The 57671-nt window shown below is 37.6% G+C and carries 60 protein-coding genes and 1 pseudogene (2 of these 61 running past the window's edge); 24 read left to right on the plus strand and 37 right to left on the minus strand.

The genetic code is table 11. The features are described 5' to 3' along the window. A protein-coding gene (locus HMPREF0013_RS07710; RefSeq protein WP_005802311.1) for an ABC transporter substrate-binding protein crosses the window boundary here: on the minus strand, nt 1-697 show its 5' end (the start). It extends 1094 nt beyond the left edge of the window; 697 of the gene's 1791 nt are visible here — the first part of the coding sequence; its start codon is at nt 695-697; its stop codon lies off the left edge, out of view. 131 nt (nt 698-828) lie between these two features. On the opposite strand from HMPREF0013_RS07710, the pseudogene HMPREF0013_RS24930 reads away from it, so the two are divergent. The 6 genes and pseudogenes from HMPREF0013_RS24930 (at nt 829) to HMPREF0013_RS07735 (ending at nt 6790) form a co-directional block, all read left to right on the plus strand. Further along, nucleotides 829-950, plus strand: a pseudogene (locus HMPREF0013_RS24930) (hypothetical protein). Nucleotides 951-1470: 520 nt separating this feature from the next. Continuing rightward, nucleotides 1471-4143 (plus strand): TonB-dependent receptor, encoded by a 2673-nt coding sequence (locus tag HMPREF0013_RS07715; RefSeq protein WP_002117976.1) that lies wholly within the window; start codon nt 1471-1473, stop codon nt 4141-4143. Between the two features lie 143 nt (nt 4144-4286). Beyond that, nucleotides 4287-4997, plus strand: coding sequence for an energy transducer TonB (locus HMPREF0013_RS07720; RefSeq protein ID WP_002117943.1), 711 nt, complete (start codon nt 4287-4289; stop codon nt 4995-4997). Nucleotides 4998-5040: 43 nt separating this feature from the next. Further along, the gene (locus HMPREF0013_RS07725; RefSeq protein ID WP_002117897.1) at nt 5041-5919 is read left to right on the plus strand and encodes a MotA/TolQ/ExbB proton channel family protein; all 879 of its coding nucleotides are present in this window, start codon (nt 5041-5043) and stop codon (nt 5917-5919) included. A gap of 15 nt (nt 5920-5934) precedes the next feature. Continuing rightward, nucleotides 5935-6357: an ExbD/TolR family protein gene (locus tag HMPREF0013_RS07730; protein WP_002118000.1), complete on the plus strand. Its 423-nt coding sequence runs from the start codon at nt 5935-5937 to the stop codon at nt 6355-6357. A 19-nt stretch (nt 6358-6376) separates the two neighbouring features. Then, nucleotides 6377-6790, plus strand: a complete 414-nt coding sequence (locus tag HMPREF0013_RS07735; protein ID WP_002117898.1) for an ExbD/TolR family protein — start codon at nt 6377-6379, stop codon at nt 6788-6790. A gap of 56 nt (nt 6791-6846) precedes the next feature. Here the strand turns inward: HMPREF0013_RS07735 and HMPREF0013_RS07740 are convergent, their stop codons facing one another. From HMPREF0013_RS07740 to HMPREF0013_RS07755, 4 genes are all read right to left on the minus strand, one after another. Beyond that, nucleotides 6847-7308, minus strand: a complete 462-nt coding sequence (locus HMPREF0013_RS07740; RefSeq protein ID WP_005802313.1) for a GNAT family N-acetyltransferase — start codon at nt 7306-7308, stop codon at nt 6847-6849. Nucleotides 7309-7407: 99 nt separating this feature from the next. Further along, nucleotides 7408-9573, minus strand: a complete 2166-nt coding sequence (locus HMPREF0013_RS07745) for a malate synthase G (RefSeq protein WP_002117981.1) — start codon at nt 9571-9573, stop codon at nt 7408-7410. 368 nt (nt 9574-9941) lie between these two features. Beyond that, the gene (gene zapE / locus HMPREF0013_RS07750; RefSeq protein ID WP_005802314.1) at nt 9942-11084 is read right to left on the minus strand and encodes a cell division protein ZapE; all 1143 of its coding nucleotides are present in this window, start codon (nt 11082-11084) and stop codon (nt 9942-9944) included. A 77-nt stretch (nt 11085-11161) separates the two neighbouring features. After that, complete coding sequence (locus tag HMPREF0013_RS07755; protein ID WP_002117929.1) at nt 11162-12184, minus strand: AraC family transcriptional regulator; 1023 nt, start codon at nt 12182-12184, stop codon at nt 11162-11164. Between the two features lie 121 nt (nt 12185-12305). On the opposite strand from HMPREF0013_RS07755, the gene HMPREF0013_RS07760 reads away from it, so the two are divergent. Next, on the plus strand, nt 12306-13853 hold the full coding sequence (locus HMPREF0013_RS07760; protein WP_078210396.1) for a flavin-containing monooxygenase: 1548 nt from the start codon (nt 12306-12308) through the stop codon (nt 13851-13853). A 46-nt stretch (nt 13854-13899) separates the two neighbouring features. Then, nucleotides 13900-14811, plus strand: coding sequence for a lysine exporter LysO family protein (locus HMPREF0013_RS07765; RefSeq protein ID WP_005802316.1), 912 nt, complete (start codon nt 13900-13902; stop codon nt 14809-14811). Here HMPREF0013_RS07765 and pyrF read toward each other — a convergent pair. The 28 genes from pyrF to HMPREF0013_RS07905 all read right to left on the minus strand — a co-directional run bounded on the left by pyrF (nt 14808) and on the right by HMPREF0013_RS07905 (nt 36981). Further along, complete coding sequence (gene pyrF, locus HMPREF0013_RS07770; RefSeq protein WP_023187898.1) at nt 14808-15506, minus strand: orotidine-5'-phosphate decarboxylase; 699 nt, start codon at nt 15504-15506, stop codon at nt 14808-14810. The genes HMPREF0013_RS07765 and pyrF overlap by 4 nt on opposite strands. Before the next feature lie 180 nt (nt 15507-15686). After that, nucleotides 15687-16052, minus strand: coding sequence for a lipopolysaccharide assembly protein LapA domain-containing protein (locus HMPREF0013_RS07775; protein WP_002121360.1), 366 nt, complete (start codon nt 16050-16052; stop codon nt 15687-15689). Between the two features lie 25 nt (nt 16053-16077). After that, a complete protein-coding gene (locus HMPREF0013_RS07780) occupies nt 16078-16380 on the minus strand; it encodes an integration host factor subunit beta (RefSeq protein WP_002121337.1) in 303 nt (100 codons plus the stop codon). A 156-nt stretch (nt 16381-16536) separates the two neighbouring features. Continuing rightward, the gene (gene rpsA / locus HMPREF0013_RS07785; protein WP_002121348.1) at nt 16537-18210 is read right to left on the minus strand and encodes a 30S ribosomal protein S1; all 1674 of its coding nucleotides are present in this window, start codon (nt 18208-18210) and stop codon (nt 16537-16539) included. A gap of 111 nt (nt 18211-18321) precedes the next feature. Next, nucleotides 18322-19002, minus strand: a complete 681-nt coding sequence (gene cmk / locus HMPREF0013_RS07790) for a (d)CMP kinase (protein WP_002121478.1) — start codon at nt 19000-19002, stop codon at nt 18322-18324. Between the two features lie 10 nt (nt 19003-19012). Next, nucleotides 19013-19453 (minus strand): SRPBCC family protein, encoded by a 441-nt coding sequence (locus HMPREF0013_RS07795; protein ID WP_002121449.1) that lies wholly within the window; start codon nt 19451-19453, stop codon nt 19013-19015. Nucleotides 19454-19523: 70 nt separating this feature from the next. Then, the gene (gene tadA / locus HMPREF0013_RS07800) at nt 19524-20027 is read right to left on the minus strand and encodes a tRNA adenosine(34) deaminase TadA (RefSeq protein ID WP_002121378.1); all 504 of its coding nucleotides are present in this window, start codon (nt 20025-20027) and stop codon (nt 19524-19526) included. A 5-nt stretch (nt 20028-20032) separates the two neighbouring features. After that, nucleotides 20033-21157: an enoyl-CoA hydratase/isomerase family protein gene (locus HMPREF0013_RS07805; protein ID WP_016803061.1), complete on the minus strand. Its 1125-nt coding sequence runs from the start codon at nt 21155-21157 to the stop codon at nt 20033-20035. Continuing rightward, the gene (ung, locus tag HMPREF0013_RS07810) at nt 21154-21867 is read right to left on the minus strand and encodes a uracil-DNA glycosylase (RefSeq protein WP_002121342.1); all 714 of its coding nucleotides are present in this window, start codon (nt 21865-21867) and stop codon (nt 21154-21156) included. Before ung ends, HMPREF0013_RS07805 begins: the two co-directional genes overlap by 4 nt. Nucleotides 21868-21920: 53 nt before the next feature. Next, nucleotides 21921-22517 carry a 6-pyruvoyl trahydropterin synthase family protein gene (locus HMPREF0013_RS07815; protein ID WP_002121363.1) on the minus strand — a complete coding sequence of 199 codons (597 nt, stop codon included), beginning with the start codon at nt 22515-22517 and terminating at the stop codon, nt 21921-21923. A gap of 227 nt (nt 22518-22744) precedes the next feature. Further along, nucleotides 22745-23704 (minus strand): type II secretion system minor pseudopilin GspK, encoded by a 960-nt coding sequence (gene gspK, locus HMPREF0013_RS07820; protein ID WP_002121457.1) that lies wholly within the window; start codon nt 23702-23704, stop codon nt 22745-22747. Continuing rightward, nucleotides 23705-24520 carry a type II secretion system minor pseudopilin GspJ gene (gspJ, locus tag HMPREF0013_RS07825; RefSeq protein ID WP_002121460.1) on the minus strand — a complete coding sequence of 272 codons (816 nt, stop codon included), beginning with the start codon at nt 24518-24520 and terminating at the stop codon, nt 23705-23707. Then, nucleotides 24520-24900 (minus strand): type II secretion system minor pseudopilin GspI, encoded by a 381-nt coding sequence (gspI, locus tag HMPREF0013_RS07830; protein WP_002121425.1) that lies wholly within the window; start codon nt 24898-24900, stop codon nt 24520-24522. Before gspI ends, gspJ begins: the two co-directional genes overlap by 1 nt. After that, the gene (locus tag HMPREF0013_RS07835; protein WP_002121405.1) at nt 24890-25444 is read right to left on the minus strand and encodes a type II secretion system protein; all 555 of its coding nucleotides are present in this window, start codon (nt 25442-25444) and stop codon (nt 24890-24892) included. The genes gspI and HMPREF0013_RS07835 overlap by 11 nt, the downstream gene beginning before the upstream one ends. A 6-nt stretch (nt 25445-25450) precedes the next feature. After that, nucleotides 25451-26059: a TetR/AcrR family transcriptional regulator gene (locus HMPREF0013_RS07840; protein ID WP_002121414.1), complete on the minus strand. Its 609-nt coding sequence runs from the start codon at nt 26057-26059 to the stop codon at nt 25451-25453. Between the two features lie 36 nt (nt 26060-26095). Then, complete coding sequence (locus tag HMPREF0013_RS07845; RefSeq protein WP_002121462.1) at nt 26096-26869, minus strand: TatD family hydrolase; 774 nt, start codon at nt 26867-26869, stop codon at nt 26096-26098. 17 nt (nt 26870-26886) lie between these two features. Then, complete coding sequence (locus tag HMPREF0013_RS07850; protein WP_002121335.1) at nt 26887-27228, minus strand: PilZ domain-containing protein; 342 nt, start codon at nt 27226-27228, stop codon at nt 26887-26889. A 10-nt stretch (nt 27229-27238) separates the two neighbouring features. Then, nucleotides 27239-28219 carry a DNA polymerase III subunit delta' gene (locus HMPREF0013_RS07855; protein WP_002121362.1) on the minus strand — a complete coding sequence of 327 codons (981 nt, stop codon included), beginning with the start codon at nt 28217-28219 and terminating at the stop codon, nt 27239-27241. A gap of 13 nt (nt 28220-28232) precedes the next feature. Beyond that, on the minus strand, nt 28233-28994 hold the full coding sequence (gene kdsB, locus HMPREF0013_RS07860) for a 3-deoxy-manno-octulosonate cytidylyltransferase (RefSeq protein ID WP_002121419.1): 762 nt from the start codon (nt 28992-28994) through the stop codon (nt 28233-28235). Nucleotides 28995-29003: 9 nt separating this feature from the next. Beyond that, nucleotides 29004-30014, minus strand: coding sequence for a tetraacyldisaccharide 4'-kinase (lpxK, locus tag HMPREF0013_RS07865; RefSeq protein WP_002121338.1), 1011 nt, complete (start codon nt 30012-30014; stop codon nt 29004-29006). A gap of 2 nt (nt 30015-30016) precedes the next feature. After that, nucleotides 30017-31744: a lipid A export permease/ATP-binding protein MsbA gene (gene msbA / locus HMPREF0013_RS07870; protein WP_002121388.1), complete on the minus strand. Its 1728-nt coding sequence runs from the start codon at nt 31742-31744 to the stop codon at nt 30017-30019. Continuing rightward, nucleotides 31741-32169 carry an ExbD/TolR family protein gene (locus HMPREF0013_RS07875; RefSeq protein WP_002121347.1) on the minus strand — a complete coding sequence of 143 codons (429 nt, stop codon included), beginning with the start codon at nt 32167-32169 and terminating at the stop codon, nt 31741-31743. The genes msbA and HMPREF0013_RS07875 overlap by 4 nt, the downstream gene beginning before the upstream one ends. A gap of 15 nt (nt 32170-32184) precedes the next feature. Next, a complete protein-coding gene (locus HMPREF0013_RS07880; protein WP_002121473.1) occupies nt 32185-32820 on the minus strand; it encodes a MotA/TolQ/ExbB proton channel family protein in 636 nt (211 codons plus the stop codon). Between the two features lie 50 nt (nt 32821-32870). After that, a complete protein-coding gene (locus HMPREF0013_RS07885; protein WP_002121476.1) occupies nt 32871-33758 on the minus strand; it encodes a ParB/RepB/Spo0J family partition protein in 888 nt (295 codons plus the stop codon). Beyond that, nucleotides 33755-34537 (minus strand): ParA family protein, encoded by a 783-nt coding sequence (locus HMPREF0013_RS07890; protein ID WP_002121458.1) that lies wholly within the window; start codon nt 34535-34537, stop codon nt 33755-33757. Before HMPREF0013_RS07890 ends, HMPREF0013_RS07885 begins: the two co-directional genes overlap by 4 nt. Nucleotides 34538-34558: 21 nt before the next feature. Continuing rightward, nucleotides 34559-35191, minus strand: coding sequence for a 16S rRNA (guanine(527)-N(7))-methyltransferase RsmG (gene rsmG / locus HMPREF0013_RS07895; protein WP_002121443.1), 633 nt, complete (start codon nt 35189-35191; stop codon nt 34559-34561). A gap of 87 nt (nt 35192-35278) precedes the next feature. Then, complete coding sequence (gene murU, locus HMPREF0013_RS07900) at nt 35279-35968, minus strand: N-acetylmuramate alpha-1-phosphate uridylyltransferase MurU (protein WP_002121402.1); 690 nt, start codon at nt 35966-35968, stop codon at nt 35279-35281. Next, complete coding sequence (locus tag HMPREF0013_RS07905; protein WP_002121407.1) at nt 35968-36981, minus strand: aminoglycoside phosphotransferase family protein; 1014 nt, start codon at nt 36979-36981, stop codon at nt 35968-35970. The genes murU and HMPREF0013_RS07905 overlap by 1 nt, the downstream gene beginning before the upstream one ends. Before the next feature lie 120 nt (nt 36982-37101). On the opposite strand from HMPREF0013_RS07905, the gene HMPREF0013_RS07910 reads away from it, so the two are divergent. Continuing rightward, nucleotides 37102-39543, plus strand: a complete 2442-nt coding sequence (locus HMPREF0013_RS07910; protein ID WP_002121446.1) for an LPS-assembly protein LptD — start codon at nt 37102-37104, stop codon at nt 39541-39543. Beyond that, nucleotides 39543-40853: a peptidylprolyl isomerase gene (locus tag HMPREF0013_RS07915; protein WP_002121454.1), complete on the plus strand. Its 1311-nt coding sequence runs from the start codon at nt 39543-39545 to the stop codon at nt 40851-40853. Before HMPREF0013_RS07910 ends, HMPREF0013_RS07915 begins: the two co-directional genes overlap by 1 nt. 119 nt (nt 40854-40972) lie before the next feature. Here HMPREF0013_RS07915 and fba read toward each other — a convergent pair whose 3' ends face one another. The 3 genes from fba to HMPREF0013_RS07930 form a co-directional block, all read right to left on the minus strand. Then, entirely contained in the window at nt 40973-42010 is a 1038-nt protein-coding gene (gene fba / locus HMPREF0013_RS07920) for a class II fructose-bisphosphate aldolase (RefSeq protein ID WP_002121428.1), read from the minus strand. 121 nt (nt 42011-42131) lie between these two features. Continuing rightward, nucleotides 42132-42377, minus strand: a complete 246-nt coding sequence (locus HMPREF0013_RS07925; protein ID WP_002121463.1) for a hypothetical protein — start codon at nt 42375-42377, stop codon at nt 42132-42134. Between the two features lie 123 nt (nt 42378-42500). Beyond that, nucleotides 42501-43688 (minus strand): phosphoglycerate kinase, encoded by a 1188-nt coding sequence (locus tag HMPREF0013_RS07930; RefSeq protein ID WP_005802335.1) that lies wholly within the window; start codon nt 43686-43688, stop codon nt 42501-42503. Nucleotides 43689-43826: 138 nt separating this feature from the next. Here HMPREF0013_RS07930 and HMPREF0013_RS07935 point away from each other — a divergent pair, with 138 nt between their 5' ends. The 14 genes from HMPREF0013_RS07935 to putP all read left to right on the plus strand — a co-directional run bounded on the left by HMPREF0013_RS07935 (nt 43827) and on the right by putP (nt 57435). Next, on the plus strand, nt 43827-44210 hold the full coding sequence (locus tag HMPREF0013_RS07935) for a DUF2237 family protein (RefSeq protein ID WP_002121396.1): 384 nt from the start codon (nt 43827-43829) through the stop codon (nt 44208-44210). Next, complete coding sequence (locus HMPREF0013_RS07940) at nt 44210-44803, plus strand: Maf family protein (protein ID WP_002121436.1); 594 nt, start codon at nt 44210-44212, stop codon at nt 44801-44803. Before HMPREF0013_RS07935 ends, HMPREF0013_RS07940 begins: the two co-directional genes overlap by 1 nt. 30 nt (nt 44804-44833) lie before the next feature. Beyond that, complete coding sequence (locus HMPREF0013_RS07945) at nt 44834-45997, plus strand: cupin domain-containing protein (RefSeq protein ID WP_002121480.1); 1164 nt, start codon at nt 44834-44836, stop codon at nt 45995-45997. Nucleotides 45998-46349: 352 nt separating this feature from the next. Beyond that, entirely contained in the window at nt 46350-46913 is a 564-nt protein-coding gene (locus HMPREF0013_RS07950) for a TetR/AcrR family transcriptional regulator (RefSeq protein ID WP_002121343.1), read from the plus strand. A gap of 468 nt (nt 46914-47381) precedes the next feature. Next, complete coding sequence (locus tag HMPREF0013_RS07955; RefSeq protein WP_002121379.1) at nt 47382-47693, plus strand: ArsR/SmtB family transcription factor; 312 nt, start codon at nt 47382-47384, stop codon at nt 47691-47693. 408 nt (nt 47694-48101) lie between these two features. Further along, a complete protein-coding gene (gene sstT / locus HMPREF0013_RS07960; RefSeq protein WP_002121409.1) occupies nt 48102-49304 on the plus strand; it encodes a serine/threonine transporter SstT in 1203 nt (400 codons plus the stop codon). 5 nt (nt 49305-49309) lie between these two features. Then, the gene (locus tag HMPREF0013_RS07965; RefSeq protein WP_002121399.1) at nt 49310-49990 is read left to right on the plus strand and encodes a YoaK family protein; all 681 of its coding nucleotides are present in this window, start codon (nt 49310-49312) and stop codon (nt 49988-49990) included. A 3-nt stretch (nt 49991-49993) separates the two neighbouring features. Continuing rightward, nucleotides 49994-50530: a DUF2058 domain-containing protein gene (locus HMPREF0013_RS07970; RefSeq protein WP_002121466.1), complete on the plus strand. Its 537-nt coding sequence runs from the start codon at nt 49994-49996 to the stop codon at nt 50528-50530. A gap of 361 nt (nt 50531-50891) precedes the next feature. Continuing rightward, on the plus strand, nt 50892-52739 hold the full coding sequence (locus HMPREF0013_RS07975) for an ABC transporter ATP-binding protein (protein ID WP_002121372.1): 1848 nt from the start codon (nt 50892-50894) through the stop codon (nt 52737-52739). Next, nucleotides 52739-53179, plus strand: coding sequence for a MaoC family dehydratase (locus tag HMPREF0013_RS07980; protein WP_002121358.1), 441 nt, complete (start codon nt 52739-52741; stop codon nt 53177-53179). The genes HMPREF0013_RS07975 and HMPREF0013_RS07980 overlap by 1 nt, the downstream gene beginning before the upstream one ends. A gap of 108 nt (nt 53180-53287) precedes the next feature. Then, nucleotides 53288-54313 (plus strand): AraC family transcriptional regulator, encoded by a 1026-nt coding sequence (locus tag HMPREF0013_RS07985; RefSeq protein ID WP_002121430.1) that lies wholly within the window; start codon nt 53288-53290, stop codon nt 54311-54313. Nucleotides 54314-54350: 37 nt separating this feature from the next. Further along, nucleotides 54351-54725, plus strand: a complete 375-nt coding sequence (gene gcvH, locus HMPREF0013_RS07990; RefSeq protein ID WP_002121417.1) for a glycine cleavage system protein GcvH — start codon at nt 54351-54353, stop codon at nt 54723-54725. Between the two features lie 99 nt (nt 54726-54824). After that, nucleotides 54825-55532: an SIR2 family NAD-dependent protein deacylase gene (locus HMPREF0013_RS07995; RefSeq protein WP_079377659.1), complete on the plus strand. Its 708-nt coding sequence runs from the start codon at nt 54825-54827 to the stop codon at nt 55530-55532. A 412-nt stretch (nt 55533-55944) separates the two neighbouring features. Continuing rightward, nucleotides 55945-57435 carry a sodium/proline symporter PutP gene (gene putP / locus HMPREF0013_RS08000; RefSeq protein WP_002121403.1) on the plus strand — a complete coding sequence of 497 codons (1491 nt, stop codon included), beginning with the start codon at nt 55945-55947 and terminating at the stop codon, nt 57433-57435. A 33-nt stretch (nt 57436-57468) separates the two neighbouring features. On the opposite strand, the gene HMPREF0013_RS08005 is transcribed toward putP, so the two are convergent. Continuing rightward, nucleotides 57469-57671: the 3' end of an Lrp/AsnC ligand binding domain-containing protein gene (locus HMPREF0013_RS08005; protein WP_002121376.1), read on the minus strand. 286 nt of this gene lie beyond the right edge of the window; 203 of the gene's 489 nt are visible here — the last part of the coding sequence; the start codon falls outside the window, past its right edge; its stop codon occupies nt 57469-57471.

Below are 57671 nucleotides of genomic sequence, written 5' to 3' on the forward strand. Positions count from 1 at the left end.
TACTTAACATGTAAGGGCCTGTACCTACGGGATGCATACCAATACGGTCACCGTAATAATCGACAACCTCTTTAGCAACTCCGCCAAATGCAATATAGGCAAGAATATAAGGGAAATTATAGTCTTGGCGAGTTAAGGTAAATTGTAAAGTATATCGATCAAGTGCTTTGACTCCTGCAATTGGAGCAGCATAATCAAATTTTCCAGTTTTCTTTGCTTGGGCTACAACCGCATCGGCACCTAGTAACTTACCATCAATGAATGAAACAGACGGTGCTCTATTTTTAGGATCTAGAATACGTTTAATTGTATAGACGTAGTCTTCGGCTACTAGCTCACGGCGTTTACCTTTAAAAGCGGGATCATTAGTAAAATAGATACCTGGCTTAATTTTAAAAGTATACACTTTACCGTCTTGTTCCACTTTGGGCAGGCTCTCTACTGTATAGGGAGCTAACTGTAATGGGCGTGCCAGATAGTCATATTTAAGTAAAGGCTCAAAAATTGCCTCAGCAATATTAGCACTATAGAAATTGGTAGTTTTAACCATATCGAAGCCATCATCCGGGGCTTCATAGGCAACATGCAAAATTTTGTTTGGTTGCGCTGGCGTAATTGCGTAAGCACAAGGAACAGATGTAATAGCCAGACTTAAAATGGCGAGCTTAAAAAATTTTAATTTCAAGTTCATACCCACGTAATTAGTTTTTTAAAAGATATTATCCTTTTGAGTAACATCTAAATCTGCATAAGAAAAGTTCTTTTTCAACAGATAAGCCTATTTAGGTTTAATTCTTTACTTTTCTATGAGCATTTTTATTTGAACAAATGGAAAAACAAAGTCAAAAACCCAATCTTTTGTAACTACTGAAAATAAAGCGAATTTCATGCCATTTATTAATATTCATCACAAAATAATTAATAATATTAGAAATTCATATTTTTATTAGGTACTTAAAATGGTTTGAACTATATAAATAAAAGTAACTTTTTGCCAAATATTATATTTGCATATGTTAATCATCTAATACCTTAAATGCACAAATAAAATACATTAAAAATTAATTATGTTCCACATTAGATCAAGCTCCCCCCACACATAACTACCATTCAATATATTGATTTATAATAAAAATACAACTCAAAGACATAGCAATAAATATTATAACATTACATATAAAAAGGTTCTAAAACGATACATTTTTATTTATTAAGCATGTGAAGAGTCCAGCAATGTATATTTTTTATACAAAAAAATTTGAAACTTTCGGCCAGCGATCAAAAATTTTCCAAACGGAAAAATTTTTTTTGTTTAATAACAGATGAATCTTCGTACTGAATCATAATAAAATCAATATATATCAATATTTTGCATAAACTAAAAAAAGAAAAATATATAGTTGGCACTTGCTTTGCTTAAAAACTTTCCAGCAATATCGCTAACGACAACAAAAAGGGATCAAATCCACGATGAAAAAAAAATACAATGTTCGATCTCAGGCAACCCCCAAGATCAGCAAAACAATTCTTAAATTAAGCACCCTTAGTTTAAGTATGATGTGTCTTACCCTGGCACAGGCAGCAGAAACTGAACAATCAAGTACTGATGAAAAACCAACAAAAGTCGTAAAAGTTGCCGTTACTGGTTCTTCAATCAAAGGGGTTGCAGCACAAAGTGCGTCGCCAATCACAGTGGTGAAAGTTGATGAAATGTTAAAACAAGGTGTAACAACAACAGAGGAAGCATTATCTAAAATAACCGCAAATCAAGCGGGATTTGTTACGGCACAAAATGTAGGAGCTAGCGGTACAGCTGGCTCAACAGCAAACCTACGTGGTATTGGCGCCAACAAAACCCTGATTTTACTCAATGGACGACGTCTAGCAGCCAATGCTTACGATAGCGGTGTGACTAACCTCAATATCATCCCACTTGCTATGTTAGAGCGCATTGAAGTCTTACGTGATGGAGCCTCTGCCATTTACGGGACAGATGCTATTGGTGGCGTTATTAATTTCATTACAAAAAAACAATTCACTGGTTTAAATATTAGTGCCGGGTTGACCCAACCAGAACAAACTGGTGGAGATACTCAAGATATTAGCGTTTTTGGCGGTTTTGGTGATATAGATGAAAATGGTTTCAACGTTTTTGGTGTTGTAGATTATCGTCATGGTAATGACATCATGGCCCAAGATCGTAAGGTTAGTAAGCGCGGTGGCTTACTTCCTGAACTAGGTGTTACAAGAGGTAGTAGCGGTGCATTTCCTGCAAATATTTCAAAAAACTTAGGGAATCCTTATGCCGCAACAGGTTGTGGAGATAATCCTCTTATTTACGTTGATGGAAATACCTGTCGCTTCAATAGCCAAGCTGTGATTGGAATTGTTCCAAAAACAGAAGACATCTCAGCAATGGGACGTGCAACCTTTAAACTCAATGATAATTTTAATGCTATAGCTGAATATGTATATGCACGTAATGAAATTACGACCTCTGTGGCTCCAGATGTATTCTTCGATTTACCACTTGAAGGAAATAGTAAATACTATCCAGGTAACGGCATTACCCCTGCATTAGCAGGTGTCAATGGACAAGACGTCACCCTATCTCTACGCTCTCAAGCTGGCAATCGTGTAAGTACGAGTGTCAATGAATCCCATCGTATCTTTGGCGGTATAGAAGGTGACGCTTATGGTTGGGACATCAACACAGGTATTACCTATGCAAAAAGTAAAGCCTCAGATGCATTAGACAGCGGCTACTTAAACTACGGCAAGACTTCTGAAGCACTACTTGCAGGAAAACTTAACCCTTTTGGTGCACAACAACCTGAAGATGCTGGTTTATGGGATACTTTAGGTGTAACTGGCAAATATATGGATGCTGATGTTGATTCAACCACAGTTGATTTCACAGCAAGCCGTCCAATTTTTACTTTACCAGCAGGCGATGTTGGTTTCGCAGTCGGGGCTAGTTACCGTCGAGATGACTGGACATCAAAAGTAAATTCAGAAATCGCAAGTCTCGCACCGAGTACTGGTGTAGATCCAGATGAACCTATTAACAAAGGTAAACGTGAAATCAAAGCAGCTTTTACCGAGCTGCACATTCCACTCCACAAAACATTAGAAGCTCAACTTGCTGCACGTTATGATGATTACAGCGACTTTGGTGATACTTTTAACCCTAAATTTGCACTCCGTTGGGAACCAATCAAACAATTGATGTTCCGTACCTCTTATAGTACAGGTTTCCGCGCCCCTACTCTTTGGGAAATGAATGCACCAAACTCGATAACTAATACATCTGCCAACTATGATGATCCAATTCTTTGCCCAGGTGGGAAAGTAAACGAAGCCGCTGGTGGTGATAAAAGCCGCGACTGTAATATGCAATTTGACCGTAAAAATGGTGGTAACAAAGACTTAGATGCAGAGGAATCAAAATCGTTTACAGCTGGTTTTGTGTTAGAACCAATCAAAAACCTAGTCTTAACATTAGACTATTACAATATCGAAGTTGAAAAACAAATTTCATCTCTTCCAGAAAGTGATATTTTTAATAATCCAACCAAATATGCAGATAAATTTGTACGTAATTCTGATGGTTCACTCGCATATATCATCACTACTCAACAAAATATGGGAGATTTAAAAACCTCCGGCATTGATGTGAGCTTAAACTATGCTACACCAATGACTGCAACAGGCCGTTATAGCTTTGGTATTGATGGTACTTATGTCATCAAATATGACTACCAAAATGAAAAAGATGGTGAATGGATTCACAATGTAGGCAGCTACGAAGGTACTGGTCCAATTATTCGATGGAAACATGTTGCCAACCTTAATTGGAATTACGAAGACTGGGCACTCAACTTCCAACAACAGTTCACTCGCGGTTATGACGATCAGAATGCATCAGACCAAAACCATAAAGTCAGCGACTACACACTCTACAACGTTTCAGGCACATACAAAGGCTTTAAGAACTTAGAGTTAACAGCCGGTATCAAGAATATCTTTGATGAAGAACCTGCTGCAACCAATGTTGAGGACAACTTCCAAATGGGTTATGACCCTCGTTACAGCGACCCTACAGGCCGTACGTACTTCCTACGTGGTACTTACAAGTTCTAAACGGGTGTTTTGCAAATATGGCTCCATAACATCAATGGACCATGTTTGCAAAATGAAATTCTCACTTAGCCAAACAAAAAATGCATAAGTCTTTATCCAAGCATTTCAATATAAATTGTTTGTCTACAGTTTCAGGAGTAACTATGGGCATGACTTTTACAGACATAGAAAATAAATCTGCCAAACGCCTAATTGGTATTGCTGCAGTCATTTTTCTGCATCTTCTTGTTGCCTATATTCTGATGTCAGGTTTAGCAAACAATATTCAAAAACCAGCAGAAAAACCTGTGGAATTACAAATTATTCAGGATATTAAGCCGCCTCCACCACCAAAGCCGGAAGAGCCGAAACCAAAGGAAAAACCACCTGAACCACCAAAAATGGTAGAAAAAGTTGCCAAGGTTCCTGAGCCAGTGAAACAGGTCGAAAAAGTTACACCTGTACAAAAAACGCCCCCGGTGGCTCAACCAACTAAAGTGGCTACCCCAGCTCCTGCTGCACCTAGTACCCCATCACCAAGCCCTGTTGCTGCACCTACCCCAGTGGCTGCTGCGCCGGCACCAAAACCAGCTGGTGTAAGTCGTGGTGTTTCAGAGGGTTCTGCTGGCTGTGAAAAACCAGAATATCCACGCGAAGCACTTATGAATGAAGAACAAGGGACAGTGCGAATACGTGTTTTGGTTGATACATCCGGCAAAGTTATTGATGCCAAAGTAAAAAAATCGAGTGGCAGCAAAATTTTAGATAAGGCGGCAACTAAAGCTTACAGCTTATGTACCTTTAAGCCAGCAATGAAAGATGGTGTACCTCAGCAAGATTGGTATGAAATTGAATATCCATTTGTAATTGAATAAACAATTGAATTAGCAAGAAATTAAAAAATATTGGAGATATACGATGAAAAAATCAACTCAACCGTTAGTTCGTTTCGCTTCTGCAAGTCTAATCGCAGCTTGCTCGTTACTTCCATTAAGCTCAGTTTTCGCAGAAGAAACAAGCAATACTCCTGTGACCACAGCAACTACTGAAACTACATCAAGTACAAATACTCCAACTCCACCACCGAAACCCGCAACGAGTGAAACTGTTAAAAACCCTTATGGCCTAGAAGCCCTTTGGCGCGAAGGTGATTTAGTTGCTAAGTCTACCTTATTTATATTAGTACTCATGTCGATTGGAACTTGGTACATCATCATCTCTAAACTATTGCAGCAAGGTAAAGTCAAACGCCAAGGCAAAGAAGCTGAAAAACATTTCTGGGAAGCGACTTCCCTTGATAATGCTGCAGAAGGTTTAGAACAAAGTAGCGCTTATCGCTTTATTGCAGAAAAAGGCATTAATTCAACTAAATCACATGGCGGTTCTTTACTTGAACGAATCGATTTTAATACATGGGTGAGCATTTCAATTCAACGCGCAATTGAGAAAATACAAAATCATTTAGGCGGTGGTTTAGCCTTTTTAGCAACAGTAGGTTCTACTGCACCATTTGTTGGTCTTTTTGGTACTGTATGGGGAATTTATCACGCATTAACAGCCATTGGTATCTCAGGTCAAGCATCTATCGATAAAGTTGCAGGCCCCGTTGGTGAAGCTCTGATTATGACAGCGATTGGTCTTGCAGTCGCAGTACCTGCTGTACTTGGTTATAACTGGCTTACACGCCGTAATAAAGCAGTTATGGAAAATGTCCGTTCATTTGGTTCAGATTTACACGCGGTTTTATTAAGTGGAGAAATTAATACCAATAATTCAGTTAATCGCAGTATTAAATAATCAGGAGCAAACATTATGGGTATGAGTGTTGGTTCTGAAGATGATGACGAAATGATTGGCACAATTAACACGACACCTCTGGTTGATGTCATGTTGGTTTTACTTATTATTTTTCTTATTACTATTCCGGTAGTCACACATACGGTTCCAGTGAAACTACCAGAAGAAAAAAATACTCCATATGCAACCACTCCTGAAAATATTCAACTCTCAGTAAATAAGAAAGGCGATATTTTCTGGAACGAAAGTTATGTGCCTAGTAAAGAAATATTGCTGGCAAAACTTCAAGCAGTTGCACAAAAACGACCTCAGCCAGAAGTTCATATCCGGGGTGATCAGCTTACCCATTTTGAAGCGATAGATCAGGTCATTAGTACGACCAAAGAAGCTGGTATTGGCAAAATTGCTTTTGTTACCACCCCTCCAGCCTCCCCGTAATTAACTTAAGGAGAATTTTATGGGTATGAATGTCGGTTCAAATAATGATGACGATGTGATGTTAGAAGTCAACATGACACCTCTTATTGATGTCATGTTGGTACTCATTATTATGTTTATTATTACCATACCTGCACCAAACAACGCGATTAATATTAATTTGCCAAATGGTACACCGCCACCAACAAATGAAAAGCCACCTGAAGTGATTGATGTAAGAATTGATGCGGTAGGTAAAGTATTTTGGAATAACCAAGAGGTTTCTGACCGAAAGGCGCTAGAGACTTTATTTCAAGGTGTTGTTGCTAAAAAAGATCAAGACCAGATCAAACTCAAACCAGACCAGATGGCTGAATATAAGAATGTAGCGATGGTCATGGCTACTGCACAACGTTTAGGTGTCACTAAAATTGGAATTGTGAGCAGTAACTAATATTGCTCTTCAATCTATTTAATTCTATTAACTCCTGCGCTAACTTGAATCTTCAGTTAGCGTTTTTTTTGAAGCGAAATATTCAACTCTAAAATAATATCTCCACACTCATCATATTCTCCAGTTTCTCGGAAACCCATTTTTTTATAAAGTTTTCCAGCCACATAGTTGGACGATTTATACATCGTTCTAATTCGTTTAGCTCCTTTTGCAGCCATTTCATCAATTGCTATTTGCAATGCCTTAGTACCATAACCTTTGGCTTGATGATCTTTGCCAATCATAAAACGAAACAACCAAAATAATGTCTCATCAGGTGGGTCAACTTCGACACAGTACATTAAGAATCCAATGACTCTATCATTTGAACAAATCACTCGTGGACAGTAATGTTCTTCCACTTTAGATTCAGCAATAGAATATACATTTGGTGCAACATAGTCCTTTTGAGATTCATCCAACGACAACTTTGCACATTGAATCCAATTCTCACGATTAAGATTTTTTAAGTTAATCAATCTCAAAACCTTTTAACTATAAGTCTGCATTTTATAATGCACAAAATATACCGAAAAATAAAAAGCCTCCGAAGAGGCTTTTTTTATAATAGGTTAAAATTAGTCACCTGTATAACCTTTTAACTTCAAACGAGCAGCATGAAGTAACGGCTCAGTGTAACCAGAAGGCTGTTCACAACCTTTGAAGATAAGATCAGAAGCTGCTTGGAAAGCAATATTTGTTTCAAAGTTAGCTGCCATTGGTTTATACAATGGGTCATTCGCGTTTTGCTCATCAACAATTTTTGCCATGCGTTTAAGCACTTCTTCAACTTGTTCACGAGTTACAATACCGTGACGTAACCAGTTCGCAACGTGTTGAGAAGAAATACGTAAGGTTGCACGGTCTTCCATTAAGCCCACATTGTTAATATCAGGAACTTTCGAACAACCTACACCTAAGTCAACCCAACGAACAACATAACCTAAGATACCTTGGCAGTTATTTTCAAGTTCATTGTTAATCTCTTCCGCTGACCAGTTTGTATCAGGTGCAAATGGAGGGGTTAACAAGTCATCTAATGACAACATTTCTTCAGCTTTTAACTGATCTTGACGTGCTTTTACATTTACTTGATGGTAATGCATTGCGTGAAGTACAGCACCAGTTGGAGATGGAACCCAAGCACAAGAAGCACCCGCATTTGGATGTGCAGCTTTAGTTGCTAACATATCTTTCATGCTATCTGGTTTTGGCCACATGCCTTTACCAATCTGTGCTTTACCTTGTAAACCACATTTCAAGCCAATCGCAACGTTACGGTTTTCGTAAGCAGCAATCCATTTTTGTGTTTTAACCGCTTCTTTACGAACAACAGGTGCAGCTTCCATAGAAGTATGGATTTCATCACCCGTACGGTCCATAAAGCCAGTATTAATAAAGATCGTACGGTCTTTAGCAGCAGCAATACAGTTTTTCAAGTTTACAGATGTACGGCGCTCTTCATCCATAATACCGATTTTTAACGATTTAGGAGGTAATCCAATCGCCTGTTCAGCACGTTCAAATAACTCTACAGCAAACGCAACTTCTTCAGGACCATGCATTTTTGGCTTAACAATATACATAGAACCTTTACGAGAGTTTTTATTTTCGTTTGTACTACGGATATCAGCAATTGATAACAATGGAGTTACCAATGCATCCATAATACCTTCGAAAATTTCTTCACCATCTACCAAAATAGCTGGGTTAGTCATTAAGTGACCTACGTTACGAAGTAACATAAGTGAACGACCATGAAGTTTTGTTGTACCACCAATTAAGTTTTTAATCTCGCGATCTTTATTTAGATCACGAACAATCGTTTTACCATTCTTTTCAATAGATTCTTGAAGTGTACCCTTCATTAAACCTAACCAATTACGGTAACCTTCAACTTTTTCTTCTGCATCGACAGCCGCAACCGAGTCTTCCAAATCTTGAATTGTGGTTACTGCCGCTTCAAATGTTAAATCTTTAACACCCGCTGGATCAGTTTGTCCAATTGGGCTATTTGCATCAATTTCGATAATGACATGAAGACCATTACTTAAAAGTACAACTTCTGAAGGATTTGCTTCTTCACCATTGAAACCAACAAACTGAGCTTCATGAGCTAAACCTGTTTTTGAACCATCTTTCAAAGTTACAACGAGTTTATTTTGCTCAATTGCATATTTTGTTGCATCTGCATGTGAACCTTGAGCAAGCGGGAAAACTTCATTTAAGAAATTCTTAGCGAACTCAATAACTTTTGCACCACGAACAGGATTATATCCTTTACCCTTTTCAGCTCCGCCTTCTTCAGAAATTACATCGAAGCCGTAAAGTGCATCATATAAAGAACCCCAACGGGCATTTGCTGCATTTAAGCAATAACGTGCATTACGTACAGGTACAACTAACTGTGGTCCTGCCAACAACGCAATTTCTTCATCTACATTTTCAGTAGTGATTTGAAAATCTTCAACTTCTGGTAATAAATAACCAATTTCAGTTAAGAACGCTTTATAAGCACCTAATTCAAATTTATTGTTACGGTGCCATTCATCAATTTTTGCTTGTAATTCATCACGCTTAGCCAATAATGCTTTATTTTTTGGGCTAAGATCGACAACAACTTGCTCAAAGTTCTTCCAGTAAGTTTCACTATCTAAACCAGAACCTGGTAAAGCTTCATTTTCGATAAAATCGTAAAGTTCTTTAGCAATCGCTAACTTGCCTTTTTGAATACGTGCAGTCATTGTCTTTCCTGAAGTTGCTACTTTTTATACCAAGAGAATCCTAGTATACCGATTTAAATTAAGCTGAATACTAATATCACATTCCTAAATAGTAAGCATTTTCCCTTGCAAAACTATTGACAAAGATAAATTTTTCTATATAGAAAATATTAAAATTCTAACTAGGATTCCCATCAATTTATTCAATATTTAAAGATACTGAAACTAGACTTTTTGTTAACAGACAAAAAGTTTCACTATCTTGTTTTTCTAAAGCGTATTTAGTTATATCAAACTTTGCTGCGTGAAAAAGCACTATTTAATTAAATTTATCTATTTTTTGTTATAAAAAAGCGCTCAATCTAGAGCGCTTTTCATATCTATTTTACTTAAGAGGTTTTTGTAGCATCAATATGTCGGTGTTCAGAATGTAAATATTCATCAGACTGCATTTCTAGCAAACGTGAACGCGTACGTTCAATCTCAAATGCTAACTTTTCACCTTGATAAATATCAATAATACTATCTTGAGACGTTAAAAGTAATTTCACACCTCGATCGTAAAACTCATCGACTAGATAAATAAAGCGACGAGTACCTTCAGATAAGAAATCTGTCAAATGAGGAACATTACTCACTAGAACCGTATTATAAATATTTGCAATTTCAATAAAATCTGCTGGGCTACGTGGTTTAAAGCAGAGTTCAGAAAACTCACACCACAACACATCTTCTGTATGTCCCAAAGTCTCGACAACACGATTATTAATCACAATCGGCTCTTGAGAATGAGCTTGTGTATGGGTTAAAGCACTAAAACGTTCAGCCATCCAGCTTTGCGCTTCATTCGTTAATGGCGATTTAAATAATTGAGCTTGTTTTAGTACACGCAAACGATAGTCCACACCTGCATCTACATTTAAAACAGCACAGTTCTTTTTAACCATTTCAATGGTTGGCAAGAAACGATCACGGTGAATACCGTTTTTATATAAGCCATCTGGTGCAATGTTTGATGTTGCGATTAATGTCACACCACGAACAAACAATTTTTGGAATAAATCACTCAAAATCATTGCATCTGTTACGTTTGATACAAAGAACTCATCAAAACAGATAACGACAGCATCTTTATAGATTTGGTCAGCTACGATTTCAAGTGGATTACGTTGGCCTGAAAGCTTATTTAGTTCTTTATGAACATGTTGCATGAAATGATGAAAATGCATACGCGTTTTACGGCGAAATGGCACAGATTCATAAAATTGATCCATCAGCCAAGTTTTTCCACGGCCTACTCCGCCCCACATATATACACCTTTAGGTGAAGTTTGGCGACGAAAACGACGGAAAGCTTTTTTTGAGGCTTTATAACGGTTTAAAAGTTCTTTCCATACGCGATCTAATTCTTGCACTGCCTGTGCTTGCGCTTCATCTGCCATAAATTGACCTGAAGCTAAAGCCTCAGCATAGCGTTCTGCTGGGGAAGAAGGTGTGAATGCAGTACTATAAGAAGATTTTAAATTTAACATATCGTTTTATTTCAATTTTAACTGATGAGAGTATAGCGAACATTTTGTTCAACCACATTAGCTTTTAGCATCAAGAGTTACGACGATGACTCTTTTGCATATTGCCGAGGACTCTGTCCAAACCATCGTTTAAATGCATGATTAAATGCCGCCGGTTCAGAATAGCCGAGTAATTCAGCAACAACTTCTATTGAGTATTCCCTATATTCCATAAGCTTCAATGCCTTATTCTTGATAATTTGTTCACGAATTTGCTTATAACTCGTATTTAGCTGTTGCAGTTGATGCCTTAATGTCCTTTCAGGCATTTTCAATGCAAAAGCTGTTTCCGCCATGCTCGGGATAATTCCTTGTTGCAGTTCAAGATAATCTTGCACACATTGTATGATATGTGGAGTTTGATGATCTTGTTGATTTAATCTTGTTATTTCTGCAATACATTTTGATTCATAAATACGATGTGTAATGATATCAGCAGAAGGAATCTTGATTTCAAGTACATCCTTACTTAGGCTAAATGCCGCATATTTACCATTAAAATGCACATCTTCGCCATAATATGCAAAATAACATGACAAAGTATCCATATCAGTAGGCTTTTCAAATGGAAGTTCTATACGCATCGTAGGCATTTGTAATCCCATCATCGTATAAATATCTTGAATAAACTTATAAGTTCCAGAGACTTCACATTGTGCCCGTAACTGACCAATTTCCGTTTTTAAATCAACCGGCAAATAATTTAAAATCGTCCGCTCATCAGTTTCGTATAAAGCTAAGCTACCAAATAAATGCGTAAGCTTTTGATATTTTATACCCTTATTTAAAGCAGTTTGAATATCATTACTTGTGACAAGTAGCATAAGCAATGGGCCGTAACCGGCTAAAGCATAATGCTGTCCAATAAATAAACCCTTTTCAGGCTCTACATTTTTACTAATTATTTGTTGAATGTCCCATTCAAGACGATCATGAATTGTGGAACTCGGGTCTAGAGCATCCACTTTAATACCTATATCGGCCAAACGTGAGTCGACATCAATGCCAGCATTGCGCATTCCTTGAATTAAATAGATTAAACCAAGTATCGACCGTTTCATTCTTCTATCAATTTCCCTAGACTGAAATGTTTTACTATAAAGAAGCAAGAAAATTAATTGCCGAATCTATCAATTTTCACGTCGATACAATCATGTTTAAACTGATTAAAAAACGTTAGTCTTGCGTGCAATCCTCTTTTCAGCTTATGCAGGGTTTCCAATGCTAAACGCAAAGCAAGATGCTATTCAAAAAACTAAAATCGCTATTATTGGTGCTGGCTTTGGTGGCCTAGCAATGGCAATCCGTTTACTACAAAATCAACAGCAAGACTTTGTTATTTTAGAAAAATCAAACGATGTCGGTGGAACTTGGCGAGAAAATCGTTATCCAGGTGCAGCATGTGATGTTCAATCTCATATGTATTCATTGTCTTTTGCACCCAAAACAGATTGGACCAAACGCTATGCTGAGGGACCAGAGATCTTTAATTATATTCAAGACATTACAGGGAAATATAAGATTAAAGATTACTGTAAGTTTAACCATGACGTAACTCATGTCCAATATGATGAAACACGTCATGTCTGGATTCTAGATTTTAAGAATCAACCTTCAATAGAAGCGCAATTTGTAGTTTTTGCATCTGGGCCCCTACACATCCCACAAATTCCTGCTATTAAGGGGATTGAAAAATTCAAAGGAAAAGTGTTTCATTCCTCAAAATGGGAACATGACTATGACTTAAACGCAAAGTCAGTTGCATCTATTGGTACAGGTGGTAGCGCAATTCAATATATTCCTGAAATAGCCAAAGATGTTAAACAGCTCTATGTATTTCAAAGAACAGCTGCATGGGTAATACCACGCGATGAGCGCAAATATTCAAGCTTAAGTAAAGCATTATTCAAATCTTCTAATATTTATCGCCAGATTCATCGTAGTCGTCTTTACTGGAGTAATGAATCTCGCGTTGTGCCCATTGTTCAACCTCAAATCATGAAGTATGGCCAAAAATTGGCAGAAGCATTCATCCGTTTTCAAGTTAAGGATAAAGAGTTAGCAAAAAAACTCACACCTGACTTCGTTATGGGATGTAAACGTATTCTTATCTCAAATAAATACTTTCCTACCTTTAACCGAAAAAATGTTGAGCTAGTAACTGATAGTATTCAAGAGATCAAAGAAAACAGTATTGTTACTAAAGATGGTCGAGAACGACCTATTGATTGTTTAATTTACGGTACAGGTTTTATTACTGACCCACGTATTTATTTAAAACATTTCACATGTATCGGACGTAATCAAATCGAGTTAAAACAAGCATGGAAAGATGGTGCTGAAAGCTATTACGGCATTATGACTAAAAACTTTCCCAACCTATTCCAACTGGTAGGCCCTAATACAGTTCTAGGTCATAATTCGATTATTTTTATGATTGAATCTCAAGTAAATTACATTTTACAGCTTATTCGGTTAGTAGAAGAGTCTGGTCAAAAAGCAATTGAGATCAAGCCTGAAATTCAAGACGCTTTTAACGAACGTGTTCAAAAGCAGCTGCAAGGAACCGTATGGCAAGCTGGCGGCTGTAGTAGTTGGTATCAATCTGCCGATGGTAGAAACTTTTCACTATGGCCAACTTACACATGGAAGTATTGGTTAGAAACACGTAAAGTTAAGCCCAAAGACTACTTACTTTTAAATAAAAGCTCACAAAGCTATGCAGCTTAAAATGTTCAAGACATAATAGGTAGGTTGATAACAATCTACCTATTATATGCAATCTCTTTATCTCATTATTCAAATTTTTTTAGCACTTGCTTTCGGTTATTTCCTAGCACCCAAACTATCTCTAAATATCCGACACTTTATATTTAAAATACTGCCCTATTTTTCTTATATTCTTTTAGCTAGTGTAGCTTTGGAATTAACCTTGGCACTTGATCAAATCGAGAATCCTTCTACCATACTTCCACCCGCTATTATAATTGCTCTTACCACGTCTTTTGGTTCGTTCTTTACGTGTTTATTTGCTTATACAATTTTTGATAAACAAAGTGTTAAAGGAAAAATTTCCCTACAACTTTTTGTAAATGCTTTAAAGAATATTGCGAAGGCTTTTCTTGCACTAGGTGTCGGTGTTTTATTCGGCGCTATCATTACTCAATTCACCTCTCATATCGCATTTAATAGCTGGTATTTGTTATTACTTTTTATTTTTTTAATTGGTATCGAACTTGCCTTCACCCACTTTAACCGCACATGGTTAAGCTGGAAAATTTTAATTGTGCCCTTAGCTGCTTTTATAGGGTCTTGTATAGCAGGCTTTTTGAATTACTATTTACTTCTCAAGCATTTTACACTTAATGAAACTTTAGCTTTAGCACAAGGCTATGGCTGGTATTCAATGTCAGGGATTTTATTTACGCAATTACATTCGGCAGAGTTGGGTGGAATCGCCTTATTAACCGACTTATTTAGAGAAATTGTTGCTATTTTTCTAATGTATACCATGGGTTGGCGTTTTCCACGCCCTGCTATCTCAAGTGCTGGAGCAACATCCATGGATGTTACCTTAGCAATGGTAAAACAATCATGTGGTACACATTATGTACCACATGCCATGATGAGCGGCTTATTACTAAGCCTACTTGCCCCGTTATTAATTAGCTTATTCCTAAATTTTTAGGTAATTGAAGCAAGAATAGACTTCAACATTTCTGTTGGCTTTTCTGCTTTAGTAATCGGGCGACCAATTACCAGATGCGTAGAGCCATCAAGCATAGCTTGCTTTGGAGTTACAATACGTTTTTGGTCGTCTGCATTAGAACCTTCTGGACGAATACCAGGTGTTACTAAAGAGAAGTCTTGCCCAATTAATTCACGAAGAATCTTAGCTTCTTGAGCTGAACAAACCACCCCATCCAAGCCACTTTCTTTCGTTAAATTAGCCAAGCGCTTTACATGCTCTACAGGTTCAACATCTAAACCAATATCTTTTAAATCTTCACGACCCATTGATGTGAGTACTGTCACAGCAATAAGTTGGGTTTGATAGTTACCCGCTTTTAAACGTTCCACACAAGTTTCCATCATTTTACGGCCACCTGAAGCGTGAACATTTACCATCCATACGCCTAAATCAGCCGCTGCACATACTGCTTGAGCGGTAGTATTTGGAATATCATGAAATTTAAGATCAAGAAAAACTTCAAAATTTTGTTCTTGCAGTTTTTTTACAACAGATGGGCCTTCATGAGTAAAAAGCTCTTTACCTACTTTTACGCGGCATAAAGCAGGATCAAGCTGTTCAACAATTTTTAAAGCGTCATATTGGCTTTTTGCATCTAACGCAACAATGATACTCAAGAGACTTTCTTCCATCATATAAAATCAGCGTTATTATAATAGACAACTCATGAAGGAATAAAGGAATGTAGAGAGCTGCTTTCCAAAATTAAAGCGATAAGATCAAAAGCGTTTATATTTAGAAGAATAAAAGAAGAGATAAAATTTAGAGACATACTACTCTTTACTCATTAATAAAGAGTAGTACGGGGGGGATTATAGCGGAGTAGAATTTTTATCTTGCGGATAAATATCTACAACGGTTTTTTCATGTCTTACATTTGCAGCTGCTTCAGCCGCTGCTAATTGAGCACTTTGGATTTGTTCTTTTCTTAAATGGTCAATATCTTTACGCAGGCGTTTAATTTCCCAACCTTTTTGGAATACTCTGAAAACCTGTACACCAAGTAAAAGACCGACCACTGTTCCTAGTACTAATGTGAGTAGCAATAATAAGCCTAAACGCATAGCTGGAACTTGGGTAAATAACAAATCAACAGAAAGTTCTGTTGGATTCTGCAAAACAAGTGCTAAAGAATAGCCAAATACAACAATAAGCAATGCAATTAAAATATAACGCATAGACACCCCGACTTATAAATTTTATTTATTTCCCAGATTCGTTTACTGCGTCACGAAGGGCTTTTCCGGGTTTAAAATGTGGAACAGCTTTAGCTGCAACTTCAACTGATTTTCCTGTTTTAGGATTGCGACCAACTCTTGGATCACGGTGGTGTAAAGCAAAGCTACCAAAACCACGGATTTCAATTCGATTATCAGTTGATAGTGCTTCTATCATTTGATCAATCATAATTTTAACCGCCTCTTCCACCAAAGGTTCAGCTAAGTGTGGGTTTTTTAGCGCAATGCGTTCAATCAAATCAGACTTATTAAGAGCTTCAGTAGTCATCTACGACCTCGTTATTTATTGCTACTCTATGTCGTTCGATAATAACCTGTTTAAATACAAAACGGTAGCGCAGTATGTTGAATACTAGGCTACCGTTTACAGTAATTTGTATAAAAAGTACAATTCCGTTACATGAAACTGTACTTTGTTAACTTATTACTTCATTTGTGCTTTGATCAAGTCACCAATAGTCTTAGGACCATTGTCTTGACTTGTAGTTGCTGTACGCAAGCTAGCAACTGCTTCTTTCTCTTCAGCTTCGTCTTTCGCTTTGATAGACAAGTTGATAGAGCGAGATTTACGATCAACGTTGATGATCTTCGCTTCAACTTCTTGACCAACTTCTAAGAATTTAGTCGCATCTTCTACGCGGTCACGGTTGATTTCAGAAGCTTTAAGAGTTGCTTCAACTTCGTCAGCTAACTTAACAGTTGCACCACGAGCATCAACTGCAGTTACAGTACCTTTAACTAAAGCACCACGTTCGTTAGCAGCTAAGAAGTCATTGAACGGATCGCTGTTCAATTGCTTGATACCAAGGCTGATACGGTTACCTTCAGCGTCTACAGACAAGATAACAGCTTCAACAGTGTCACCTTTCTTGTAACGACGAATAGCTTCTTCACCTTGCTCGTTCCAAGAAATATCAGACAAGTGTACTAAACCGTCGATACCGCCGTTCAAGCCAATGAAGATACCAAAGTCAGTGATAGACTTGATCGTACCAGATACTTTTTCGCCTTTCTCATGAGCTTTAGCAAACTCTTCCCATGGGTTAGCACGAGTTTGTTTGATACCAAGGCTAATACGACGACGTTCTTCATCAACTTCAAGAACCATAACATCAACTTCATCACCAATCTGAACAACTTTAGATGGGTGGATGTTTTTGTTAGTGTGGTCCATTTCAGAAACGTGAACTAAACCTTCAACGCCTTCAGCGATTTCAGCGAAACAACCGTAGTCAGTTAAGTTAGTTACGCGAGCTTTAACGATAGAACCTTTAGGGTAACGGCTCATGATCGCTAACCATGGATCTTCGCCTAATTGTTTAAGGCCTAAAGATACGCGGTTACGTTCACGGTCAAATTTAAGTACTTTAACAGTAACTTCTTGACCAACTTCAACAACTTCTGAAGGGTGCTTGATACGCTTCCAAGCCATATCTGTGATATGTAGAAGACCATCAATACCGCCAAGATCAACGAATGCACCGTAATCAGTAAGGTTTTTGATTGTACCTGTAACTGTTTGACCTTCTTCAAGTTGAGCAAGTAATGCTTCACGGTCAGCAGAAGATTCAGCTTCCATAACAGCACGACGAGATACAACAACGTTATTACGTTTAGCATCAAGTTTGATTACTTTAAACTCTAACTCTTTACCTTCAAGGTGAGTAGTGTCACGGATAGGACGAGTGTCAACTAATGAACCTGGTAAGAATGCACGAACAGGACCGATGTCAACAGTGAAACCGCCTTTAACTTTACCAGAGATAACACCAGTAACGATTTCGCCATCTTCAAAGATTTTTTCAAGTTTAGTCCAAGTTTCAGCACGCTTAGCTTTTTCACGTGATAAAACTGTTTGACCCATACCGTTGTCAAGAGCTTCAACAACTACGTCAACAGTATCACCAACCTGAACTTCAAGTTCACGTTGTTCATTTAAAAATTCAGCACGGTCAACAATGCCTTCAGACTTTAGGCCAGTGTCAACAGTTACCCAGTCGCTATCGATGTTTACAACAACACCTTGGATGACTGCACCCTTTTCAACGTTGAGGTTTAATTCACTTTCTTCAAAGAGGGCTGCAAAAGATTCGGTCATGATATACCTGATAAATTCAGCGGTCTTGGATCAGACAAGGCCGGTTTAGTTAAGTATCAACATAGTCTTTATAGACTGATCAAGCTATGCTTCAACTGATAATTCTATTTACTAAATAGTACGGCTATCGACATAATCAACCATTAACTTAAATACCTGATCGATCGTTAATTCCGAACTATCAATGATATAAGCATCTTTGGCTGGCTTGAGCGGAGCAACTTCTCGCTCCATATCTCTTTTGTCTCGTGCCTGTATATTAGCTAAAATGTCGTTTATTTTAGCATCTAGCCCCATACCCTGCAACTGTTTTACTCTTCGCTCAGCGCGTGACTCTGCCGAAGCTGTCAGATAAATTTTGGCATTGGCTTCTGGAAAGATAGATGTTGCCATATCACGACCATCTGCAACTAAACCAGGGCTTTGCGCAAAAGCTCTTTGTCTTTCAAATAGTGCCTGTCTAAGCTCTGGAACCACTGCAACTTTTGATGCGTACTCACCAACTCGTTCTGTACGAATTGTTTGAGATACATCTTCGCCATCCAAGAAGACCAAAATCCCTGAGGTAGACGTTTCAAATTTAATGTCCAGTTGACGTGCATATTGAATACATTCATCAAGCTGACTGTCTAATTTCTCTAATAACTCGTGTTTATGTAATGACAACCCTAATAAACGATATAAGGCACCCGAATCGAGTAAATGATATTGATAATGTGCTGCAAGTTTTGCGGCCAATGTTCCTTTACCCGAACCACTCGGACCATCAATAGTAATAATTTGAACTGTCATTGAACTCTCACTAAGAAGCAAATGCTTTAGCTAATCTCGAAAAGCCTAGTGTAATGGCTAGTTTTAACTGTGCAAGGATTAATTTACTGACCACTGGCGCTTTTGCCGTTAACTCGATGCGGTATGTAACTAAGGTAATGTATGGAGTAATCTCAGAAAACTCGATTCTACCTAAATGGTGTTTAATCAAAGGATTTTCTATTAATTTATACTCAATACTTTTATTTTCTTCCAACAATGTAATTTCTTCTTTAAGTGGCTTAATTGGACCAAATCCCATACGTCGAATTGAGCCTAAACCATCAGGTCTTTTAGAATCTGCGGAGTCTTTAACACGCACAACCTGTAAAGGTGCAAAAGCAGTATTGTAAGTTGAATGCTTAGAGAGCAAATTAAATACATCAGTAAGAGGAGCATTAAATTCTTTTTCTACGGTAATTACATTACGCATTGGATCGTCCTTATTAAATAGAATCATGACATTAAAACCGCGTTAGTTTGCCATAAGAGTATGTTAATTTTTAATCATTTAAGGACGTTTTTTGTTGTTTCTCTTGTTTCTTTTGCTCACGTCTTTGTTTAAAAAAATGGCTAAGCTGTTGTGCACATTTTTCTTGTAGACAACCATTCTGAAATGTAAACCTATGATTATAATAACCTTGCTGTAATAACTGACGCGCACTCACCAAAGAGCCTGCTTTAGGTTCTGGCGTACCAAAAACCACATGCTTAATTCTTGCATGTACGAGCGCACCTACACACATAGTACATGGCTCAAGAGTGACATATAAAGTCGTATCTTCAGGTAATCGATAATTTTCTAAAGAGGAACACGCTGCACGGATAGCTTGAATTTCTGCATGTGCAGTTGGATCTAATAAAGTAATTGGAGCATTATAACCAGATCCAATTACTCGATTTTGGCTCACCAGAACCGCTCCAACAGGTATCTCACCCTGCTGAGCGGCTAATTCAGCTTGCTCGTAAGCAAGCTGCATCCAGTATTCATCACTATATTCAGTCATTTACTTTAGTTGATCACACCGTGTTGTCTAAGTAAGGCATTCCAGCTATCAATTGAAGTTACTGGTGGACAATCAGCCAATATACCTCTCAAGCTTAGATCATCACATGGTTTCCATTCAGGTGATAAATCTTTATCAACTAAGCGTGCGCGAACACCTTCCACAAAGTCAGGATGACGTATTTTCCACTCAGAAATCTGAGCCTCTAGATCAAAGACCTCATCCCATGAGTGAATTTGTTTGCCCCATTGCCACAGTAACCAAGTAATTGCCGCGGTACTAGGAGATCCTTTTTGCAAATTCTCACTCGCTTGACGTAACCAATCACTGCTCGCATCACGCAAGCTAACAATAGCTTGGTAGTCTTGTTCAAAATTAAAACCACGGCAAACGCTATGAATTACATCAAGTGAGTTTTGCAATGGACCCGCCGCAACAGGACGGTGCAAACTATTTAAAGTATCATCAATTGCTCGGAAATCCCCTGCAGGATAATGAGCCCAATTAATATTTAAAACTTTTTGCAAAACATTATCACGCTGTGCTTCACAAATATGTGTTGCCCAACCGATGCTATATGCTCCAGCAGCAGTCATGATTGAACCGGTTAACCCCGTAAACAAACCTATTGGACCACGATCTGCCAAGAAACGGCTCGCACCAACATCAGGATATAAACCAATATTAATTTCAGGCATTGCTAAACGTGAATATGGCGTCACTAGACGGAATGGTGCAGCCATAAACAAGCCTAAACCACCGCCCATTACATAACCTTCTCCCCAAACCACAACCGGTTTAGCATAATTATGTAAAAGTAAATCTAAAGCATATTCCTGCTGGAAGAACTTATTTGCGGTATCGACTTCTTGATTTATAACAAGTTGGCGTAATTTTCTAACATCACCACCTGCACAAAAAGCTTTTGGTGTAGTTGAGTCTAACCAAATTGCTTTAACCTGTTCATTGTCACGGAAATCTTCAAATACACGCAATAATGCCGTTACGATTGATTCGTCTAAAGCATGTAACGATTTAGGACGATTCAAACGTACTATACGCCAGCCGTTTTTTGCTTCTTCAACCACCAAGTCCGGGTGATAGTTATTTACATTGGGAGAGTTCATCATGCGTCCAATTGCCAGTCTATGGGCTCAATGCCATGTTGTTTCAAATATTGATTTGTTTTTGAAAACACTTTGCATCCAAAAAATCCCCCTCTATTTGCAGCAAGAGGTGATGGATGTGCGGCTGTTAAAACCAAGTGTTTATCTCTATTTATACGTTGTCCTTTGCGCTGTGCATAAGCACCCCACAAAATAAATACTATATGTTGTCTCTGTTCATTCAGAACATCAATAACTTCATCAGTAAATGCTTCCCAACCTTGCTTTTGATGTGAGGTTGGCTGTCCAGCTTCAACAGTAAGCACGCTGTTCAGTAAAAGTACGCCTTGCGTAGCCCATTTTGTTAAGTCACCATGGCGAGGAGCTGGAATACCCAAATCTGTATGTAATTCATGAAAAATATTGCGCAAAGATGGTGGTAATGCAATACCTTTTTGAACAGAGAAACTTAATCCATTCGCTTGGTTTGGCCCGTGATATGGGTCTTGCCCTAAAATCACAACTTTCACATCAGCCAGTGGTGTGGTATTTAAAGCATTAAAGATCTGTTTACTAGGCGGATATATTATTTTCTGAGCTTGTTTCTGTTGAAATAAGAAATCGCGCAAACTATCCATCTGAGGACTTAATAGAAAAGGTGCTAAAGATCTTTTCCAACTTTCTTCTAATTGAACTTTACTGAGTTTATTTTGCTGTTGCTCAGTTAATTGCATTAATGTCATCCTAGATCAATTTTCAATTCTACAAATAAAATAAGTAATTCGATTTATACTTCGACTTGCAAATCAACTTGAGGATTATTAAATTTAATCCCTTTTTTCAAGTCTTCATACATTTGTGGATTTGCCCACTCTATCTGAATTTGTTCTGAAAAAACAATTCCATCAAGACTTAAAATACCCATTTGTTCGTTTTGAATATCTTCAATAAAACTCTGAGCATATCCAGTATCAGTCTCATGAACAATAACAGAATATACTTCAACATCACCTTCCCCATTTTGAGTGACTGTTGATTGTAAAACTTGCTGAGCTAGATAAAAGAAAATACGTGAAAACTGTTCAGCCGATGGTGAAACAGGTAAAGAAATCCAACGAGCACTAAAAGTCTGACATGCATCAATATATTGAGAATCATCTTTTTCCCAAAAACAAATTGCGTGATCAAAGCTATCGAATAAGTCTTTTATTACTCCTTTTAGGAGTCCAAAATCATAAACCATTTGCCCATGATCTAATTTCGAAGCTTTAAGCAATAACTCAACTTTATAGCTATGTCCATGAATTGATCGCTTACAACGATCCGATGTACAGTTACGTACAACATGTGCATTTTCAAACTTAAATAACTTACGAATTAACATGTGCCAAATCGATCATTCCTTCTAAGAACATTATTATAAAGCAAAAGACAAAAATTTCGCATCACTTTTCAATTAGAAACAATTAGCAAAAAGTATGATAAGACTGATGAAGAAATATCGAATATACACATATAGACAGTTTATATTTACTTTAACGTTTAACTTGGAAAAATTTATAATTACAAACTTCAAAAAACATCTAAAGTAAATAAATCATAACTTTTCAATTAGTTAAAAGGCACTATATTTCTAGAATATACATAAACTTGCTTATCACTGCGCATTAAGGCACTTGTAAACTGTCTTTTTCTATTATTCAACACAACCTCGATTTGTGCTTGAAAAAAGTTCGACTTCACATCTAAAAGGCTATTAACTTCAGTTTTCTTTTGCGCATCAACTGCTGAAAAAGCATTCAATTGCCATAATTCATCAATATTTTGAAAGAACTTTAAATTCTGTTGACGTAATTGAAGTTCTTTTTCTATAGTCCCTAAATCTAATTTTTGATCAATACTCGCTAATACTAATGGTGATGCGGTATTAACATTCACTTTTGTATTTTCAGGTAATGCAGAAATATATGGTGCAATTAAATCATATTTCTTGCCTTCAAAACCTCTTACCAATTTCAACTCTTCTATACGATGAAATTTAGCATTTGAAGCCAAATAACCAGGATCAAGGCCTTCATAATAATTACTTTCTGCCCCCATAGGTCCAGATGGTTCGTCATCTGGATCTTGCCAATCAATAACTGCTTGACTTAACTCTGCTGGCAATCCTACACGCACAAGCAATCGCTCAAACCAATTTTTAGCAGCTTCGTTTACCTTGCCTTCATTGGTCGTTAAATTGTTTAGATTAAATTTTCCTGACTCATCTAGTAAGCGCCCCGATACAACTCCATCTTCTATTGGAAAAGGTGGCATTGGCTGAGCCCAACTTTCCTTTAAATGATCGATACCACCAGCATTATTTGCATCTTGAATTAATAATTCAGAAAAAAAAGCTTCTGCACTTTTTGCATAGAGTAATGACTGATTTTGACGCATCAAATAACCCGTATTTTCCATCGTATTAGTTTGATGCTTTGCGATAGAGGCAGCTAAAATTGTAGCCAAAGCAACCATTATCAAAATTGTGAGTAACGCTACACCTTGCTGATTTTTTTTATAGAGTAACATTTATTGACCTCCCTGTTTGGAGAGCGATAAGTCACCTTGGTTTAAGCTATAAATCCACTCATAATTTACACCTGCAACCGTGAGTTGCATTTTTATTCCTTTTGGCAACTTCCTAAATTCATCAGGTTTTGTAGGGTCAATATTAACTTCAGGCCACTTTGTTACTTCTTGAGGTGTCAAAACCATAATTTGAAATTGTTCAACTTGGCTCAACAGCGTACTTGATAAGGGTTGCTCTCTATTTGAAGTATTTAAGTTACTATATTTAAGGCGATAAAGCTTTTTTTGATCAGGATCATATCGATATTCGATACGCTCAAAAGGTGATAATCCTTGCTTTAATGGATCAGTAACACCCGCCTTACTAAAGCGGAGAACTTGATTATCAATCTCTAAAGCTGGACGTAATTGCCCGCCTTGATTGGCTGATAAAGGTATAATTTGCAATGTATCACGCAAAACTTGTTGATAAGCATCTTGTAATTCAAATAGCTGCACTTCATGTTGAGTATTACGATCGCGAACTTTTAATAAATAGTCAAAAACCTTCCAACCCAACAAAGATAAAATAGCAAAAATTGCAATTGAAACTAAAAGCTCAACTAAAGTAAATCCTGAGGCACGAGTTAATCGAGCACTGCTCGATCGTGTCGCAAGATGAGAAACTATGTTTCGAGTGTGAGAGTCTTTAAAGCAATGCTTTGTCTGAGTGCAAGACGAAGAGCTTTGCTCGGAGTAACCCCTCATCATCTGCTCCGATCGTACCGCAAGACGTGAAGCTGAGCTTGGAGAGCGAAAACTTTTATTCTTTATCATTATTTTGCTTTCATTGGATAATTAAAAAATACCAAGTGAGTAATACCATTTTGAACTTTGCCCTTATCTGAATCATATAAGCTAATTTGTAAATCTACTTTCTGAACATTCGGGCTAATTGTAGATTGTGCAGATTTGTCAATCTGCCATGTTTCGCCTTGAGAAGTAACTTGCTTACTTTGAGTACCTTCAAGCCATTCCTGATTTATCTCCATTAAAGCAATTTCATTCATTGCTACAAACTGAGCTTTTGTTCTAAGAATTGCATTTGAGGTAGATTGAGTATATTGCATGGCTACTTTAGTTAACGCGACAGCCGCCACTGCAAAAATTGCTAAAGCAACCATTACTTCTAATAGAGTAAAGCCTTTAGATTTCATTTATTTTACCCAAATGATCAATTTGTATTTCTGAACCAATTGGTTTTTGTTCAAAGTAAAACTGTATTTTCACAGTTTTAGCTTCACCGTTACCGAACCAGATTAACTGGGGAGCCTGCCCTCCAATTAAATCGGTATTCGTAGCTTTTGAATAGTTTTGCTCATCTAAAGGTTGTATTGTAAACGATACATGTTTAGGCAACTGGCGTGTATTAAACTCAGAATATTTCTGCCAGCGATTTTTTAAATCTTGGACCTGTAATTTACTCTGGTCATGATACTCATACAATTCATAAGAAAATGGTGAAACATCTGTTTCACTGAGAGTAGATAAAGCTAAAACACGAGACTGATCAAGCGACTCTTTACCAATTTTATGCATATCAAGCAAAAATAACTCTCTTGCTTGCATCGCTTTCTTTTGGTCAACGCCACCTATGTTGAGTACAACTAGAGAAGTCATAATCGTCATAATAACAATCACCACCATCACTTCTATGAGAGTAAAACCTTTTTGGGATTTAAGTGGTGATTGAGATTTCATATCGACCTAAGCATATTGCTCAACAGCTTGTTTAGGTAAGGCTAAAGCCTGATCAATATAAGCCACTCTTAAAGTGTCTCTTGAACCTAAATATCGTTGATAAAAACTTGAATTGAGAATAGCTGCTGCACCATGAGTTAATGACCAAATAGAAGCAAGATAATCTCGTGTAGGCATATTGCTTTGAATAGATTCCAGGTAATGGTCTGTCATCCGAATGATAATTCGCAATCTCTGTTTACGCACTTGATAAAGTTCATGAAAAAGATGATGAATGCCTTGAGCAGTGATTGAGAGTTTTTCTTCAATTTGATGAAATAAAACTGTTCGTTCAGGATGATGTAAATGATGCAACATGAAAAAGGCCAAATGCTCTGGAAAGGCTTTTTCAGTATCTTGAACCATTTCAAGTAACATACGCTCATTACGAATAATCAACAGCATGTACAACTCATCTTTACTTTGAAAGTGTTTGTACAAAGTTCCTTTTGCTAGATCAAGCTCAGCAGCCAAGACATCAAGTGTCATTCCGGCTTCGCCATTTTCTAGCAATAATTGTTCCGCAACCTGAAATATTAATACTTCTCTTGCTCGGAACTGAGCCTGACGATCCATCTTCACGCAATTACTCTCTTATATAGTTTCTATAACCTAAATCGCTTTTAGCAAGTTCTCAAAATTTTGTGAGGTGATCATTGCAATTTCCTCAACCGATTTATCATATACATCACTGAGCGCTTTGGCTACATAAGGCACATATTTTGGTTCATTTGTTTTACCACGATATGGGACAGGTGCTAAATACGGGCTATCTGTTTCAATTAAAAGGCGATCTAGTGGGATCTGTTTAGCTACATCGCGCAAATCCTGTGCATTCTTAAATGACACAATACCGGAAAAAGAAATGTAATAACCACAATCAAGCACAGCTTTAGCAGTTTCCCAATCTTCAGTAAAACAATGCAGAATTCCATGTGTTGAGTGTTCAGCACGGATAATATCTACCGTATCATGCTTTGCTGATCGGGTATGAACGACAACTGGTTTTTTTACAATTTTTGAAGCTTGGATATGTCTTGCAAAACATGCTTTTTGCTCTTCAATAAAATCTGTACTGTGATAATAGTCCAGTCCAGTTTCACCTAAAGCCCATACTTTTTCTGATTGAGCCAATTCAACCAAATACTCAGTTGTTGCACGTGCCATTGTGTCCACATCCTCACAAGGGTGTACACCTACCGTATAACCAACATCTGCATGTTTATTTGCAATTTCAGCCAATGCAATATGGTCATCGAGATCAACGGAAATTGCCATAAACTTAGACACTCCTTCTGCTCGCGCCGCTGCAAGCGCAAGGTCCAGATCACCGTTATAAGGCGTTAAATCTAACATCGTTAAATGGCAATGCGTATCAACAAACACTTTTCTTTCCTATTTAATTACATCGTATAACTTGGACGGTCTAGAGACATACTACCAGCCAAAACTCGTTCTGCCTCAGTTTTATAGTAAATTCCCTTATCTCCGCTTAACTGAATAGCAAAACCTTGGGGTTTAAATCCACTTTGTTTATGGGAGATCCAGATTACTTTGCCTGTTAGAGGAATTTTTTGAGACTGCTCAGGCAAAGTCGCTAAAATGAAAATTTCTTGTCCCATCTTTACCTTTTGTTTTGATGGTACGAATAGGCCCCCACCTTGCACATATCCCATATAGCTTGCTTGCAAAGTAGCTTTATCAGGAATATTTACCTGAATAATTCCCCCCATTTGCGGCTGCATAGTTTTCCCCTTAAATATTCATTAACGTTATAAATAATTGATCAATAATAAGTTGGCTTTGTACATTTTGTTCAACAAGCTTTTTTGCTTGCTGTAATTCACTATAAATATTAAATAAGCTTTCTAAATCATAATATGGGCTTAACTGATCAAAATCTAAATCAGTATTTTTCTGTGGTTGGGTTAGCTTGACACAAATTAAATCACCCAATAAGTATTCAAAAAGCATTATAAAATCATTAAAATTTAATTCTTTTTGCCATTTGCCTGAGAAAAATAAAGGCATATTTTTTTGAGCAACAATTTTAAGCCAATCATTTAAGAAAACTTGCCTTTTCGCAAACCAGTCACTTTGAGCAATTTCTATTGCTTGTAAAGGCATATCATTAGATAAGCCAAGCAGTAAATCGGGCTGCACTTCCGCAAGTTCAGATAAATGCTCATTCAAATAAGAAGTAGCTTGCTCATATGAAATACGATCTAAAGCGAAATGTTGCAATCGGCTACGAATAGTGGCCGGTAGTTTAAGATAGTGATCAGCTAATAAAATTAAAACAACACGCTCGCCTGGTTCTTCTAAAGTCTTTAGCAAAGCATTTGAAGATGCCAAATTAAGTGCTTCTGCAGGCTCAATCACAATAACGCGCCAACCTTCTCCCGTTTGTTGTACGAAAGGTAGTAAGTCACGGATCTTTTCTATTTTAATTTTTGCATTCTGTTTTTTATTTTCTTCATCCGTTGTGATATGAACATAATTGGGATGAGTGTCTGATTTTAACCATTGGCAACTACTACATTCACCACAAGGGCCCTGCGGCTGCTTATTTAAACAAAGTACCCATGCCAAAAACTGCTTAGCAAAAGCATGTTTTCCACAACCTTGCTTGCCGTAAAATAAGAGACCATGTCCAATATTGGGAAATCTTGTTGTCAAGGTGTCCCATGTTGTTTGCTGCCAAGGATAAACCTTTGAAGTTACATTCGGATTCATTAAAAATTAACGCTTATTCAAAAGATTCAACAGGCATACTATTTAAGCGATCAAGATCAGCTTGAGTGTCCACACCTGGTGGTAAATTGGCTTCGGCTACAGCAATTGCAATTCGATGACCATTTTCCAAAACACGTAATTGTTCAAGGCTCTCCAACTTTTCAAGCTTCCCCATATCCCATGTTACGTATTCTTGTAATAAGTTCACTCGATAAGCATATAAACCTAAATGACGAAATGCTTGTGAATGTAAAGTCGGTTCATCATGCTTAGCCCCATCTCGATCATAAGGAATGGTAGCCCGGCTAAAATATAAAGCTTCATTTTGTTTAGACATGACTACTTTTACAATACTGTCACGCTGGAACTCATCTAAGGTATGAATCGGCTCACACAACGTAGACATTGAACAATTTGGTTTATCAACCAAAAGTTCTGCAACTTGCCGAACAAGTTGAGCTGGCAATAAAGGTTCATCACCTTGAACATTTACAATAATATCGTCTGCATCCCAACCCTTAATGCGAGCCACCTCACTTAAACGGTCTGTACCCGAAGGATGATCTGCACTGGTAAGAACTACATCAATTCCATCTGCACGGCAGATCTCAGCAATACGTTCGTCATCTGTTGCCACGCACAAATCATCAAAACCTTCGACTTTTTTTGCCTGATCCACTACACGTAAAATCATAGGACGGTTATGAATAAGCAACAATGGTTTACCTGGCAAACGCGAACTTGAGAAGCGTGCTGGAATGACGATGTGTTTCATTTTTTCTTCCTAAGATAATTGAATATCAAGTTCTTGCAATTGCATTTTTAAAACCTGATAACACTGTGTAGACAGCACAGCTGTAACAGGAACTACCCAAATAGATTGTTTAAATTCAGGATGTTTTTCAAGTAACGGTAATAGTTTAACTGCATCTTTTTCAGTTGTAATAAGTGGCAGCTCATCATTAAAAATTAAATCATTGATTGTGTAATCATGATGATCTTGAAAGGCATGCTCTTCGAATTGCTTCAACCCTAGATCTTTAAGGGTTTGATAAAACCGTTGAGGAAAGCCAATACCCACTACAGCATGATAATTATTCTCAAGATTAAAGCTTGGTTTAGAATTAGATAAAGGGTTAAGTAAATATGGCTGTCCTGTCTCGAGATACATGTTTAATTCTGTAGCAGGTTTATGAGTATGCTCAATCACTGTTCCAGTTTCTAAACGTTCAACAGGCTCTCGCAGATAACCTTCAGGTAATAGTTTTTTATTCCCTAAACCACGATTTTGATCCAGTACAATCCACTCGATCTGTCGATCTAATGCCCAATGCTGCAACCCATCATCACTAATAATCAAATCTATTTCTGATGACTCAAGCAATAACTCTATTGCGGCCTGCCTATTAGGACCTACTGCCATTGGTACACTTGTAGCCTGAACAATTAATGCTGGCTCATCCCCAGCTTGAGCTACTTGGCCGCCCGAGGTAACCAGCAGTGGAAAAGGACCATTACCCCCATATCCCCGACTAATTACCCCTACTTTTACATTATGCTGCTGTAGATAATTCACCAGTTGTATTAGCAAGGGAGTTTTTCCGCTTCCACCTACTGTGATATTACCTATAACCATCACAGGTACGGGCGCTTTATAAATTTGCTTAAAACCTGAATTATAAAGATTACGATTTAGTAAAAACCCAGCCCGATACAAGCAAGACAATGGACGTAAAGCAATCAACCAACTCGATTGTTTATTCCATGCATTCTGGATCAGCTGGACTAATGACATGCTTAGTTATCCTCGAAATTACGCTGATGTAATTGATAATAAGCACCATGTTTTGCGAGGAGTTCTTGATGAGTACCTTGTTCAACAATTTGTCCTTGATCCATCACTACAATACGGTCAGCATTTTCAATTGTTGATAAACGGTGAGCAATGACAATCGTAGTGCGGTCTTGCATCGCTTCATCAAATGCTTGCTGAATAAAATGTTCAGATTCATTATCAAGAGCACTTGTAGCTTCATCTAAAATTAATATTGGAGCATTCTTTAAAATTGCTCGAGCAATAGCAATTCGCTGACGCTGACCACCAGATAAGTTTAGGCCCTGTGCCCCTAAAACAGTATCATAACCATTTGGTAAATTCATAATGAAGTCATGTGCATATGCAGCTTTTGCAGCGGCATGAATTTCCTCATCTGACGCACCTTGCAACTGACCATACGCAATGTTTTCACGAACAGTACGATTAAATAATACAACTTGCTGATTTACCATTGCGATTTGGGTACGCAAACAAGAAAGATCAATATCATTAATTGGCAAACCATCTAAATAAATTTGCCCACTTGATACCTCTTGGAAACGTACCAACATATTAACTAATGAGCTTTTACCAGCACCTGAACGTCCAACTAATGCTACAGTTTGCCCAGGAAGAATATCTAAAGAGAAATCTTTAATAGCCTGTACGCCATCAGCATAATTTAATGCCACATGATCAAAACGAATTGCACCATTTAGTTTAGGTTTCAACTGACCGTTATTTTGCTCTTCAGGCAAATCTAATAGTTCAAAAACAGAATGAGCTGCTGCTAAACCGCGTTGTAACTTTTCATTAACATCAGTCAAGTTTTTAACTGGTTTTGCTAATAGACCAGCAGCTGTAAGGTAAGCCACGAACTCACCAGCACTAGTATTACCTAAAATCTGTGGTCGTAAAGCTAACCATACAATAAGGGCCATCGCACAAGCCATTACTACCTGAACCACAGGGCTATTCAGGTTTTGTACAATTACCATTTTTAAACCACGTTTTAAGTTTTCTTCTGATGACTTATAGAACCGTTCTTGTTCAGACTCTTCACCAGCAAAAGTTTTTACTACAGCATTACCATTGATACTCTCTTGAACAACGTGGTTCACATCACCCATTGTATCTTGAACCTGTAATGAGAGTTTTCGCATACGTTTTGAAGCTTTACGTACCAATACACCAATTACAGGTAAAAATACAAAAACACATAAAGTAAGACGCCAATTGGTATAAAACAGATAGCCTAATAATCCCAGTGTAATCATCCCATCCCTAACGATGACTCTTAATGACTCCGAAGAAGCTGCTGTTAGCTGCTCAACGTTATACATAATCTTGGCAGTAATATGGCCAGATGAATTATCTAGGTAATATTGTGCCGGTAGTCTTAAAAGTTTGGCATAAACTTCTTGGCGAATACTAAAAACCAAACTACGTGAAATCACCGCAGTATAGTAACCTCCCATAAAAAGGCCTAAACCACGGAAAAAAACCAATAAAATGATTAATAATGGGAACCAATCCAAATCACTTCTACTGCCACTTTGGATTGCATCAATAATAAATTTAATCAATTTAGCAACGGAGACTTCTGTTGCTGAGTTAATACCGAACCCGATAAGAACTAATAAGGCCACGCCCCAATAAGGTTTTAAATAGGCTATGAGACGCAAATAAACCTTAAAATCTTGATTCACTCAGAAAAACCTCTAGAAGGAACTTTGGTACTAATATTGATGTTAACAAAACCGAGTTGTCCTGCTACATCCATAACGCGAATTACATCCTGATGAGACGCTTTGGCATCCGCAGCAATGATGAACATAAAATCACGGCGCTCTTGAGCAACTTGCTTAATCGCAGTACTCAGATCAGCAACCTCTTTAGACGAAAGTGCCTGACCATTTACAGCATAATGACCAGAAGAGTCTACCACGACTTCAATTTTGTGATCGTACTGTTTTGGTGGAACACCTTGTGCATCTGGTAAAGTTAAATTGAGGCGACTTGGCTGATTAAAAGTAGTCGATAGTAATAAAAAAACTAAAATGAACAACAAACAGTCAATCATAGGCGTTAAATTGATATGAATGTCTTCAACCTTAGAACGTTTAAATTTCATCTGGCTATTCACCCATCACCCAACACGACGATGTTCTGCTATAGACGAGGAACGTTTATAGAACAATGAGGCATGAAATAAAGTCGATTGCTGTTCTAGGTCAGTAATATAATCTTGTACTAATCTTTGAAAATAGCGATAAGCAACTAAAGCAGGAATCGCAATTAACATTCCCACAGCTGTAGTAATAAGCGCTTTAGAAATACCCGGAATCATTAAACTTGGACTACCAGCCGATCCAAAATCAATCACAAGAAATGATTCAATAATTCCCACCACAGTGCCAAGCAATCCCAGTAACGGCGCTACAGCACTTAAAGTGCCCAAAAAATTAATATTTTTTTCTAAATAAGAAATTTCTTGAGAAGCTGCAACTTCCATCTGCGCACGTGCAAATTGCTCACCATGCTCACGATGATCAAAACCTGCTTTTAAAATGTGAGCCAATGCACTGTTTTGCACTTCTACATTTTGTTCCAAATTTTCCACAATATCTTCAGTTCTTAACGAACTATCATCAATTAATGCTTTGGGTAGAACTTGTGAACGTCTTAACCGAACAAAACGTTCAATGCTGATCGCAACAGTTAAAATTGAGCACAGAATTAAAGGCAGCATCAACCAGCCACCCGCTCTCACAAGTTCCCACATATCTTCTTCCCCAAGAATATAAAATTAGAAATATATGACCCAAATACAAATTAATTAGGCAAACAAATATTTAAAATGCCATCTAACTCATCTAAAGTATGGTAATGAATAACAAGCTTACCCTTACCTTTTTGATTATGATCAATTTTCACATTAGCGCCAAAACGCTCTGATAATTTTTGTGTCAATTGTTCAATATCAGGTGCTACAGGTGCTTTTTCCTTCTCCTGCTTAGGCTCACTTCTATCACGCACCAATTGCTCTGTTTGACGAACAGATAGTCCTTTTTCAATTACGATTTTAGCAACGTCTAATTGATCTTTACCCTTTAACGTCAAGATAGCTCGAGCATGCCCCATATCAAGCTGGCCTTGCTGCATGAAATCTTTAATTTCATCCGCCAAACTCAACAAACGAAGTAAATTACTTACGGTAGTACGTGCTTTCCCTACTGTGTCAGCAATTTCTTGATGGCTCAAACCGAATTCATCATGAAAACGCTGCAAGGCTATAGCCTGATCAATCGGATTTAAATCTTGACGCTGAATATTCTCAATAAGTGCTAATGCAATGGCAACCTGATCATTTAAATCACGAACAATTGCAGGAATTTCAGTTAAACCCGCAAGTTGCGCTGCACGCCAGCGTCGTTCACCAGCAATGATTTCGTATGGATGTGATTCATCATCAACTGGACGAATTACAATAGGTTGCATCACTCCATGTTTTTCAATAGAAGATGCTAACTCTTGCAAATCATGCTCATGAATAAAGCGACGTGGTTGATATTCACCACGTTTCAATAAATTTACATCAATTTGTTTCAACTGTCCGTGGTCAAGTGCCTGTGCTTCCAGCTGTAATTTTTCTTTTTGAATTGAACCAAGTAATGCATCTAAACCACGTCCTTTAGCCAATCCGCGTTTTTTGATGCTCATACTTTACTTCCTTTCTTTACTTTACTTTTCTTCAACATCTCAGCTGCAAGATTTAAGTATGCAACTGCACCTTTAGAACTTTTCTCAAAATATATAACAGGCAAACCATGCGCCGGCGCTTCTGCTAAGCGAACATTACGCGGAACGACAGTATCATAAAGTTTTTTTCCGAAATACTGTTCTAACTCAGCAGATACATCACGTGTTAAAGCATTTCGTGCATCGTACATTGTACGTAATACACCAATAATCTCTAAATCAGGATTTAATGCCTTTTGAATACGATCTATAGTCTGGGTTAAATCAGCTAAACCTTCTAGCGCATAATATTCGCATTGCATTGGAATGATTACACTATCTACAGCTGCCAAAGCATTGACAGTAATCAAACTCAAGCTTGGCGCACAATCCACAATGATAAAATCAAATGAGTTTCGGATTTCATTCAAAGCATTTTTTAGAATGAATTCACGGCCCTCTTGTTCTGCAATAGCAAGCTCAACACCGGAAAGTTCACGATTAGACCCTAAAACTTTATATCCAACTTCTGCTTTTTGAATGGCCGTTTCAATTGGTACTTCACCAAGTAGAACATCCGTAATGGAATACAAAAGATCGTTCTTTTGAATACCAGACCCCATCGTAGCATTACCTTGTGAATCCATATCTACAAGTAATACACGTTTCTTTAATACAGCTAGAGACGCTGCAAGATTTACTGCAGTCGTTGTTTTACCAACACCACCCTTTTGGTTTGCAATCGCAATAATTTGAGCCATGGTAACCCTAATACTTTTTATTTAAATACGTTGAAGTAAAAGTAAATGACGTTGTTCATCAAGTCTTGGTACGCGCAGCTCAATCACTTTACATGAAAAGTCCTGCTTAAGTTGCTCAATTTCCTCAACTGGCACAACTCCTTTCATTGCTGCAATTATACTGCTTTGATGCAAGTATGGCTGAGCTGCATCCACAAAATCCGTTAAAGAAGCAAAAGCGCGACTTGTAATCACATCAAACTGACCAAGCTCATCAATTGTATCTTGATTTTCAACACGTGTTTGCACGGCTACTACGTTTTTTAACTTAAGGTCAGCAATAAACTGTTTCAAAAAACGAATTTTCTTACCATTTGAATCAAGTAATACACATGAGCGTTCCGGCTGACATAAAGCAATGATCATGCCCGGCATACCACCACCTGTACCTACATCAAGCAAACGGCCTGTTGGCAAATCTTTCAAAATACTTAGGCTATCTAACAAATGCTTCACTAACATTTCTTTCGGATCACGAATCGCTGTTAGATTATAAGCTTTGTTCCAAAGTACCAAAGCATCTTGATACTTCAACAATAATGTCAAAGCTTCATCGCTAAGCGATAAACCTAATTTTTGACTACCCTGTTGTAACTCTTGAAAAAACGGATGCATAAACAGATAACATCTAAGTAAAATTTAAAACAAAGTATACCCATTTATGCATCGTGGAACACTAGTTAACGATTAGGGATTACACACTTAATCGTAGAAGCCTTCACGAATTTGCAAATCTAGCTCCATTAAACGCTCAGGCGTTCCCACATCTACCCATGCACCTTTAAGCTTTTCACCAGATATTTTCTGATTATGCATCGCTTGCTTCAATAGTGGAGCTAAAGGACGCTTACCCGCTTCCAATCCGTCAAAAAGTTTAGGATGAATAACAGATAGACCACTAAAAGTGAGGTTTTCGCCCGTCACATCTTGATCAAATGTAAAAGCGCGCCCATCCAATAATGTAAAGTCGCCTTCAGGATGCTGTTTAGGATTATCAACCAACACAAGATGTGCCAAATCATCATTTAGCTTAATATGGCGCAGACCTTCAAAATCCATTGTGGTCCATACATCCCCATTCACCAGAATAAAAGGATCTGTTCCAAGCAGTGGCAAAGCATTAATAATTCCACCAGCTGTTTCTAGCCCTTCATCCTCTCGTGTCCAACGGATATCCACACCAAATTGAGAGCCATCACCTAAACTACTGATGAGCTTGTCGGCCAACCATGCAGAATTGATGACTATTTCAGTCACACCAATTTTCTTAAGTTTTTCAATATGCCACACAATCAGGGGCTTACCGCCCACCTCGAGCAAAGGCTTTGGTGTATATAGCGTAAGTGGACGCATACGATTGCCCAAGCCAGCAGCAAGAATCATTGCTTTCATTATGCTGCTACCTCATAGCTACCATATTTCTCGATAAATTTAGGCATCACGATATTATTTATAAATGCCATAAACTCTTCAAGTTCAGCGTAACCACGACTTTCTTCGAGCAAATACCACATGACACGTGGTAAATCCTTCAAATAACTCGACTTCCCATCACGTTCAAACAAGCGAACAAAAATACCTAGAATTTTAATATGGCGTTGAATCGCCATTAAATCTGCATCACGTTTAAATTGATCAAAGCTACGGTTCCGTTTAGTCGACGCTGGCAACAGGTCATAAAACACTTTAAACCATTGATAAACACGATCAGCGTTCCATTGAACATATGCATCACGAGTAATCGAAATTAGATCATATGTATCAGCGCCAATAACAGCATCTTGGAAGTCGATTACCCCTAATTCTTGCTCATCGGTAATTTTCATCAAATTTCGACTATGAAAATCTCGATGTACAATAACTTGCGGTTGGGCTAATGCAGCGTGAGCCAAGAAGTCAAATGCATTATCAATCGTTTTTTTCTGTTCAGCAGTCGGCTGAATAGAAAGCGACGGCAACATCCAGTCTGTGAGTAGCTGCATTTCCGACATTAATTTTTCGTAAGAATAAGCTGGGAACTGATTAGTCCCGTCAATAGATTGCAATTGAATAAGTTGTTTAAAACTTTGTTCGTAGTATTTATCAACAGTTTCATTAGTTAATAATGTCGACAAAAGCACATCACCAAAGTCTTCTAACAATAGAAAACCTTGAGCCAGATCTTTCGCGACGATCTGAGGCACACGTACGCCATGGCTCGCAAAAAACTCGTCAATGGTCACAAACGGAACACAGTCTTCTTTTTCTGGAGGGGCATCCATGAGCATATACGTTTTATTTTGTAACTCGATACGCGCATAACGGCGGAAGCTTGCATCACCTGCTAAAAAAGCGATCTTAAATTGATCATTTTCAAGAACAGATGTAAGCCATGTATATATCAATTGTTCACGTTGTGTATTCATTTGCAATAAAATCTAAAACAAGCTGAGATTTTTGAAGGGTTAAGTGTAGCCACTTATAAACTTTTTCTCTATGATGCGACAATAATTAATTGTGAATTAGCATACTTGGTTAATGAGACAATGAAGCATCAGTTTAAATTTAATCCTTTAGCGACAGCTATTTTTACGCTCTTATGTGGCTCCATACAATCAAGTTATGCTGAGTCAACTGATGTTGTCTCCAATATAGACAATAATCAACTTAAAGCGAGCATCAAGGAAGCTTACCCAGGTCAAGAATTCTTTCAGCAATATTATGTTGATAAATCTGCACCTGAAGCACAGCTTCGTGACAATAAATATTTAAGCTCGGCATTTTGCCAAGGCACATGGGTTACACCGATTAACCCTGAGACCAAAGCTTTAGACGCCGACAAAGCGACTTCTGTCGTTACGGCTAACTACGGACATTACAATCCAGCGGGTGATTCTGTTTTAGAAGGTGATGTCGTTATTGATCAGGAAGGACGTACAGTTCGTGCTGACAAAGTAACGATTGATAAGACCCAAACCTTTGCGCATGCACAAGGTCGAGTACAGTTAGCTCAAGGCGGGTTACTTTCACAGAGTGATGAAATTAATTATAACCTAAAAACCCAAACCGGGAATTTAGACAATAGTTTTTATATTTCTGAACAGCAACATGCCCATGGTCATGCAGGAAAAATCGAAAGAACCTCACCAAACGTTATGGTTCTTAATGATGCAACCTATACGACTTGCCCACCAGGCCAAAAACCCGGTTGGAAAATTCAAGCCAATAAAATTGAGTTAAATCAGGAAACTGGACGCGGCGTAACTCGTGGAACAAAATTATATGTTAAGGACGTTCCTGTTCTAGCTGTTCCCTATTTTAACTTCCCGATTGATGACCGCCGTACTACAGGTATCCTCAACCCACAATTTGGTTTCTCAAATGATGGTGGTGTTGAGCTTTCTGTTCCGGTTTATTTAAACCTTGCACCTAACTATGATTTGACACTTACTCCGCGATATTTAGCAGACCGCGGTGCAATGCTAAAAGGTGAATTTAGATATTTAACTGATGGCTTTGGTGCTGGTGAAATGTGGGGTGGCATCTTGCCATCTGACAAAAGTTATGATGACAAAGATCGTAAAGATTTCCATTTTTTACATAATTGGGATATCAACGACCAGTGGTCTACTAACCTCGAATATAACTATGCATCAGATAAAGATTATTTCTCTGACTTAGATAGCAGTCCTAACTCTAAAACAGATCTTAACTTACGTAGAGCTTGGGAACTTAATTATCAACATGGTATTCCGGGTTTAAAAGCACAGCTTAAGGTCGAAGATTTCCAGACACTTGATCCTGAAGTTGCAGATGCAGATAAACCATACGCGCGTTTGCCACAATTCTTATTAAATTACGTCACTGGTAATCCACTAGGACTACAATACGAATTTAATAACGACACTGCTTACTTTAAGAAATCAATTAATGATGATTCTGCTCAAGAAAGTAGTGGTACACGTATTTATAACCAGTTCGCAACGCGTTATAACTACCGTACACCGGCAGCTTTTGTGATTCCTGAAGTCTCTGTACGTTCTATTCAAACGTTTTATGATAAGGACAGTATCGCATCTCAAAATCTAGATGGTGGTTCCGAAAACAAATCAGTCGTTGTACCTCAATTCACGTTAGACACTGGACTGAACTTTGAACGTGATGGTAAGTACTTACAAACACTTACACCACGTGCTTTCTATGCATATGCGCCATACAAAAATCAAGATGGTTACCCTAACTTTGACTCAACTACTGCGTCAGTAAGTTATGATCAATTATTTAACCCTTACCGTTTTTATGGTCATGACCGCCTAGAAGACAATAACTTTTTATCCTTGGGTGTAAGTTATAGCCTCTTTGACACAGTAGGTTTAGAACGTTTACGGGCAAGTGTAGGTCAAAGTTACTATTTCGAAGACCGTCGTGTCACCTTACAACGACAACAAGATGAAATTGATACTGAACGCAACACAGGTCCTGTGGTGAGTCTATCAAGCCAGCTTAACCAAAACTTTACCATTGCTGCTAACTCAGCTTGGATGTCGAATGGTGACAATGCTCAACGTGACTTCCAACTTTACTATACTGGTGATAAAGGAAATCTATATAACCTAGGCTATTTCTATCGTAAAGATATTCCTGGTCGTCAAGATACTTATGACCAAGTTGTTGCATCGTTTATACAACCAATTAAAGACAATTGGCGTATTATGGGCCACGTACAATATGACATGGACAATGATGTTGCCCGCGAACTCTTACTAGGAGTTAACTATGAGTCATGTTGCTGGGGTATTTCTGTCTACGGCCGCTCGTATTATAACGATCTAGATGATCCAAAATCTCCAGATGTTAGTGAAAAGCGCGCGATCATGGCCGAAATTACACTAAAAGGTTTAGGTGGTTTAAACAATAAACTCGCGTCTTTACTTGAAAATCGCGTTTTAGGTTTTAACAAAATTAATCAATCTTGGACACAACGTTAATGAAGACAAAGCATCTTAAACAGTTTTTTAAAGCAACTACACTTGCTGCCCTAATCTCTTCATCAATGCATAGTTTTGCCCAACCCGCTGATGAAGTTGTGGCAATTGTGGACAATAGCGTAATTTTAAAAAGCGATCTTCAACAAGGTATGGCTGAAGCAGCACATGAACTGCAAGCTCAAAAGAAAGAAGTGCCACCTCAGCAATACTTACAGTTTCAAGTATTAGATCAACTCATCTTGCGTGAGGCACAACTTGAACAAGTTAAAAAATATGGCATCAAACCTGATGAAAAGAGCTTAAATGAAGCAGTCTTAAAAGTAGCAAGTCAATCTGGAAGTAAAAGTTTAGAAGCTTTCCAGCAAAAGTTGGATGCTATGGCACCAGGAACTTATGAAAGTTTACGCAATCGAATCGCTGAAGATTTAGCGATTAGCCGTTTGCGCCAACAACAAGTGATGTCTCGTATTAAAATTAGTGATCAAGATGTAGAAAACTTCTTAAAATCACCTCAGGGACAAGCTGCGTTAGGTAATCAAGCACATGTAATTCATATGCGCATTTCTGGTGACAATGCACAAGAAGTTCAATCTGTAGCTCAAGAAGTGCGTTCAAAGCTTGCGCAAAGTAATGATATAAATGCTTTGAAAAAACTTTCAACTGCAAATGTAAAAGTTGAAGGTGCTGATATGGGTTTCCGCCCACTGTCTGATATTCCTGCTGAACTTGCGGCTCGTATTACACCATTACAAGATGGTCAAACGACTGACTTAGTTTCAGTACGTGATGGTGTACATGTTTTAAAGCTTCTTGAACGTAAACAAAATGAGCAAAAAGCTTTAGTACCTCAATTTCAAACCCGCCACATTCTCATTCAGCCGTCTGAAGTAGTGACTCTTGAGAATGCTAAGCAAATTATTGATAACATCTATAAACGCTTAAAAGCTGGTCAAGATTTTGCAACACTTGCAGCAACCTATTCAAATGACACAGGTTCAGCACGTGATGGGGGAAGTTTGGGTTGGGTAACGCCTGGAATGATGGTTCCTGAATTTGATAAACAAATGCAGGAAATTCCTGTAGGTGAAATTAGCGAACCTTTCCAAACTCAGTTCGGCTGGCATATCTTACAAGTAACGGATAAACGTGAAAAAGATATGACGCATGAATATCAAGAGCGCATGGCACGTCAAATTTTAGGTGAACGCCAATTTAACACTGAGATTGATAGCTGGTTACGTGAAGTACGTGCAAACGCATATGTAGAAATCAAAGATCCAAGTCTAGATAAAAAGAACTTACAAAAGTAAGTCTTTTTATCTTCATCAAAACCTGTGACAAACACAGGTTTTTTTATGCATGAAATTTTCCTAATAAAAAAACCGGTTATATAAATAACCGGTTTCTATAAATTAAACCCTAACGGGAATTATTTATAACGATCAACCATTTTCTCTAGAGAAATCGGGCGAATCTTGTCAGCATTTCCAGCTGTACCAAACGCTTCATAACGATCAATACAAATTTGCTTCATTGAATCTACAGTTTTAGCAAAGTATTTACGTGGATCGAATTCAGCTGGGTTTTCAGCCATAAACTGACGAATTGCACCAGTAGATGCTAAACGTAAGTCTGTATCGATATTGATCTTACGCACACCATGTTTAATTGCTTCTACAAGCTGCTCAACAGGTACACCATAAGTCTCTTTAATATCACCGCCAAACTCATTGATTACTTTCAACCACTCTTGCGGCACAGAACTTGAACCATGCATAACAAGATGAGTATTTGGTAATGCCGCATGAATTTCTTTAATGCGGTCAATTGCCAAGATATCACCTGTAGGTGGACGAGTGAACTTGTAAGCACCATGTGAAGTACCTACAGCAATCGCCAATGCATCTACATTAGTATCGGCAACAAACTGAGTTGCTTCTTCAACAGAAGTAAGAAGTTGTGAGTGATCAAGTACACCTTCTGCACCAACACCGTCTTCTTCGCCAGCCATACCAGTTTCAAGGCTACCTAAACAGCCAATCTCACCTTCGACAGAAACACCACATGCATGTGCTAAAGCAACAACATTACGAGTTACATCAACGTTGTATTCGTAAGAAGTAGGTGTTTTACCATCTGTACCTAATGAACCGTCCATCATCACTGAGCTAAAGCCAAGCTGAATTGAACGCTGACAGATATCAGGGCTTGTTCCATGGTCTTGATGCATTACCACTGGAATATGTGGCCATTCTTCAATTGCAGCCAAAATAAGATGGCGTAAGAATGGAGCGCCTGCATATTTGCGAGCTCCAGCTGATGCTTGAACAATTACAGGTGAATTGGTTGCATCCGCGGCAAGCATAATTGCACGCATTTGTTCTAAGTTATTTACGTTAAATGCTGGTACGCCGTAGTTATGTTCAGCAGCGTGATCCAAGAGCTGGCGCATTGAAATGAGTGCCATAATATCCTCCCAGGTAGTGCGGCTTATTCTACCCTGTCATTTATTTCAATTCAGCAACAAATCACAGTATTTCAAAAAAAATCCCTGCATTTGCAGGGATTTTTTAACAAAAAACAACAAATTAATGTGTTTCTGAAGCAGCAGCCTCACTTGGCGCACTACCTTCAACCACATCTGTATTCTTTTCATCTAGAACTGGCTTATCAATCGCATCAATTGCTGCTTGTTGCTCAGGCGTTACTTTTTCAGAAACAGCAGTAGATGCAGCTGATTCTTGCCCCGCTTGAGATGCTTCATCTTTCTTAGCACAAGCAGTCAACATCATCGGTACAATTAACATAGCAGCAAATGTAAGCTTTAAATTCATCACTATTTTCCACAGTTGGTGATTTAATACTCGACATTTTATTGCAAATATATGACAGTTTAATGACTTATCAATGAAAAAGGGATTAGTTACCCAATCCCTTCTTATTTCTATATAACAGTATTAAGCACGTTCAAGCAAAACAGCAACTGCTGGCAATGTTTTTCCTTCAACAAACTCAAGGAATGCACCACCACCTGTAGAAATATAACCAATTTGGTCAGCTACGTTATATTTATCAATCGCAGCTAATGTATCTCCACCACCAGCGATCGAGAATCCTTCAGATTGAGCAACCGCAAGAGAAAGTGCTTTGGTACCTTCACCAAATTGATCTACTTCAAATACGCCTACTGGACCATTCCAAAGGATCGTTTTTGATATTGTTAAAATATCAGCGAATGCTTTAGCAGTTTCTGGACCAACGTCTAAAATCATATCATTTGCAGTCACATCTTCTACTTTCTTCACAACAGCTTGAGCTGCTCCTAAAGAACCTAAGAAATCTTCAAAATTAATTTGCGATGCATCAGCAACTACAACATCTGTAGGAAGTGGAACACTTACTTTAGCAGCAATTTGTTTAGCAGTTTCAACCAAGTCAGCTTCATATAATGATTTACCAACGTTAAAGCCAGCAGCTGCTAAGAATGTATTTGCAATACCGCCACCAACGATCAGTTGATCACAGATACTAGAAAGTGAGTTTAAAACATCGAGTTTAGTTGAAACTTTAGAACCAGCAACAATTGCAACCATTGGTTTTTCAGGAGTTTGCATTGCACGGCCTAATGCATCTAACTCAGCAGCCAATAAAGGACCAGCAGCAGCAACTGGAGCAAAACGAGCTACACCTTCAGTAGATGCTTCTGCACGATGAGCAGTACCAAATGCATCCATAACAAATACATCACATAATGCAGCATATTTTTGAGCGAGCTCTGGATTATTTTTCTTTTCGCCATGGTTAAAGCGTACATTTTCAAGCAATACAACTTGACCAGCTTCAACTTCAACGCCTTCTAGATAATCTGTTAATAATTTAACTTCTTGGCCCAATACTTCTGTTAAATAAGCAGCTACTGGTGCAAGTGATTGTTCTGGCTTTGGTTCACCTTCAACAGGACGACCTAGATGTGAACATACCATCACTGCTGCGCCTTTATCTAAAGCAGCTTTAATAGTTGGTAATGCTGCACGTAAGCGAGCATCGCTAGTAATCACACCATTTTTGACAGGAACGTTTAAATCTTCACGAATAAGGACACGTTTGCCTGTTAAGTTAAGGTCAGTCATACGCTGAAAATTCATGTAAAGCTCTCTTTATGATTTTAAAAACGCGCCAATTTTAAATGATTACATCAAAAAAGGTTAGTTTTTTTGCATAAAAGCTGTAGAAAGCCCCAGTTTTGATTATGATAGAGGTAGTTATTTGATATTTCACCCATTATGTCTATTCATCCAGATCCACAAATCAATCGCTTAAATGTTTTAGGGGAGCCTTTAGCAAGTTGTTGCTTTGACCCTATTACAGGCTATTTTAGAAATGGTTTCTGCCACACAGCAGTAACAGACCTTGGTCAGCACACCGTATGTGCACAAATGACCTCTGATTTCTTAAATTTCTCTCAGAAAATTGGTAATGATCTTATTACTCCTTTGCCAGAAGTAGGTTTCCCTGGTCTGAAACCGGGTGATTTCTGGTGTATCTGCGTAACTCGCTGGGTAGAGGCTTATCAAGCTGGTGAAGCCCCTCCTATTAAAATACATGCATGTCATCAAGCTGTATTAAGCTATGTACCTTTAGATGTATTAATGGAATTTGCAGTGTAATGGTTCAGCCACAAATTATTTTGGCATCGAGTAGTCAAACTCGCAAAGACTTAATGGACCGTCTTGGAATTAATTATATTTGTATTAGTCCCGATATTGATGAAAGTCCTCGCGATGAAACCCATGCCGATGAACTTGCAAAAAGACTCGCTTTCACAAAAGCTCAGGTAATTGCTGAACAGAACCCATCAGCCATCGTTATTGGTTCAGATCAAGTTGCTTGGCGAGAACATGCCCCGCATGACTTTATTGGCAAACCGATGACTAGTGAAAATGCTAAAGCACAACTAGTAGATAATTCTGGTCGAACTGTTTTTTTTAGTACAGCACTTAGCGTGCAATGGCTCGATAGAAACTTTGAACAAACGCTCGTTGAACATTATCAAGTTAAATTTCGAAACCTGAATCAAGCTGAAATTGAACGATACGTTTTATTGGATCAGCCACTACATTGCGCAGGCAGCTTTAAGTGCGAAAGTTTAGGAATTAGCTTGTTTGAAAAAATGATAGGCCAAGACCAGACCACACTTATGGGTCTTCCTATGATTCAACTTTGCCATATTTTAAGGCAACTTGATCTACAAATTCCTTAATTCTTGATATTTTATAAATAGGTTATTTCCATGACAGAACCTTTAACAGTTTTAGGCGGTATTACTGCCGAGCAATTTTTAGCAGAGTATTGGCAGAAAAAACCTTTACTGGTGCGTAACGGATTACCAGAAATTATAGGTCTTTTACAACCTCAGGATGTGCAAGAACTTGCCTTGGAAGAACATGCAAGTGCCAGACTGATTCGCCAAAAAGATAAAAATCCAAATGAATGGCACGTAAAGTCTTCACCTTTAACCAAAGGTGATTTTCAAAAGCTACCAAAATTATGGTCAATTTTAGTACAGGCAGTAGATCACTACTCTTTTGATCTTTCTGAACTTTGGAAAAAATTTCCTTTTATTCCTCAATGGCGCCGCGACGATATTATGGTGTCTTATGCACCTAAGGGTGGTTCAGTTGGGAAACATTTCGATTTCTATGATGTGTTTTTAGTTCAGGGTCATGGTCATCGTCGCTGGCAGCTAGGTCAAATGTGCGATGTAAATACTGCATTTGTACCCAATCAACCATTAAAACTCTTGCCAGAAATAGATGTGCAATTTGATGAGGTTTTAGCACCAGGCGATTTACTCTATGTTCCTCCTGGAATGGCACATTATGGGGTAGCTGAAGATGACTGCTTAACTTTCTCATTTGGCTTTCGCATGCCAAACGTTGCAGGAATGATGGAACGTATTAGCGATCAATTTTCAGCTAATACTTTACTTCAAAATCCTGTTGTAGATATCGCACGCAAACAAATGAGCCAAATTGGCGAAATTAACTCAACTGAACTAAGCTATCTAAAAGACTTAGTTTTAGCTCAGTTGCAAGACTCTGCAGCACTTGATGCAGCAATCATGTCATACATGAGTGAACCGAAATATCCAGATAATATTCCAGAACCTGATGAGATCGAAGCCGATGATCTTCAAGAGATCTTACATGAAGGTTATGAAGTTCTATTAGAACCTGCCTCTCGCCTACTTTATACAGAAAATAACGGAATTCTAAACTTCTGGGGAAATGGCGAAGCGCTATGTATAGCTGAAACTTTCGCACCAAAATTAAAAGCTATTGCTGATGGAGAAAGCTTAGCTTTCGATAGCGAATTTAATGAGCTTGAAATCCTTGAGAATGTTGCTTACTTACTCAATGAATCTATTTTGATGCTTTTACCTCCTTCAGAGTAAGAAACTTTAATAAAAATGGACTTTTCAAAGCAACGGAAAGTCCACTTTTAAATTGGCCGACAAACTCAAAAATAGATTTGTTTTTTGTTTATTAATTTTCCTTTTTAAATTTTAAAGCGACTTATCGCAAAAATATTGAAGTTAAAAGATTTTGAAAAGGAAGTATAATTATTTAAATATATAGCCTAGAACCCTTTACCTTTCCCTTAAAAGTAAAACTTCAGCGTTTAAAAAAATAATATCTTTTTTCTATCAATAACAAACAATACCTTGTAAAATTAAATTATCTAGATTCTCATTGATAAAGATCACCGTTCAAGCTAATAGCAATTCATTTGTGAGAGGCTAAAATATGTCGAAAAAAGATGACATTATTAACACCGCATTAAGACTTTTTAACTCGTATAGCTATAATTCTATAGGTGTAGATCGCATCATTAATGAATCTGGCGTTGCAAAAATGACTTTCTATAAGCATTTTCCATCAAAAGAAAAATTAATTGAAGAGTGTCTACTTCTTCGAAATACGCTTCTACAAAACTCTCTTACTTCTGCCTTATCAAAACATGATGAGTTAGACCCTCTTGCCAGAATTAAAGCAGTATTTTTATGGTATTCCGACTGGTTTAATAGCGAAGATTTTAATGGCTGTATGTTTCAAAAAGCCTTGGAAGAGGTTTTAAAACAATATCCTTCAACACATCAACCTGCCACTTTGTATAAAGCTTGGTTGACTCAACTTATGCAAAATCTTCTTAACCAGTATGATGTAAAAGAGCCAGTTCCCCTATCTTTACTACTCGTTAATATTTTGGAAGGTATGACCATACAGGCTCAAGTCGAACATGGTTCAATAAAAATTAATGATTACTGGACTCGAGTAGAAAAATTAATCGATTTCGAAAGAGCAGCATAAAAATAAAGCGTGATATTCTTCTTCTTATATTTAATGATTCTTCTTATGTATCACGCTGCGTCTGAAAGTCATTTTGGTTCACAATTAGACGTTTTTTTCGACCTTACTGAACCAAAATATACAGACCTGTCTGTACAAAACAGATTATATATTTAAAAAATAAAAACTCAATCCTTTTTTATGATTTGTCTCAAGATAAATTAGATTTAACTATTTATCGAAAGCAAATTGAAATTGTTTTAGGTTGACTTCGTTTCACTTATACTTAACAATTACACTTATAACACAAAGCAACATTTTAGACACAAAAGAAATACAAATAGTTGTTTTTAATTAGAAAGACTACTTATTTATCAATTCCTCTTATATTGCTTTTCAACAAAAACAATTGGATTGATTAGTTTTGCTACATTCATTTTCATAAGATCAATCTATACTATGCCCGCTATATTGATATAGGTATAAAGTATGAAAGATGGACTCCAAATCGAAGAAATGAAAAATGCGGCTGATTCAGTCGTTGGAATTCTTAAATCTTTGGCTAATACAGATCGTTTATTAATTTTATGTCACTTAGCTTATGAGGAGTTAAATGTTTCTCAAATTGAAGAGAAGACCCAAATTACCCAGCCCACTCTTTCACAACAACTTATGATGCTACGCAAAAGTGATGTTGTATCAACCCGTCGTGATGGCAAGCAAATTTTTTATTCAATTAAGGATGACAATATGCATTCAATTTTAAATACGCTTCATCAGCTGTACTGTGCAAGTAAATAATATTTTTTAAATTATAAATTTATAATAATAGTAGTAACTTCCTGAAATATGCGATTTTTCAGCTTGAAAGCTTAGAGCCCAATCCAAGCACAAAGTTTTGAAAATTCGCGTAGCTTTTCTAAAAAGCTCAACCATATTTAACTTTTTGCCACCCTATTTTCTTTAGCCTATTCCATGCTTTCACAGCTTTTTGATATACCTCGTTTTTTAATGAGCAATTAACAAGCAAAATCACCAACTACAAAATTAAAAATATTAAATTAAGACCAATAAAAACAAATATTTAATATTACCACTAAGTATAAATACTTATAGGTGCTATAAAAAAGCTTAAGATTCACATCACTTAAGTATAAAATACTCCGCTTGTTCAACCTTTAGCCATGATTAGGTTAATAAGGCCTTTATATGCTTGCATTCTTTTCTCGATTAAGCTTAGTCACTAAGATTATTATCGCCATTATTCTAGGGATAGGCGTTGCATTACTATTTCCGAACGTTACGCCTTACTTAAGTTTATTTGGTGAGCTTTTCATTAAAGCCTTAAAGTCGGTTGCCCCTATTTTAGTTTTTGTATTGGTGCTTTCTTCTATTGCCAACTTCCAAGTGGGTCATAGCGCCAATTTACGCCCAGTCTTACTACTGTACGTTATAGGTATGTTGTTAGCCGCTTTTAGTGCTGTTATTGCAAGTTTATCTTTTCCAAGCACTCTTTACCTCAACACGGTTTCTCATAATAATTTACAAGCGCCTGGTAGTCTCGCAGATATATTAAAAAACTTGCTTTTAAGCTTTATTGCGAACCCTGTTCAAGCAATTAGTGAAGCTAACTTTATTGGTATTTTAGCTTGGGCAATTGGCCTAGGTTTAGCTATGCGCCATAGTTCAGATACCACAAAACAAGTGATGCAAGATGTTTCACATGCTGTAAGTGCTATTATTCATAAAGTAATTGCTTTTGCACCAGTCGGTATTTTTGGATTGGTTGCTGTGACCTTTGCTGATGCTGGTCTTGCGACGCTTGAGAGCTATGCACACTTATTAGTGGTGTTATTAGGAACAATGTTATTTGTTGCCCTCGTAGTGAACCCTATTTTAGTAGGTTTAACTATCCGTGGTAATCCATATCCATTAGTTTTTAAATGTTTAAAAGAAAGTGGGATCACTGCATTCTTCACACGAAGCTCAGCAGCAAACATTCCAGTTAACTTGGATTTAGCAGAGCGTTTAGGTGTTAACCCGTCTACAGCTAGTGTGTCTATTCCTTTAGGCGCAACAGTAAATATGGCAGGTGCAGCAGTCACGATTACTGTACTTACATTAGCAACCGTCCATACGCTTGGCATTCATGTTGATTTAGCCACAATGGTTATTTTATCAGTTGTTGCGACTGTATCAGCTTGTGGTGCTTCGGGTGTTGCTGGCGGTTCTTTACTTCTGATTCCAGTCGCTTGTAGTTTATTTGGTATTTCATCAGAAGTAGCAATGCAAGTTGTTGCGGTTGGTATGATTATCAGTGTATTGCAAGACTCTACAGAAACAGCCCTTAACTCATCTACAGATGTATTATTTACCGCAGCTGTAGATATTCGCTCTAAGCAAGCGTCTTAAACAAAATGCCATTTCAACGTCTACCAAACTGGTTCCAACTTGGAGCCTTTTTGCTGGCATTTAATGCCGGAATGATTAATGTCTTAGGGTTAATTACTCTTTTGCATCAATCTATTTCACATATGACTGGCAACGTTAGTATGCTGGCTATGAGTTTGGTAGAGTGGCAACCAGAACATATCATTTTTTTACTTCTGGTGATTATTTGTTATGTTTGCGGTTCATTTTATAGTGGTTTTATTTTAGGTAGTAGTCATTTTCGACTAGGTCGTCGTTATGGCTTACCTTTGAGCCTTGTTGCCTTATTCATTTTCCTTTGCTGGCTATTGCTTCCTTATTTTCCACGCTATGGATTATTATGGGCTTGTACGGCCATGGGTTTACAAAATGCGATGGTAAGCCACTACAAAGGAACGATTATTCGCACTACTCATCTATCTGGTGTGCTGACTGATATTGGTTTAGCACTTGGATATAAAGCCAGAGGCTTAATTGTAGAAAATCGACGTATTGTTTTACATTTACTTATTCTTGCTGGCTTCCTGCTGGGTGGAATTCTTGCCGCTTCAGTACATCCATATTTGAAACTACAATCATTTTTATTGCCAGCAATTTTAAGCTTAGCCTTAAGTATTTCTTACTGGATAGTTTATCTCTATAGTACTTCAACTTCACAAAAGGACTAAGACATGGTTAAAAATGCCTTACAAGCACAGCTATTAAAAGCTGGTTTAGTTGATAATAAAAAAGCAAAAAAATTAACAAAGCAAGCTCATCACGAACAACGTCTTGGACTAAGTAATGAAGCTGAAATCAAAGCAAATATTGAAAAAGCTCAACAAGAAAAGTTAGCGAAAGATCAGGCTTTAAATTTAGAAAAACAGAAACAGCTTGAAGAAAAAGCACTTAAAGCATCAATCATTCAGATGATTAAGCAGCACAAGATTACTGATTTTGCTGGGGATGTGGCTTATCAATTTATTGATGAAAATAAAATCAAAAAAGTGTATCTATCTCAGCAAGTTTATAATGCACTTGTTGCAGGTAGCCTAGTTATTGCTAAAGATCAAGATCAATACGCCTATCTTCCAAAAGCTTTAGGTGAAAAAATTGATCAAAAAATGCAAGGCTTCATTTTGATTAATAATGCTGAGAAAAACGAACAAGCCACTGATGAGGAAGATCCATATGCAGCATATGTTATTCCAGATGACTTAATGTGGTAATACGATACTTAGGCCTTTATGACCCAAATCTAAAGGCCTTTTCTAATATGTGTAGCTGTAATAATTTAACAAATGTTCAAAATACTAATAAAAAATACTTAAAGAATAAATTCCTTCACCCTTTATCTATTAATCTCGATATAATGAATAATATTTTTAGTCCTCGCGACGTTCTTGAAGATTTCTTCGAGTCTCCATTTTTGCGTCATGTATTAATTTAAGACGTACAACATTATCAGTTCATGTGTATTTGCATATATTCACAAGATCGAAACCCTAAGTGATATTGATCTAACTGACTTTTTGCAAATTAAATTGCAAAGATTTAATTAAGTGGCTTTTGTCTCAAAGGTAGTAATTCATGCTGAAGTGGTTTGAAAAACTTGTAGATCCCTACCCAACTAAAGGTTTAGATGAACCTTTACCGACTCGTTTTTTTCCATTTGTTTGGCAAGCTACGGAAGGCCTACGCCCTTACTTATTCTTACTTATTCTTTTTACAGCAGGTGCTGCAAGCTTTGAAGCCTTACTTTTTTCAAAGATTGGACAACTCGTAGACTGGTTAAGTAAAAGTCATCCGGAAAGCTTTTTAAGTCAGCATGCTACTGATTTACTCATTTTGATTGCGGTCTTATTTACCAACATCTTTTTTGTAAATCTTCAATCTATTATCAAACATCAAATTTTATATAGTACCTTCCCAATGCGTTTGCGCTGGCGTTTCCATAATCTTTTATTGAAACAAAGCTTGGACTTTTTCCATAATGACTTTGCAGGACGACTTTCTGCCAAGGTTATGCAAACAGCATTAGCAATCCGTGAGTTCTGGATTATTTTGGGTGACATGTTGGCATACGTCAGCATTTACTTCATTACAGTCAGCATTGTACTTGGCGCAATTTCACCAATTTTACTTATTCCACTTTTAGTTTGGTTAAGTCTTTTTTTATTAAGCGCATGGTTCTTCATCCCCCGCTTAAGTAAAGTTTCTCAGCAACAAGCCGATGCTAGAGCGATCATGACGGGCCGCGTAACAGATGCATACACCAACATCCAAACAGTAAAACTATTTGCTCATGCTGGACGTGAAAGCCAATACGCAAAAGCATCTATGAAAGAGTTTATGACTACAGTCTATGCTCAAATGCGTTTAGGTACCCTCTTTGAAGTCAGCATTAATATGTTGTCTGCTGTTTTGTTTGTAGGTGTAATTGGTACCTCTGTTTGGCTATGGACTCAAGGTTTAGCAGCATTAGGTGTAATCGCAGCAACTACTGCAATGATTTTAAAACTTAATAGTATGGCTGAATTTATGATGTGGCATATGTCAGCCTTATTTGAAAATGTTGGAACCATTCAAGATGGTATGCAAACATTAGGTAAAAAAATCAATATTCAAGACAAACCAGATGCAAAACCACTTGCAGTGACCAAAGGTGAGATTGTATTTAAAGATGTAAGCTTTGCTTATAACAATAAAAATGTGATTGATCACTTCAACTTGCATATTAGAGCAGGCGAAAAAATAGGAATCGTGGGCCGTTCTGGCGCAGGAAAGTCTACGCTGATCCAGTTGCTTTTACATTTTTACCATCTTAAGCAAGGTGCCATTTTAATTGATGGTCAAAACATCGAAGATGTAACTCAAGATAGTTTAAGAGCTAATATTGCTTTAGTTACTCAAGATACGTCTTTATTGCATCGCTCAGTTGCAGAAAATATTAAATATGGTCGCCCTGATGCATCTGATGCAGACATGGAGAATGCTGTAAATAAAGCCAAAGCTGCTGAATTTATTCCGCAATTGGTTGATTTAAAAGGACGTAGTGGTTATAACGCTCAAGTAGGTGAACGTGGTGTTAAACTTTCTGGTGGTCAAAGACAGCGTATTGCCATTGCACGTGTATTCTTAAAAGATGCTCCTATTCTTATTTTAGATGAAGCAACTAGTGCATTAGACTCGGAAGTTGAAGCAGCAATCCAGTCAAGTTTAAATGACCTGATGGTTGATAAAACCGTTATTGCAATTGCACACCGTTTATCTACTATTGCACAAATGGATCGTTTAATCGTTCTTGATGAAGGTCGAATTGCTGAGCAAGGAACTCATGAAGAGTTAATTGCGCAAAATGGTATATACGCACAGTTATGGAAACGTCAAACAGGTGGTTTCCTAATTGAACAAAAAGTATTACAGGGTCAAGATTAATGCTTTATTTAGAAGATTTGAAAATTGGTGATCGTTTCATTAGCCGTGAATATGAAATTACCTTAGATGAAATCAAAAAATTCGCAAGCTCCTATGACCCTCAACCCTTCCATATAGATGAAGAACAAGCTAAGCACGATCCAATTTTTCAGGGAATTGCTGCTAGCGGTTGGCATACTTCTGCAATTACTATGCGGTTATGGACGGAATGTATGCCGATTCATGGCGGCCTGATTGGTTCAGAGTCCAGCTTACGGTGGCCACGCCCTACTCGACCAGGTGATAAAATTCATGTTGAAGCAGAAATTTCAGCGATCACACCATCCAAAACAAAATTAGATCGTGGTATTGTAAGTTACGTTACGCAAGCCTTAAATCAAAATGGCGACGTATTACTTATTTCAACAACAAAAATTGTTGTCTTTAAAAAGAATGTTTAAAACATGGTTGATATGATTGTCTAACAGTTTTTATAAACTCAGATTATATTTCATGACAAGATGTGTAAGAAATGCATGTGACAAATTGATGAGAGCAATGGAACGCATATGAAAATTACCTCAGCTCGTCAAGATCAAGGTATTCCGGGTGTCTATGGCTTATTGCTATTAGATGTTGTTTCACGTTGGGGATATAACGATGAAACATTATTTGCTCCATTTCATCTTACTAGTGAGCAACTGGCCGATCCTGATTATCGTATTTCTACACCTGTAGCAAACGAACTAGTTAAACACGCGCTTAATTTAACTGGTGAAACCACGTTGGGTTACCATCTTGGTACTCAAATGCGTATTTCGATTCATGGCTTTATTGGCTATGCGATTATGACAGCCAAAGACATTACTGAAGCAATTGCCCTTGCAGCACGCTTTATTCAACTACGACTACCTTTTTTACAACTCTATTTTTCAACGTTTGGGCCAAAAGCTACCCTACAATTACAGTGTGACATCGAACTTGAACCTCTAAGAACAGAAATCGTTTTAGGTTTGACCATTGGTATTATGAGTATGGCCAAAGCGATTACGGGTATCGAAGATTTAGCTGGTGATGTAGATTTGGACTTTCCTGAACCAGAAGGCTTTGAAAAGTATAGAAATAAACTAAGCAGCACAATTCGCTTCAACCAGCCACATCTGATTTCAAGTTTTGATAAAAAATACTTAGGAATTAAATTAGTTAATGCTGATCCTATCGCAAGTCAGGTTGCTATTAATCAGTGCGAAGCAGAACTTTCCGCTTTAGGTGAGCGCCGTCGTTTAGCAATGCGAGTTCGTGATATTTTAAGTAATTCTGAACAACATTATTTAAGCATTGAAAATGTAGCTGAATGTCTACACATGTCAGACCGCACACTAAAGCGCCAATTAGCAGCGGAAGGAACATCATTTTCAACTTTAGTTGATGAAGTACGCTATCGACACGCAACATCTCTGCTTTCACGTACAGATTATAGTCTTGAGCAAATTGCAGATGAACTTGGCTATTCGGACGTTGCAAATTTTAGCCGTGCTTTTAAACGCTGGAGTGGCCGTAGCCCAAGCAACTGGCGTAAAGACCCATACTTATAATGTTTAAAACTATTGGACACAAGCTTAAGGAGTTACCATGAATCATCCTTCGGAACTGAAGTATGCACGTACACATGAGTGGGTAAAGATTGAGGGTGATCTTGTTATTACAGGCATTACCGATCATGCACAAGATGAACTTGGCGATTTGGTTTACGTTGAAACTCCGGAAGTTGGGAGTAAAGTTACTGCTGGCGAACAAGCTGGTGTGGTTGAATCAGTAAAAACTGCTTCTGACATCCATGCTCCTGTCTCAGGCACTGTAGTAGAAGTAAATATTGACCTTGAAGATGATCCTGATTTTGTAAATGACGATCCATATGGAAAAGGCTGGATTTATAAAATCAAACCAGACAATATTGCAGATGTTGAAAAACTTTTAACAAATGCAGAATATGAAGCTGGCTTATAAAAGATAGCTATATCTTTTCATATTTAATAAAAACCAGTTTAGTCTTAAACTGGTTTTTTTATCCATTCAAAATCTATTCAAATTCAGTTTTACGAATCGGTGACTTCTATGACAAAGCTTGTTGTATTCTCTGGCGCTGGCATGAGTGCTGAAAGTGGAATTAGCACTTTTCGTGACAGTAATGGTCTATGGGAAAATTACGACATCCAACAAGTTGCCACACCTGAAGCATGGCAAAAGAACCCTGCTCTAGTTCAACGCTTTTATAATGAGCGACGTAAAAATATTTTAGAGGCTGAACCTAACGAAGCTCATCACTATATTGCCAAACTACAAGACTACTTCGACGTACAAGTGATTACTCAAAATATTGATGATTTACATGAACGGGCTGGAAGTTCTAACGTTTTACATTTGCATGGAAATATTCGTTTAGCGAAAAGCTCTGGCCCGAATGCACAATTTACAACACAGTTTTACGATATTAATGGTTGGAAGCTAGATTTAGAACAAGACTTTTGCCCAGATGGCTATCCGCTACGTCCACATGTAGTCTGGTTCGGTGAAGCTGTACCTGCTTATGAAGAAGCAATTCAATTAGTACAGAGTGCAGATATTTTTATTGTGATCGGCTCGACATTAAGCGTATATCCAGTTGCAGCTTTAGTTCATGAAATTTCAAATCAATGTAAAGCCTACTATATAGATTCAAATGCTGATCATCTGCGTGTTCCCCACCAATATGAATTATTAAAGATGTCAGCGACTCAAGGAATGCATAGACTTTTTGAAAATTTAATCGGCTAATTGCTATTTATAGACACTAAATAAGCCCAACGTGAATAAAAAAAATTATTAATTGAACAAAAAATTGTCGATTTTTTTAACTTTATTCTAAATTTCTATACATTTTTTTTGACTAATAGCCTATTTATAACTCTATATCGATTTAATTTTTTTCAGAATGGCGTTTTTTTGTTGAAAAAATTTTAAAAAATAAATATTAAAAAATTATAAGTTAATGATTAATATTATAATTTTATATTTATAAAATCAATTTATTTCAAGTTACACAATGATACAAAAGTACAATATAAAAATAACAGTGCAAAAAAAATCTTTTGTGGTTGAATCTCAACCTCTTGGATGCCGTACAAGAAAACAGCGACCTGGATTAGGTTACAATCACGGATTATGGATATAAGGACACACATCCATTATGAGTTATTTTGATCCCACCCTCATCATGTTTATGGTGTACATCGTAGCAATGGTTCTTATCGGCTTATTTGCCTACCGTGCTACAAGCGACTTCTCAGATTATATTCTCGGTGGTCGTAGTTTAGGCAGTTTCGTAACTGCATTATCCGCAGGCGCATCAGACATGAGTGGTTGGTTGCTCATGGGTTTACCAGGCGCGATTTATCTTTCTGGTTTATCTGAAGCGTGGATTGCAATTGGTCTTATTATCGGTGCTTGGCTTAACTGGCTACTGGTTGCTGGTCGATTACGCGTTCATACTGAAGTCCAAAATAATGCACTCACGTTGCCAGATTATTTTACAAGTCGTTTTGACGATCAGAAAAAAGTACTTCGTATTTTCTCTGCCGTTATCATCTTGGTTTTCTTCGCAATTTATTGTGCTTCAGGCATGGTAGCAGGCGCCCGTTTATTTGAAAATTTATTCGGAATGTCATACACCACTGCTATTTGGCTCAGCGCAATTGCAACCATCAGTTATGTTTGTATCGGTGGATTCTTAGCGATTAGCTGGACAGATACATTCCAAGCTGGCCTAATGATTTTTGCTTTGTTATTAACACCAATTGTAACTTATCTTGCAATTGGCGATACAACACAATTTGTGACACTCATTGAAACTGCTCGTCCACATGCATTTAATATTATTTCAGATTTAAGTGTAGTGGCAGTTTTATCTTCCATGGCATGGGGTTTGGGTTACTTTGGTCAACCACATATCCTTGTACGTTTCATGGCTGCTGACTCTGTAAAATCAATCCCTGCTGCTCGTCGTATTGGCATGACTTGGATGATCCTGTGTTTAGTTGGTGCTGTCGGTGCTGGTTTCTTCGGTATTGCCTACTTCCAGCAACACCCTGAATTAGCAGCAGTTGTAAGCAAAAACCCTGAAACTGTATTTATGGAATTGACTAAAATCTTATTCAATCCATGGATTGTAGGTATCATTCTGGCTGCGATTTTAGCTGCTGTGATGAGTACATTGAGCTGCCAGCTTTTGGTATGTTCAAGTGCGCTAACAGAAGATTTGTACAAAGGCTTCATTCGTAAAAATGCATCTCAAAAAGAGCTTGTATGGGTTGGCCGTGTCATGGTTCTTGCGATTGCTGTTCTTGCGATTGCTCTTGCTGGTAACCCAGACAGTAAAGTTCTTGGCCTTGTTGCTTATGCATGGGCTGGTTTCGGTGCTGCATTTGGTCCGCTTATCATCTTGTCATTGTTCTGGAAACGTATGAATTTACAAGGTGCACTAGCGGGTATGATCGTTGGTGCAGTTGTAGTGATTGGTTGGAAAAATCTTTTCGCAGACACTGGTGTTTACGAGATTATTCCAGGCTTTATCCTTGCATTTATCAGCATCATTGTAGTGAGTCTTTTAACTAAAGCGCCAAACACGACAGTAACCGGCCGCTTTGAAAAAGCAGATGAACTCTACAAAGAAAGCGTATAAGTTATTGAAATAAATCAAGGGGCTTCGGCCCCTTTATTTATTTTTAATTTTGATTTTAATTTTTGAAGTATCTTTTACAACTTGCATGACTGGATAACTACGAGTCTCTTTTACCCCCGGCAATTGCCACAGCACCTGTCCCGCAATCCGTCTAAATTCTTCCATACTGCCACTTCGTAATTTAATTAAAAAATCAAAGCCACCGCTCACCATATGACATTCAACAATTTCTGGAT

The sequence above is a fragment of the Acinetobacter sp. SH024 genome, from assembly GCF_000163635.1.
Taxonomy (GTDB): domain Bacteria; phylum Pseudomonadota; class Gammaproteobacteria; order Pseudomonadales; family Moraxellaceae; genus Acinetobacter; species Acinetobacter pittii.

Excerpts from the sequence above, each read along its gene's own strand:
- gspJ (WP_002121460.1), bottom strand. The coding sequence starts at position 24,520 with ATGATAAAGAATAAAAGTTTTCGCTCTCCAAGCTCAGCTTCACGTCTT.
- cmk (WP_002121478.1), bottom strand. The coding sequence starts at position 19,002 with ATGACAGTTCAAATTATTACTATTGATGGTCCGAGTGGTTCGGGTAAA.
- HMPREF0013_RS07725 (WP_002117897.1), top strand. The coding sequence starts at position 5,041 with ATGAAAAAATCAACTCAACCGTTAGTTCGTTTCGCTTCTGCAAGTCTA.
- HMPREF0013_RS07925 (WP_002121463.1), bottom strand. The coding sequence starts at position 42,377 with ATGAATTTAAAGCTTACATTTGCTGCTATGTTAATTGTACCGATGATG.
- HMPREF0013_RS07930 (WP_005802335.1), bottom strand. The coding sequence starts at position 43,688 with ATGAATTTTCAGCGTATGACTGACCTTAACTTAACAGGCAAACGTGTC.
- kdsB (WP_002121419.1), bottom strand. The coding sequence starts at position 28,994 with ATGAAACACATCGTCATTCCAGCACGCTTCTCAAGTTCGCGTTTGCCA.
- HMPREF0013_RS07980 (WP_002121358.1), top strand. The coding sequence starts at position 52,739 with ATGCTTTATTTAGAAGATTTGAAAATTGGTGATCGTTTCATTAGCCGT.
- rsmG (WP_002121443.1), bottom strand. The coding sequence starts at position 35,191 with ATGCATCCGTTTTTTCAAGAGTTACAACAGGGTAGTCAAAAATTAGGT.
- HMPREF0013_RS07850 (WP_002121335.1), bottom strand. The coding sequence starts at position 27,228 with ATGCAGCCGCAAATGGGGGGAATTATTCAGGTAAATATTCCTGATAAA.
- pyrF (WP_023187898.1), bottom strand. The coding sequence starts at position 15,506 with ATGGAAGAAAGTCTCTTGAGTATCATTGTTGCGTTAGATGCAAAAAGC.
- HMPREF0013_RS07880 (WP_002121473.1), bottom strand. The coding sequence starts at position 32,820 with ATGTGGGAACTTGTGAGAGCGGGTGGCTGGTTGATGCTGCCTTTAATT.
- sstT (WP_002121409.1), top strand. The coding sequence starts at position 48,102 with ATGCTTGCATTCTTTTCTCGATTAAGCTTAGTCACTAAGATTATTATC.
- HMPREF0013_RS07985 (WP_002121430.1), top strand. The coding sequence starts at position 53,288 with ATGAAAATTACCTCAGCTCGTCAAGATCAAGGTATTCCGGGTGTCTAT.
- HMPREF0013_RS07805 (WP_016803061.1), bottom strand. The coding sequence starts at position 21,157 with ATGATGAACTCTCCCAATGTAAATAACTATCACCCGGACTTGGTGGTT.
- rpsA (WP_002121348.1), bottom strand. The coding sequence starts at position 18,210 with ATGACCGAATCTTTTGCAGCCCTCTTTGAAGAAAGTGAATTAAACCTC.
- HMPREF0013_RS07765 (WP_005802316.1), top strand. The coding sequence starts at position 13,900 with ATGCAATCTCTTTATCTCATTATTCAAATTTTTTTAGCACTTGCTTTC.
- HMPREF0013_RS07940 (WP_002121436.1), top strand. The coding sequence starts at position 44,210 with ATGGTTCAGCCACAAATTATTTTGGCATCGAGTAGTCAAACTCGCAAA.
- HMPREF0013_RS07875 (WP_002121347.1), bottom strand. The coding sequence starts at position 32,169 with ATGAAATTTAAACGTTCTAAGGTTGAAGACATTCATATCAATTTAACG.
- zapE (WP_005802314.1), bottom strand. The coding sequence starts at position 11,084 with ATGTTAAATTTAAAATCTTCTTATAGTACTGCATTCACACCTTCTTCC.
- tadA (WP_002121378.1), bottom strand. The coding sequence starts at position 20,027 with ATGACTGAATATAGTGATGAATACTGGATGCAGCTTGCTTACGAGCAA.
- HMPREF0013_RS07815 (WP_002121363.1), bottom strand. The coding sequence starts at position 22,517 with ATGTTAATTCGTAAGTTATTTAAGTTTGAAAATGCACATGTTGTACGT.
- HMPREF0013_RS07775 (WP_002121360.1), bottom strand. The coding sequence starts at position 16,052 with ATGCGTTATATTTTAATTGCATTGCTTATTGTTGTATTTGGCTATTCT.
- murU (WP_002121402.1), bottom strand. The coding sequence starts at position 35,968 with ATGAAAGCAATGATTCTTGCTGCTGGCTTGGGCAATCGTATGCGTCCA.
- gspI (WP_002121425.1), bottom strand. The coding sequence starts at position 24,900 with ATGAAATCTAAAGGCTTTACTCTATTAGAAGTAATGGTTGCTTTAGCA.
- lpxK (WP_002121338.1), bottom strand. The coding sequence starts at position 30,014 with ATGTCATTAGTCCAGCTGATCCAGAATGCATGGAATAAACAATCGAGT.
- HMPREF0013_RS07780 (WP_002121337.1), bottom strand. The coding sequence starts at position 16,380 with ATGACTACTGAAGCTCTTAATAAGTCTGATTTGATTGAACGCATTGCG.
- HMPREF0013_RS07890 (WP_002121458.1), bottom strand. The coding sequence starts at position 34,537 with ATGGCTCAAATTATTGCGATTGCAAACCAAAAGGGTGGTGTTGGTAAA.
- HMPREF0013_RS07945 (WP_002121480.1), top strand. The coding sequence starts at position 44,834 with ATGACAGAACCTTTAACAGTTTTAGGCGGTATTACTGCCGAGCAATTT.
- HMPREF0013_RS07720 (WP_002117943.1), top strand. The coding sequence starts at position 4,287 with ATGGGCATGACTTTTACAGACATAGAAAATAAATCTGCCAAACGCCTA.
- HMPREF0013_RS07950 (WP_002121343.1), top strand. The coding sequence starts at position 46,350 with ATGTCGAAAAAAGATGACATTATTAACACCGCATTAAGACTTTTTAAC.
- gspK (WP_002121457.1), bottom strand. The coding sequence starts at position 23,704 with ATGTTACTCTATAAAAAAAATCAGCAAGGTGTAGCGTTACTCACAATT.
- HMPREF0013_RS07795 (WP_002121449.1), bottom strand. The coding sequence starts at position 19,453 with ATGCGTAATGTAATTACCGTAGAAAAAGAATTTAATGCTCCTCTTACT.
- HMPREF0013_RS07970 (WP_002121466.1), top strand. The coding sequence starts at position 49,994 with ATGGTTAAAAATGCCTTACAAGCACAGCTATTAAAAGCTGGTTTAGTT.
- HMPREF0013_RS07910 (WP_002121446.1), top strand. The coding sequence starts at position 37,102 with ATGAAGCATCAGTTTAAATTTAATCCTTTAGCGACAGCTATTTTTACG.
- HMPREF0013_RS07885 (WP_002121476.1), bottom strand. The coding sequence starts at position 33,758 with ATGAGCATCAAAAAACGCGGATTGGCTAAAGGACGTGGTTTAGATGCA.
- fba (WP_002121428.1), bottom strand. The coding sequence starts at position 42,010 with ATGGCACTCATTTCAATGCGCCAGCTCTTGGATCACGCTGCTGAACAT.
- HMPREF0013_RS07835 (WP_002121405.1), bottom strand. The coding sequence starts at position 25,444 with ATGAAATCTCAATCACCACTTAAATCCCAAAAAGGTTTTACTCTCATA.
- putP (WP_002121403.1), top strand. The coding sequence starts at position 55,945 with ATGAGTTATTTTGATCCCACCCTCATCATGTTTATGGTGTACATCGTA.
- HMPREF0013_RS07745 (WP_002117981.1), bottom strand. The coding sequence starts at position 9,573 with ATGACTGCACGTATTCAAAAAGGCAAGTTAGCGATTGCTAAAGAACTT.
- HMPREF0013_RS07855 (WP_002121362.1), bottom strand. The coding sequence starts at position 28,219 with ATGAATCCGAATGTAACTTCAAAGGTTTATCCTTGGCAGCAAACAACA.
- HMPREF0013_RS07840 (WP_002121414.1), bottom strand. The coding sequence starts at position 26,059 with ATGGATCGTCAGGCTCAGTTCCGAGCAAGAGAAGTATTAATATTTCAG.
- HMPREF0013_RS07965 (WP_002121399.1), top strand. The coding sequence starts at position 49,310 with ATGCCATTTCAACGTCTACCAAACTGGTTCCAACTTGGAGCCTTTTTG.
- gcvH (WP_002121417.1), top strand. The coding sequence starts at position 54,351 with ATGAATCATCCTTCGGAACTGAAGTATGCACGTACACATGAGTGGGTA.
- HMPREF0013_RS07975 (WP_002121372.1), top strand. The coding sequence starts at position 50,892 with ATGCTGAAGTGGTTTGAAAAACTTGTAGATCCCTACCCAACTAAAGGT.
- HMPREF0013_RS07905 (WP_002121407.1), bottom strand. The coding sequence starts at position 36,981 with ATGAATACACAACGTGAACAATTGATATATACATGGCTTACATCTGTT.
- HMPREF0013_RS07735 (WP_002117898.1), top strand. The coding sequence starts at position 6,377 with ATGGGTATGAATGTCGGTTCAAATAATGATGACGATGTGATGTTAGAA.
- HMPREF0013_RS07755 (WP_002117929.1), bottom strand. The coding sequence starts at position 12,184 with ATGAAACGGTCGATACTTGGTTTAATCTATTTAATTCAAGGAATGCGC.
- HMPREF0013_RS07730 (WP_002118000.1), top strand. The coding sequence starts at position 5,935 with ATGGGTATGAGTGTTGGTTCTGAAGATGATGACGAAATGATTGGCACA.
- HMPREF0013_RS07935 (WP_002121396.1), top strand. The coding sequence starts at position 43,827 with ATGTCTATTCATCCAGATCCACAAATCAATCGCTTAAATGTTTTAGGG.
- HMPREF0013_RS07955 (WP_002121379.1), top strand. The coding sequence starts at position 47,382 with ATGAAAGATGGACTCCAAATCGAAGAAATGAAAAATGCGGCTGATTCA.
- ung (WP_002121342.1), bottom strand. The coding sequence starts at position 21,867 with ATGCAATTAACTGAGCAACAGCAAAATAAACTCAGTAAAGTTCAATTA.
- HMPREF0013_RS07915 (WP_002121454.1), top strand. The coding sequence starts at position 39,543 with ATGAAGACAAAGCATCTTAAACAGTTTTTTAAAGCAACTACACTTGCT.
- HMPREF0013_RS07715 (WP_002117976.1), top strand. The coding sequence starts at position 1,471 with ATGAAAAAAAAATACAATGTTCGATCTCAGGCAACCCCCAAGATCAGC.